Raw genomic sequence first — 54517 nt, 5'->3', positions numbered from 1 at the left:
GCGGCGGAGACGATCCGCGCGCGCGGGGTGAGGCCGTAGCGCTCGCCGACCTCGCGGGAGCCGATGGCGACGAGCGAGGCGCCGTCGACGATGCCGGAGGAGTTGCCCGCGTGGTGGACGTGGTCGATCTGCTCGACCCAGTGGTACTTCTGCAGCGCCACGGCGTCGAAGCCGCCCAGTTCGCCGATGTCGGCGAACGACGGCTTCAGCCTGGCGAGCGAGTCGGCGGTGGTGCCCGGACGCAGGAACTCGTCGTGGTCGAGGATCGTGAGACCGCTGCGGTCCTTGACGGGGACGACGGACTTCTCGAAGCGGCCGTCCTTCACGGCCGCGGCGGCACGTTCCTGGGAGAGGGCCGCGTACTCGTCGACGTCACGGCGGGAGAAGCCCTCGATGGTGGCGATGAGGTCGGCGCCGATGCCCTGCGGCACGAAGTTGGTGGCCAGGTTGGTCATCGGGTCGGCGAACCACGCGCCGCCGTCCGAGGCCATCGGTACCCGCGACATCGACTCGACGCCGCCCGCGAGGACCAGGTCCTCCCAGCCCGAACGGATCTTCATCGCGGCCAGGTTGACGGCTTCCAGGCCCGAGGCACAGAAGCGGTTCTCCTGGACACCGGCCACCGTGTCGGGCAGTCCGGCGGCGATCGCCGAGATACGGGCGATGTCGGAGCCCTGGTCGCCGACCGGGCCCACGACACCGAGGACGATGTCGTCGATGGCGGCCGGGTCGAGGCCCGGGAAGCGCCGCTGCACCTCGTGGATGAGCCCGACGACCAGGTCGATGGGCTTGGTGCCGTGCAGGGCGCCGTTCTGCTTGCCGCGGCCGCGCGGGGTGCGGATCGCGTCGTACACGTACGCTTCGGTGCTCACTGGTAAGCCTTTCGGGGAGGGTTAGCCGAGCAGGGAACGGCCGATGATCTCCTTCATGATCTCGGTCGTCCCGCCGTAGATGGTCTGGATGCGCCCGTCGGTGAAGGCCCGTGCGACCCGGTACTCCGTCATGTAGCCGTATCCGCCGTGCAGTTGCAGGCACCGGTCGGCGACCCGCTTCTGCAGTTCGGTGGCCCACCACTTCGCCATGGAGGCGTGCACCGCGTCGAGTTCGCCGTCGGAATGGTCGACGATGCAGCGGTCGAGGAAGGTGCGGGTGACAGCGCACTCGGTGGCCATCTCGGCTATCTCGAAGCGGATGTGCTGGAGTTTCGCGAGCGGCCGCCCGAACGCCTCGCGCTCCTTCACGTACTGGGTGGTGATCTCCAGCAGGTGTTCGGCGCCGGCGATGGCGGCGACGGCGATGCCCATGCGCTCCTGCGCGAGGTTCGTCATCAGGTGGACGAACGCGCCGTTCGGTTCGCCGAGCAGGTTCTCCTTGGGCACGCGCACGTCGTTGAAGAACAACTCGGCGGTGTCCTGCGACTTCTGGCCGATCTTGTCCAGGTTGCGGCCGCGCTCGAAGCCCTCCGCGCCGCGCTCGACGACGAGCAGCGAGAGTCCGTGTGCGCCGCCTTCGGGGGTGGTCTTCGCGACGACGATCACCAGGTCGGCGAGGATGCCGTTGGAGATGAAGGTCTTGGAGCCGTTGAGCAGGAAGTGGTCGCCCTTGTCCTCGGCGTGGGTCGTGATGCCCTGGAGGTCGGATCCGGCACCGGGTTCGGTCATCGCGATCGCCGTGATGATCGAACCGTCGCAGAAACCGGGCAGCCAGCGCCGCTTCTGCTCCTCGGTGGCGAGATCCGTCAGATACGGCCCGATGATGTCGTTGTGCAGTCCGAGGGCGAGACCCGCCGCTCCCGCGCGCGTGAACTCCTCGGCGAGTACGGCGCTGTAGCGGAAGTCGGTGGTGCCGCCGCCTCCGTACTCCTCGGGCACGGCGAATCCGAGCAGTCCCTGCTTGCCGGCCGCCCGCCAGGCGTCGCGCGAGACGATGCCGTCCTTCTCCCACTGCTCGTAGTGGGGCAGCACCTCCTTCGCGAGGAAGGTGCGCACGGTCTCGCGGAACGCGTCGTGCTCGGCGGTGAAGATCTGCCGCTTCATGCGGGAAACGCCTTCCTGAAGGTCGTACGGAGGAAACCCGTGCAGAGGGCGGTCCTGGGACTCGCCGGGCCGCGTACGGCCGCCGCGGCCCCGCCGGTGACGAGCGGTCGGAAGCGTTCCATCAGCCGCCGTCCTTCGTCAGCCGGGGTACGTCCCAGTCGCGGGCCACGTCCGCGGTGTCGGCGCCCGGCAGGGCGGGACCGCCGCGGACCGAGGTGGGGGTGGCCGAGAAGCGCGGCGCGGGGGCCGGCTGGATGATGCCGCCGTGGTCCACGAAGGTGCCCCGGGCGGCGAGGTGCGGGTGCTCGGGTGCCTCGCGCAGCGACAGGACCGGCGCCACGCACGCGTCGGAGCCCTCGAAGACAGCGGCCCACTCGTCTCGCGTACGGGTCCTGAAGCGGGCGGCGACGCTCTCGCGCAGCTCCTCCCAGCGGGCCGGGTCCTTGCGGGCGGGGCCGAGTTCGGGGACGCCGAGCAGTTCGACGAACTCGCCGTAGAACTGCTGCTCCAGGGGTCCTACCGCCATGTACCGGCCGTCGGCCGTCTCGTAGGTCCCGTAGTAGGGGCAGCCGCCGTCGAGGAGGTTCGCGCGGCGCCGGTCCTGCCAGGCGCCCGCGGCCATCATGCCGTGGATCATCGTGGAGAGGTGTGCGGTGCCGTCGACGATGGCCGCGTCCACGACCTGCCCGGCGCCGGTCGCGCGCGCGTGCTGAAGGGCCGCCAGGACGCCGACGACGAGGTAGAGGGAGCCACCGGCGTAGTCGCCGAGGAGGTTCGCGGGGACCGCCGGCGGCTCGCCCGGCTCGCCGATCATGCCGAGGGTGCCGGTGAGCGCGATGTAGGCGATGTCGTGCCCGGCGCGGTGGGCGAGCGGGCCTTCCTGGCCCCACCCGGTCATCCGGCCGTAGACGAGCTCCGGGTTGCGGGCACGGCAGGCCTCGGGGCCGACGCCCAGACGCTCGGCGACCCCGGGGCGGTAGCCCTCGATCAGGATGTCGGCCCGTTCGGCCAGGTCGAGGACGCTCGACGCGCCGCCCTCGGCCTTGAGGTCGATGATCACGGACCGCTTGTTGCGGTTGGTGATGTCGTAGGCCGGATCGACCCCGATCCCGGCGCCGCCGGGCCGGTCCACCCGGACGACGTCCGCTCCGAGGTCGGCGAGCAGCATGGCGGCGAACGGGCCGGGGCCGATGCCCGCCAGCTCGACCACGCGCACCCCGGCGAGGGGGCCGTGTCCCGGTGTTCCTGCCGTTGTCATCAAGCCCCCAGCACTGTGACACCACTGATGTGACATCAGTGATGTTAAGAACGTGTTCCACTTCGGGCAAGCCCCTGACGAGCAAGCGCTTAGTCAAATTCCCGGACCGTGATCGGCGCGGCCCGGTTCCGTGATCACCGTTGGTCCAGCTGCGCGATCAGCGTTGGTCCAGCTCAGCGATCAGCTTCTTGGGCCCTATGACGCGATAGCTCTCCTCGACCCAGTCGCACAGCAGCTCCGCCGCGGGGGCCCCTTGCTCCTCCAGTGGTACGCGCACCCAGCCGGCCTTGCCCAGGCCGTATCCGGCGGGCTCCGCACCGGGTGAGGTGAGCGCGTGGGCGTGCGCCGCCTCGTCCTTGAGCTTCACCGTGATGGCCGGCGGGTAGCTGCCGTCGTCGAGGCCGAGGAAGACGAAGACCTTCTTGTTGACCTTCGCGACCGTCTCGCCCCAGGGGAACTCCTCCGTGGCGCCGGGCAGGCCGAGCGCGAACTCACGTACCTTCTGCCACTTTTTCAGCGCGTTTTTCGACACGGCCACGGCTGCCTCCGGCCTGTTCGTGCGACCTCGTCGTCCGACTGTTCGTACCTCACGCTAGCCTCAGCCACCGACAACGGCGCTTCGCGCACGACGTGGCGCGGACCGCACGTTCGAGCGCAGCCCACAGTGCGGAGGGTGTCATGAGCAGGCTGAACGAGTCGGACCGCGCGTACGACATCGTGCTCTTCGGAGCCACAGGGTTCGTCGGGGAACTCACCGCGGAGTATCTGGCCGCCCACGCGCCCGAAGGGCTGCGGTGGGCGATCGCCGGACGCAGCGCGGAGAAGCTGGAACGGCTGCGGGAGCGGCTCGGCGGCGCACCCGGTGTGCTGCGCGCGGATGTGACGGACCCGGACTCGGTCCGTGAGCTCGCCCGTCACGCGCGCGTGGTGGCCACGACGGTGGGGCCGTACATCACCTACGGGGAGGACCTGGTGGCCGCCTGCGCGGATGCCGGGACCGACTATCTGGACCTGACCGGCGAGCCCGAGTTCGTGGACCTGATGTACGTCCGGCACGACACGCGCGCGCGGGAGACAGGCGCGCGGCTCGTGCACGCCTGCGGCTTCGACTCGATCCCGCACGACCTGGGTGCCTACTTCACCGTGCGGCAGCTCCCGGAGGACGTGCCGCTGCGGGTGGACGGATTCGTGCGCTCGCAGGCGATGTTCTCGGGCGGCACCTTCGCCTCCGCGCTCAACCAGTTCGCGCGCGGCCGGCACATGCTCGCCGCGGCGCGGGAGCGCAGGCACCACGAACCGCGCCTGATGGGGCGGCGGGTCGAGGCCCCGCTGGGAGCGCCGCGGTTCGCCCCTGAGGTCGGCGCGTGGGCGCTCCCGCTGCCCACGATCGACGCCCAGGTGGTGCAGCGCTCGGCGCGGGCCCTGGCGCGGTACGGGCCGGACTTCCGCTACCGCCACTACGCGGCCGTCGAGCGGCTGCCCATCGCCCTCGGTGGTGTCGCCGGGGTGAGCGCGGTCTTCGCCGCCGCCCAGCTGCCGCCCGCGCGCCGCTGGCTGTCCGACCGGATCAAGCCCGGCGAGGGGCCGAGCGCCGCACGCCGTGCGAAGAGCTGGTTCTCGGTGCGCTTCGTGGGCGAGGGCGGCGGCCGGCGCGTGTTCACCGAGGTCTCGGGTGGCGACCCCGGCTACGACGAGACCGCGAAGATGCTCGCGGAGTCCGCGCTGTCCCTGGCCCTCGACGAGCTGCCGAAGACGTCCGGCCAGGTCACGCCGGCGGTGGCGATGGGCGACGCGCTGCTGGAACGGCTCGGCGCGGCGGGGATCACCTTCCGGGTGGCGGCTGTTCGGTAGGGACGGGAAGTCAGGTGGGACCCGGAAGAATCCCGAAGGGCCGGGTACTCCGGTGGGTGCGACGCGGGCGTGAGGGTTGGGTGACCCTCACGACGCCCAGGCCATGACCGTGTAGATCATCCCGCCCATCCAGGCGAGTCCGACCGGAACGGCGAGGACCAGTGCGGCCGTCACGGCGCGTTCGACGGGCCGGGCGGGGTCGGCGGCGGGCTTCGGGGCACGGTGCGTCGTCATACGGATCAGCTTGCCGATCATGGCGGCTTCATACATCCGTACGAGTACTCAGAACACGTACTCAGACCGTCCCGGCCACCGCGTGGGAGGCACCCGGCGGGCCGGGGCGAGGGACGCCGGACCGGCCAACAGTCCGAGGACGTCAGGCGGTTGCCTCCTGGAGGGCCCGCCTGCACAGCGAGTCCGCGCGTCGGGTGGATTCCGGCAGGCGGTACTTCGGGGTGAGCGCGAGGGTGTGCGCGCAGGCGTTGCCGAGGTCCACGCGATGGCCGACGGACACGAACACGGGCTTGATGCCGTCCTGGGTGCGCAGGGCGCGGCCCACCTCGTCGGATCCGGCGAGGAGCGGTGACGCGCTGCCGCGCCGGACGCCCGGCTCCTCGTAGGAGAAGGTGAACGGGTTCTTGGCGACCCCGATCACGGGGAGCCCGGTGAGGACGCCGAGGTGACTGGCGAGGCCGAAACGGCGCGGGTGGGCGAGTCCGTACCCGTCGCAGACGACCAGTCCGGGCGGGCAGGGCAGGGCGTCCAGTGCGGCCAGGACGGTCGGGATCTCGCGGAAGGCGAGCAGTCCGGGAACGTACGGAAAGGAGACCCGGCCGACGGCGGTGGCCTCCGCCACGACCTCCAGGGTCGCCGCGTCTAGGACGACGGCCGCGGCGACCACGACGTCCCGCTCGTCGTCGTAGGCGACGTCGACGCCCGTCACCCGGCCGGTGCCGGGCGGCGGGCCCGGCTCGTCGAGCACCACCCGCTCGCGCAACTCGTCCTGCACGAGGCGGGCTTGTTCCTCGGTGGCGGGCCAGCCCGCGGGAATCCTCACGGTCGTCATGATGGGGACGAGCCTAATGACTGATCGACATCCCCGATGACGGGGTCCACGGCCCTCCACTCCGCGGCCCTCCTCGCCGCGGGCCCGCGGACGAGCCGACCGGGGCCGGCTCAAACCGTTCCGGCTGGGCCTGAACCAGCCCGGCAGCTCTACGGGCCCGCCTGAAGACACCTGCGAGTGCGCGCGCTCCGGCAAGCCGGCCGGTCCCGATCACCCGCCGTCGATGCGCTCGGCGAGGATGCGCCGGACGGCGTCCGGGTCGTCGGGCGTGATCGTGGGACGTACACGGTGTCCGACGTCTATCACGAGCGCCATGTTCTTACGGGGCCGCCGCGCGTCGAGGTTCCACCAGTGGACGAGGTCTCCCGACCCCCAGATGCGCCACTTCCGGACCGAGTTCGCGCCGGTCAGGGGGAGTCGGCTGACGCCTCTGATCGAGGTGTAGGGGATCCACTTCGTCCCCCACGGGTAGTAGCGCCGGATGGCGAGGCCCCGCTCGTCGCAGCGGATGCCGCCGTCGTCATAGGGAGTCGTGCTCTCGTGGCTCAACTGCGTCTCCTCGTGTTCGCTGCGGGCCGACCGCCCGCTGCTGTCGGCGCGTCAGCGGATCCGCGTCCTGGCCGCGGACGCACGTGGACGAATAGGAACGGATATGGACGCGCACGTCACGGGGTCTCGGGCGCGAGGACGAAGATTCCGGCGGCCTTCTCGTCGGAGTCGAACGCGACCCGGGCCTTCATGTCACCGGCCTCGTAGCGCAGGGGGATGTCGACGACGGTGTGGTCGCCGACGCGCCGGACGAACGGCTCGCCTTCCGCGAAGCCCTCGAACGCGCCGACGAGTCCGGCGACCGTGGCCAGGCCATCGGCCCGGACCTTGTCGGTGAAGGCCTCGAGGACCTGCGCGTTGAACGACGGCCGGGCGTCGTCCATGCGGTCCTCCAGGACGGCCGTGACGATGGTGAGGGCGCGTTCCGCGGCGTCGGTCATGCGCACCGTCTTGTCCATGGGTTCTCCGGTTCGGGGGTCGATGGGCTTGCCGAACCGCTGGAAGGCGGCCTGGCGGGTGACTCCGAGCAGGTCCCCGATCTCCTGCCAGGTGTGACCGGCGTCGCGTGACTGCTGGACGCACAGCTTGAGCACCTGTTCGCCCAGGGCATCGATGCCCTGGGCGCGTCCGACCAGGTCGAGGTAGGCGGGAGGGGTCACCGGGCTGCCCAGAGAGGCGGCCAGGGCCGATGCCTGCTCGGCGAGCTGGACACAGACGGCCGTGAGGGACGGCGAAGAATCGGTCACACGTAAAGGATGCCTTTACACGATCGAACGTGTCAAGGATTCCTTTACACCTTTACCGGCGGGAGTGCGGGCCGCCCCGGGCGTCGGGCGTGCCGGGTGTGGGGGCGTGCCGGGCGCCCGCGGCCGAGCGTCCGCCGGAACTGTTCCTCGTTCAGGCCCGAGCACCCCGAGCCGTGCGCCCCCGCGGTCCGCGCGGAGGCCGAACTTCCTTGCGAGCAAAGGCATTTGATACTGATGGGCGATTCCTATACTGACCGAATGATCACTGTTCCGCTCAGCGCGCTCGAAGTGGCCATGGTCCAGACGGGCACCCGGGCCGCAGACACGTTGCGCGACACCGCCGCGTTCGCCCGGCGCGTCGAGGACCTCGGATTTCTGCGTCTCTGGTACGCCGAACACCATCACTCTCCGGCCATCGGAGCGTTCCCGCCCGTCGTTCTGACCGCCCACGCAGCCGCGTTGACGTCGTCCATACGGCTCGGCTCCGGGGGTGTCCTCGCCCCCAACCACGCCCCGATCATGCTGGCCGAGCAGTTCGGCACGCTGTCCGCACTGCACGAGGGACGGATCGACCTGGGCATCGGCCGTGGCCCGGGAACCTTCGACGAGTCCACGGCGCGGGCCCTGCGCCGCGGGGCCGGGCCGACGACGGACGACGAGTACCGCGACGATGTCTCCTCGACGCTGCGCCACTTGGTGGACGAGGTCGCGCTCGGTCCGCTCCCGGAGCCGTGGCTGCTGGCTTCGAGCACAGCCGGTGCCGCGCTCGCCGGGGAGCTCGGACTGCCGATCGCCTTCGCCCATCACATTCGCCCGGACAACACCCTGGCCGCGCTCAGCCACTACCGCCGGTGTTTCTCCCCCTCCCCCTGGTGCGCGCGCCCGCGCGTGCTGATCTGCGTGGAGACGGTATGCGCCGAGACGGAGAAGGAGGCTTCCTGGCTCGCCGGCCCCATGGATGTCGTCAAGGCCGGACTCCTCAAGGGGCGAGGCGACATCCCCTTCCCCACACCCGCGGAAGCAGCGGCTCACTCCTTCACCGCGGAAGAGGCGCAGGCGCTGGCGAGCTTCCGTGCACACCAGGCACACGGCGCACCCGAGACCGTCGCGCGGCATCTGACGCACCTGGTCGACCTGACAGGGGCGGACGAGCTCATGCTGGTGACCCCCGTCTACGCGCTGACCGACCGATTGAGGTCGTACGAACTCGTCAGGCAGCACGTCACGATGCCGACACCGCCCTAGGACATGATCACCAAGGGGTGGACGCGGGCGGACAGCGCATCCGCGGGACGGAGCAGGGGTGGTTGGCCCCGACCCGGGTTCTGAACGCGGAAGGGGGCCGACCTGCGCGTTCGTCGTCGGCAGGCGTTCGCTACGCTCTCGAACCATGTCAGATACGCCGGACTTCCGTGGCGAGACCGTCGACGCGATAATCGGCCATGCCGGCCGCGCGACGCTGCCCTTCAAACGAGCCAACCGCGACGAACAGCACGCCACCGCCTTCTGGTTCAACGACCTCGTGGACACCACCTCCGAGGGGGAGTTCGTCCGGCAGTTCCTCGTGACCGCGAGTGAGCCGACGAAGGTCGAGACGGCCGAGTTCACCCTCCGGCACGACCTGTGCGCACCCGTGCCGAGCTCGGAGAACTTGCTGATGCTCGACTTCGCCGGGGGGTGGACCCATCTCGACGGCCTGGGAGTCGCGGTCATGCCCACCGGCGGGCTGCACGCGCACGGCGCTCGCAAGGGGTGGCACTGGACGACCGACGAGATCACCGACGGCATCGCAGCCGGGCCGGAGGACATCGCGGGCCTCGGTCCGAACCCGGTCACGGCCTATCTGCTGGGCCACGACGTCGGTACCGGGAAGCGGCCCGCACGCGATCAGGCTGTCGTCCTCGGCGAGGTCACCCGCACCGGCGACGGCAGCGTCCATTGGACGGGAACCCTGCCGCAAGGCTGCGTCGGCGCACCGGTGTTCATCGACGTCCCCCTCGACGGGAACAGCTTCAAGCTGGTCTGCGTCGGGGTGGCACTGCCCGGAGAAGACGGCCACCACACGATCGCGCCCTTCGACCGGATCCGTACCGCCCTGCGCGCCCTCGGCCAGGACACCGCACCCGTCCTCGCGGTGACCGAACCCTCTGCCCAGCCGCGCGAACCGAAGCGTCGCTGGTGGCAGCGGCGTGGCTGATCAGCCCCCTCGTCGAAGGACGGACGACCACGGGTGACCTGGCCGAGCGCCCTTCGCGGGAATTCGCGGGAAACGGCCGTGAACACGGCTCGCCGGGGCTGATCGTCGCCGTCCGCTCGCGGTGCACATGCCCCAACGGCACGGCAGGGGACAGGAGAAGCCCGCAAGAGACGGCACGGGACAGCAGGAGACCGCACGGGACGGCACGGCTCAGCCCTCCAGCCGCGCGACCCGTCCCTTCTCGCCGGAGGCCCAGCAGCCCAGGTCCGGGGTGCAGTCCACGGTGTCGTACGAGCCGGTGTCGAGGGTGCGCCAGGTGCGGCCGCCGTCGGTCGTCAGGTCGGTGCCGGTCGGGCCGACCGCGAGGGCGGATGTACGGCTGTGCGGAAGCCAGGTGACGCCGGAGCGGTAGGCGGGCGGGGGCCGGTCCGCGGTGGTCCAGGTGCGGCCTCCGTCGGCGGTGACCGCGGCGGCCTGCGGTGAGGCCTGGTCGGCGCGGTAGTCGCCCCCCACCGCGAGTCCGTGGACGCGGTCGCGGAAGGCGAGGGCGAAGACACCGCGCGCCGGATCGCCTGCGGGTACCGGAGTGTCGACGGCGGTCCAGGTCAGCCCGCGGTCCGCGGAGTGCAGCACACGCGCGTGTGTGCCTCCTCCCGTGGCCAGCCACACATCCCGGGGCCCCGAACCCACCAGGCACTGGCCGCTCGCGGCGAAGCCGGCCTCGCCGTCCTGCGCGGCGGGCATCCCGCCGCTGGGCAGCACCTTCCAGGAGCGGCCGCCGTCGCTGGTCGACAGGATGCGGAACCGGCCGTCCACCGGGTCGCTCATCGCCAGTCCGTGGCGCCGGTCGAGGAAGGTGAGGCAGTCGTAGAAGGCCTTGGCGTCGGTGTTGCGGAAGGACTCGGTCCAGGTGGCGCCGCCGTCCTCGGTCCGGTAGACGCGGGAGGCCTCGCCCTCGCCGATGGCCAGGACCACCGCACGCCGCGCGTCGAACGCCTCGATGTCGCGGAACTCCAGGTCCGCCGCCCCGGGCGGCGACACGTTCCGCCAGAGCGCGCCGCCGTCGGTGGTGCGCAGCACGGTGCCCTTCGAACCGGCCACCCACGCGGTGTTCCTGCTGACGGCCGACAGCCCGCGGAACCGGACGTCCACGCCACTGTTCTTGAGCGCCCAGTGCGGGGTCCGTGCCGCCTTCTGCGCAACCTCGTGCGCCTGCGCGGGTACCGCCACCGCGAGTGCCGCGGCGAGTGCGGCCGCCCCCATTCCCACGCCGATCGTCCGGCTCGTACGTCTCGTCTTCCCCAAGCCCCTCATGGCGGGCGAAGCTAGTCCACTCCCCCGATGGCGTCTATATGGCCTCCCGCGGGAACCTCGGGGCCTGCCCGGGTGTCCTCTTCGGTGTCGGGTGAGTGCGGAACGGAAAGGAATCACCACGGCCGGGGAAAGTGGATCTCCCCGGCATGACTTCGGTGACAGAGGTCACTCGGCTCAGAGGTGCACGCGCCGGGTCATTCTTCCGTCTCTTCAATTGACCGGCTTCATCCGCCCGGAGTTCGTTCAGCCGTCACAAGGGAGCAAGGCGTTGTCCACCGTCATCGAGCAGCCCGTAGAGGCCCGCCTCGTCGCCGCCGCGCCGCGGATGCCGAGCATTCCGGCCACGCTCCACTACGACCGGACCGACCCGTTCGCCGTCCGCATGACCTTCCCCGCACCCGCCACGCTCGAAGGCGTGGAGGTCTGCTGGACCTTCGCCCGTGAGCTGCTCGTGTCGGGCCTCGACGACTCGGTGGGGTACGGAGACGTACGGGTGCGGCCGTACGGCTACGACCGCACCGTCCTGGAGTTCCACGCCCCCGAGGGCACCGCCGTGGTGCACGTCCGCTCGGGCGAGGTGCGGAACTTCCTGCAGCAGACCACGGAGCTCGTGCCGGTCGGCCTGGAGCACCTCCAGGTGGACCTGGACCACGATCTGGCGGAGCTCATGCGGGGCACCTGCTGAAACGGCGCAGGTACGTTCAGCGCCTTCAACCGCCGTGGCCCATCAGCGTGTTGAGCCCGGCGTAGTCGAGCCCGCCGGCCAGGGTCCCGTAGGTCCCCGTACCCAGCAGCTCCCGCGCGGCGCGCCGGACCAGGCCGTACGCCGCCACCGCGATGCTCGAACCCGCGCTGATCCGGGCCACCCCGAGGGCGGCCAGCTCGTCGACGGACGGCGCTCCGGGACCCACCAGGATGTTCAGGGGGCCCTCGATGCCCTCGACGAGCGCCTTCACGGTCACCGGGTCGACGGCTCCGGGGACGAAGACGCCGTCGGCTCCCGCGGCAAGGAAGGCGGCGGCCCTCTCCAGGGTCTCCTTCACCCCGCCCGCGCCGCGCAGGAACGTGTCGATGCGGGCGTTGACGAACAGCGGTACGTCCGCCGCGTCGGCGGCCGCGCGGGCCGCCGCGATGCGCTCCGCCTGTTCGTCCACCGGGCGCAGCGGCCCGGCGCCCTCCGTGTGGAGGGCGTCCTCGATGTTCACGCCCACGGCGCCCGTCGCGAGCACCGCGCGGACGGTGTCCCCCACGCCCTGGGCGTCGGGCGCGTACCCGCTCTCGATGTCCGCGCTGACCGGCACCCCGACCGCGGCGGCGATCCGTGCGATTGCCGCGAGCGCACCCTCCCTGTCCAGCCGGCCCCCGTCCGCCGCGCCCAGGGCCCAGGCCAGCCCCGCGCTGGTCGTCGCCACCGCCGCCGCGCCGGCCTCTTCGACGATCCGGGCGCTCGCCGCGTCCCAGGCGTTCGGCAGGACGAGGGGGTGGCCGGGTACATGCAGTGCACGGAAGGCGAGGGCGGTTTCGCGGAGCTGCTCGGTGTCGGTCATGACCAGAACCCAAACACGTGCCGCACGACGGGGCTGGCAGGAATCCGACATGTACGCAGGAGGCGCCGAAACCGTCCGGGAACCCGCGTACCCGGGACCGCGCCGCCGTCCGCGAGTCCGCCCGGCCGGAGGCGCACCGCCGTCCAGGGGCCCGTGGCCTGAGACGGGCGCCGGGAACTCGCGTTCTCTGGGGCTGCCTCGGACCGCGTCCGGTCAGTTCGCCGTGGTCGCGGCCGTGGCCGACGCCGTCGTGGCCGCCACGATCACGGCCGTACGGACCTCCTGGATGACCTTCCTCAGGGCCGGAGCCGCCGCGCCGCTGCGTTCGGTGAGTTCGTCGATGCGGGCCTTGTGGAGCTTGCGCTCCTTGGGCGACGCGAGGGTGCGGAGCTCGGCCGCGGTGGCGAGGGCCACGAGGGCCGCGTCGCGGTCACAGACCTCGGCGACGGGCACCGGCCCCTCCATCACCTGTCGCGCCTCCGCGCGCAGGGCCTGCACGGCGGGCACCCGGTCCAGCTCGTACTCCACGGAGGGGAAGAGCCCGAGGACCCGCTTCTTCTCCGCCCGCAGATATCCCTCGGCGGCGAGCTGGGCACGTACGGCGTCCAGGGTGACCCTGGCCCACGACGTGACCCATGGCTTCCACCTGCGGGGCCGGGACTCCGCGACGAGCTCCAGGAGCCCGTCGAGAACGAGGTCCCCCGTCCGGGAGTCGGCGTCCACAGGAGTGACGATGCCGTCGTCGTCGACGAGCAGCCCGCGCTGGGCGAGCTCGGTGAGGGCTCCGGCCCGCACCAGGTGATGGAGGTGGGTGGACCCGGTGATCTTCCCTTTCGTGGTGTCCCAGGCCAGGAGGTAGAGCCGGGCGGGCAACGTGAGCGAGCCGTTCGGCACGAGGTCTCCTTGGTTCGTCTTGGTCGTCTTGGTCGTCTTGGTTCGTCGGGGAGCGTTAATCCTTTGACAGCCCACGGGGCCGCCCCTACGGTGTATAGCGGTTCTGTTGCCGTCGAATGGAGAAGGACGTTGCTCGTCTGAGGTCTGAGACACCGCGTCACACAGCCGGATCTGTGATCAGTCCGGCCCGCGTGTGCGCTGCGTGCGACCTCGGCGTTCGAGCCGTCCTTGGGTGCGGAGCCTCCTTCTAGCTCTCCTCCGAACTGGATCGTCGTCGCCTCGCGGTGTCCCGTACGCGTACCCCCGACCGCATCCAGCAACCGCGAGGCACTCATGTCAGCGTCCCCCACCTCCATCACCTGCACCTCCCTGTCCTTCGCCTGGCCGGACGGCACCGAGGTCTTCGACGACCTCCAGATCGCCTTCGGACCCGGCACCACCGGGCTCGTCGGCGTCAACGGATCAGGAAAGTCGACCCTGTTGAAGCTGATCGCCGGAGAACTCACCCCGGCGGACGGCACCGTCCGGGTCGCGGGCGAGGTAGGCCATCTGCCGCAGAACGTCACCCTCGACACCGCCCTGCGGGTCGACGAGGCACTCGGCATCGCCGCTGTCCGCGCCGCCCTGCACGCGATCGAGGCGGGCGACGTGGCCGAGGAGCACTTCGACGCCGTCGGCGACGACTGGGACGTCGAGGAGCGGGCCCGCGCGACCCTCGGCGAACTCGGGCTCGGCCACATCGAGTTGGACCGAACGATCGGCGAGGTGTCCGGCGGCGAATCGGTGCTCCTGCGGCTGGCCTCGCTCCTGCTGCGCCGGCCCGACGTCCTCCTCCTCGACGAACCCACCAACAACCTCGACCTGTACGCGCGACAGCGCCTGTACACCGCGGTGGAGGCCTGGTCCGGGGTCATGATCGTGGTCAGCCACGACCGCGAACTGCTGGACCTGGTCGACCAGATCGCCGATCTGCGGTCCGGTGAGGTCACCTGGTACGGCGGGAACTTCTCCGCGTACGAGGAGGCGCTCGCCGGCGAACAGGAGGCGGCGGAGCGCATGGTGCGCGTCGCCGAGTCCGATCTGAAGAAACAGAAACGCGAACTGGTCGACGCGCAGGTCAAGTTGGCCCGGCGCAAGCGGTACGGCCAGAAGATGTTCGAGCAGAAGCGCGAGCCGAAGATCGTCATGGGTGCGCGCAAGCGGGCGGCCCAGGAGTCCGCGGGCAAGCACCGCACCATGCACGAGGAGAAGCTCAGCGAGGCGAAGGAGCGTCTCGACGAGGCGGCGGAGGCCGTACGGGACGACGACGAGATCCGGATCGACCTGCCGTACACGGCCGTACCGCCGGGGCGCACCGTCCTGACCCTCGACCGGCTGGAGCTGAGGTACGGCGCGCGGGTGGACGGCGTGTTCGATCTGCGCGGACCCGAACGCATCGCGCTGATCGGGCGCAACGGAGCGGGAAAGACGACGCTGCTGCGGACGATCGCCGGGGAGCTGGACGCCGTGTCCGGTGAGGCCCGCGCCCATGTGCCCCTGCGCTTCCTGCCGCAGCGGCTCGACGTGCTCGACGACGCGCGGACCGTCGCCGAGAACGTGGCCCGGTACGCGCCCGCCGCCACCAACAACCGGATCCGGGCGCGTCTGGCCCGCTTCCTGTTCAAGGGCGCGAAGGCCGACCAGCGGGCGGCGACGCTCTCCGGCGGCGAACGCTTCCGCGCGGCGCTCGCGGCCCTGATGCTGGCCGACCCCGCGCCGCAGCTCCTGATGCTCGACGAGCCCACGAACAACCTCGACATGGCGAGCGTCCGCCAGCTCACCACGGCCCTGGAGTCGTACGAGGGGGCACTGATCGTCGCCAGCCACGACATGCCCTTCCTGGAGTCGATCGGCATCACGCGCCGACTGCTGCTGGAAGGAGGAGAACTGAAAGAAATCACCCCGGAAACTGTCGGGTATTCCTCCTAGTGCGGGCAGCGGAGGCGGCCTAGCGTCGGGGGTGGGTGGTGCCCGGCGTCAGGCCGGGGGCTTTTGCGCGCGCGAACCGCGCTGCATGATGTTGCGCCGACACCCCCTGCCGATTCGGAGACCGACCCGTGCCCAGTCAGAAAGCGCTCGTACGCCGGCCCAGCCCCCGCCTCGCCGAGGGGCTGGTGACGCACGTGGAGCGCACGACGGTGGACGTCGACCTCGCGGTCGAGCAGTGGGAGGCGTACACCGAGGCGCTGCGCACGCACGGCTGGGAGACCGTGGAGGTGGACCCGGCCGAGGACTGCCCGGACTCCGTGTTCGTCGAGGACGCCGTCGTCGTCTTCCGCAACGTCGCCCTCATCGCCCGCCCCGGCGCCGAGTCCCGGCGCGCCGAGACTCCGGGGGTCGAGGAGGCCGTGGCGCGCCTCGGCTGCTCGGTGAACTGGATCTGGGAGCCGGGCACCCTCGACGGCGGCGACATCCTGAAGGTGGGCGACACGATCTACGTGGGCCGTGGCGGCCGTACGAACGCGGCCGGGGTCCAGCAGCTGCGGGCGGTCTTCGAACCGCTCGGGGCGCGGGTCGTCGCCGTACCCGTCAGCAAGGTGCTGCATCTGAAGTCGGCGGTCACCGCGCTGCCCGACGGGACGGTGATCGGGCACGAGCCGCTCGTGGACACCCCCTCGCTGTTCCCGCGCTTCCTGGCGGTACCGGAGGAGTCCGGGGCGCACGTGGTGCTCCTGGGCGGCGGCAAGCTGCTGATGTCGGCGAGCGCCCCGAAGACCGCGGAACTGCTCACCGACCTCGGCCACGAACCGGTTCTGGTGGACATCGGCGAGTTCGAGAAGCTCGAAGGCTGTGTGACATGCCTCTCGGTACGACTTCGGGAGCTGTACGTCTGAACGAGTGACCGAGACATCCGTCCGGCCCTGGGACCTCGACGTCAGGGGCTCCTCCGGCACGGCCAGGACGTACGGGTCCTCGCCTGTAACACCGCTGATCAGCGGCCTTTACAGGGTCCTTAACCTACGGTGTCGTAACCTACGGAGACGTAGCCTACGATGCCGTAGGTTAGCTTTTCCGCTCGTTGTCCCGTCCCTCCCTGGAGCACCCGTGACGATCACTTCTCCCGACCTCGGCAGCCCGGCAGCCGCCTGGACCGACGCTCGTCTGCTGTACGCGCTGGAGGAAGTGGTCGAGACAGAGCTGAACCGCCACCTGAAGGTGGCCAAGGACTGGATGCCGCACGAGTACGTGCCCTTCAGCGACGGCCGCAACTTCCCCGGGATCTTCGAGGACGGCGAGGCCTGGGACAAGGAGCAGTCCAAGGTCACCGAGATCGGCCGCATCGCGCTGGTCGTCAACCTCCTGACCGAGGACAACCTCCCGAGCTACCACCACGAGATCGCCTCCCTCTTCGGCCGTGACGGCGCCTGGGGCACCTGGGTGCACCGCTGGACGGCGGAGGAGGGCCGGCACGGCATCGTGATGCGCGACTACCTGCTCGCCTCGCGCGCCGTGGACCCGGACAAGCTCGAAGCGTTCCGTATGCAGCACATGTGCGAGGGCTTCGAGTCGGACAACCGCCACTCGATGCTGCACTCGGTCGCGTACGTCGCCTTCCAGGAGCTGGCGACCCGCATCTCGCACCGCAACACCGGTCACCAGTCGGGCGACCCGGTCTGCGACCGCATGCTGGCGCGCATCGCGACCGACGAGAACCTTCACATGGTCTTCTACCGCAACCTCCTGAAGGCCGCGTTCGAGCTCGCCCCCGACCTGACCATGCAGGCCGTCCGCGATGTCGTCGTCAACTTCCGGATGCCCGGTCACGGCATGCCCGGCTTCGAGCGCATGGCCGCGCAGATGGCCATCGGCGAGGTCTACAACATGCGTATCCACCACGACGACGTGCTCCAGCCCGTGCTGCGCCACCTCAAGGTCCTGGAGATGGACGGCCTCGGCCCCGAGGGCCTCAAGGCCCAGGAGGAGCTCGGCTTCTTCATGGGCGGTCTCGACTCGGAGGCCTCCAAGTTCGACGAGAAGCTCGCCACCCGCAAGGCCCGTATGGCGGCCCGCGCGAACGCGTAGCTCCGACCGCGAGCACGCGGGCTCCGGCCTCCGGGTCGCCGGTCCCTGGGTCTGGGTCTGGGTCTGGACCAGGCTTCGCGGGCACGCGGCCCCGCACTTCGCCCCCGGCTCACGCCGCCCCGCCTCGCGCGGGGACGTGAGCCGGGGGCTCGCGCGTGTCCGGACCCGCGCCGGCCGGCGAGGTGTCCGGCGGCCGCTCACTCCTGTGCGGTCAGGTGGTCCAGCGCGGCATCCCTGACGTCGGGCACCGGGTGGCGGCGCAGTGTTCTCAGGTGCTCCCGCCAGGGGGCGGCCCAGCCCGTACGGGTGCCGGTCGCGACCGTCACGGCCACGGCGAGGAGCCCTTCGGCGTGGCCGCCGTGCGCCGCGAGGTGACGTGCGGCGTCGAGCAGGGCGCCGGGGTCGCCGCCCTGTGCCCCGAGACGGGACTCCAGCCGTGCGGCCGTCCGTACGGCGAGCGCCGGGCGGCCGGCGGTCAGGGCGGCCAGCCGCGCCAGCTGCCGCGGGTCCCCTTCCAGGTCCAGATGCGTCACGGCGACGGCGGCGGCCTGCGGTACGAAGGCGTCGTAACCGGCCAGCAGCTCCACGGCGGCCAGGGCGGCGGGACGTACCGTCGCCGGGTCCGTGTCGGCGCGCCGGGCCAGACAGTCGACGAGATGCGTGAGCCGCTGCCGGGCCGGCCGGTCCCTCCGCTCGTCCGCGTCGGCGCGGCCGGTGGCGGCGGCCGCTTCGGCGCGCTCCGCTGTCCCCGCCTCTGCCTCCGCCTCCGCCAGTGTCCTCAGGGCGTGCTCGAATCCGTCGACGCCGTTCGGTGCGGCCGCCGCGACGGTGACCAGTCCCTGGGCCGCCGCGCGCCAGCTCACGCGGTCCGTGAGATCGGTGGTGGCCGCGGCGAGGACCGTGGGGGCGTCCGGGGACCACGGCGCCCAGCGGGCGAGGGCGGCGAACGCGAGAGTCGCGGTCTCCGGGTCGTCGCTGGTGGTCGCGTCCCGGACCAGGCGGGCGTAGCGCTCGCGATGCGGCTCGGGCAGATCGAGGGCGCCGGCCCGCAGGACCGCGGCGCGCAGCACCGGCTCGGCGCCCGCGGCGTCGCGCAACACGCCCCAGACCTGTTCCTCGTCGAGCAGATGGCCGGTGAAGGCCACGACGGCGGCGCGCACATCCACATGGGCGCCCGGCGCCGCGTACGCCTCGGTCAGCAATTCGGCCGCCCGCCGGCTCGGGAGCCGGACGGCGGCGAGCCGGGCGGCCTCCTTGCGGCTGGTCACCTTGGTGTCCGACGCGAGCAGCACCGCGCGCAGCCGGCCGGCGAGGCGTGACGGCGGGGCGAACCGGGAGGCGCGCGTGGCCGCGTAGACGGCGACGCGCGCCCGGTCGCCACCGGCGTGGGCCAGCAGCTCCGGCAGCGCGTCGGCGGGCCGGTCGGTGCGGACGAGCGCGGCCAGGGCCGCTTCGGCGAGCACCACGTCCGGGGCCGCCGCCCAGCGCCGTACGAGATCGGTGCCGCGGCCCGGAACGAGAGCGGCCCGCGCCAGGGCCGCGGCCCGCTCGTGCAGGGGAGACCGGGCGTCCTCGACCTGATCGGTCAACTGCCGCATGACGGACTGCTGTTGGCGCTCGGTCCAACGGCGTACGTCGCGGTCCACCGGTACGGTCCAGGGGGCGCCCTTGGTCAGAAAACGCCCGTACGGCGGGACCTGCGCGAGCAACGGGTCGAGCAGGTCGGTGCGGCGCCGGGTGACGACCTGGCGGACGGACCACAGGGCGCCGGCCGAGGGTTCCAGGGCGAGGATGCGGCCCACCCGCTCGTCCCGGGTCGCGGGCGGCTCCAGCCACAGATCGACCGCGGTCCGCACGGTGACGTCATTGCCGTACCGGATCGCCTGCCACAGGAGCTCCTGGAGTTCGGGCATGCCGGCGGCGCGGCGGCCCACCGAGCGGGCCACGGCGAAGGCAAGACTGTAGTCGGCCTTCTCGGCGCCCGCCTCGATCCAGGGCCGCAGCGCCTCGTACACCTGGTGCTCCTGGCCCCGGCGCAGCTTCGCGTCCAGGCGGCCGAGGTCGGCGCCACCGGTGCTGCCCGAGATCCGGACCAGGGTGCGCAGTGCCCAGTTCACCAACTCCCTCGATCCGCCCGCCGCGTGCTCGCGCAGTACGGACAGTGCGAGCCGGCTGAGGTGACGCCGTGTCGCCTGGGAGGAGTCGCGGGCCTCGACCGCGTCCGCGGTGATCCGGTCGAGGCCCGGCTCGGCGTCCTCGGTGAACAGGAGGGGCCGCACCGCGGACAGCGCTCCGAGCGCGGCCGAGCGCACCGGGTCCTGTTCGTTGCGCAGCCGCGACATGTCCTCCAGTACGGCGGTGACGGCGGCGCCGTCCCCGGAGCGTGCGGCGTTGCGGATGAGCAACGGCCAGGCCTGCGCCCGGTCTTCGGCGGCGGGCCGCCGGGTGGCCGCGTCGAGTCGGCCCCGCACCTCGGCGACGGGCAGGTAGGAGTCGGCGAGCAGCAGGGTGTGCCAGGCGGCGCCGCGTTGGCGCGCGTCGGCCGCCATCCGCCGGGCCTCCTCGGCGACGCAACTGCGGGGCAGCGCATCGAGGATGAGCGCGTCCACGGTGCCGTGTCCGGCGCCGCGGCCCTCCTGGGCGGCCCGGTGGAAGGCGTGGCGCCGCGCGGGCGGCAGTGCTCTCAGGAGCGGTGCGAGGTCGCCGGACTCGGCCAGGGCACGGCCGTAGGCGGCGAGTTCGGGCGCGCCGGAACGGGCGAGTCTGCGCAGGACGTCCGGCTCCGGGGTTCTGCCGCGGCGTGCGGCGAACTCGGAGGGCGCGAGCAGCAGCCGCAGCAGGCGGCTCGGGTCGGCGGTCGCGAACCTCGGCAGGTGGACCCGCAGTTGATGGGGAAGGGTGGCCGGCCCGAAGCGTTCCAGCAGGTCGAGCACCCGGAGCGGGTCCGCTTCGACCGAGGCGGCGACGCCCACCGTGCACCGGCGCCACCAGGTGGCGCGCAGGGCCTCGGGCAGCGCGGCCAACTGCGTTGCGGCGACGTCGAGGAGGAAGCCGGGATGCCGCTTGGCGAGCGTCTTCCAGCCGGTGACGGCGTGGAAGAGTCCGGGCAGCAGTCTGCCGACCGTCTCCGCCGTGCAGCCGGGGAGCAGTCGCGCCGCCTCCGCGTCGCCCCACCGGCGCCGCAGTTCGTCCACCAGCCGGTCGGCGAGCGCGGTGCGCCGGCCCGCCACGATCGCGCGCAGCAGTTCTCGGCGCACCACCTCCGGTGCGTCGTCGAGCGCCGACTCGAAGGCGGAGTCGGGCACCTGAAGGCTCTCGGCGGCCCGCAGGGCGTGTCCGCGCACGAAGGCGTCCGGGTCGGCTATGCGGTCCGCGATCCACCCGGCGTCGCGTCCGACGGACGCCGCCACGACGCCGATCCCCCGCTCGTAGGGGCCGCGCGCGTCGAGTTCCTCCAGCACCGGGCGCAGCTCGTCCGTCGCCCGCACGAAACGGGCGAGTTCGCGCATGCGCTGCGGGTACGGCAGCGGATCGAGCGCGCCGAGCAGGTTCTCGGCGATCTGCCGCGGGGTCCGGTCCATGCGGGAAGTGTGCCTGTTCACGGCGGGGCGGCGAACCGATTTACCTGTGCGGGCGACAGATGCCCCGGCATCGTGCGGCCACCGGCGACCGGGCCCACGCCATGGGCCCACGTCATTCCATGGCGCGTCGCAGGCCCAGGCGCTCCTTCTCGGAGAGACCGCCCCACACGCCGAAGCGTTCGTCGTTGCTCAGCGCGTAGTCGAGGCACGCGGAACGCATCGCGCACATCCCGCAGATGCGCTTCGCCTCGCGCACCGAGCTGCCCGGCTCGGGAAAGAAGAAGTCCGCCCCCGTCTGCGCGCACAACGCCTGCTCCTGCCAGGCGAGGTCGGACGGAGTGATGGTTTCCAAGTACATGGTCAAGATCGTGCCTTGCGGCGAAAAACGTTCGATCAACACAGGATCAACGCCACGTTCCAAGGCTCCCGGCGGCCTCGATGATGGCCCCGCGGGAGGGTGCCGGGCACGGCGGCGCGCGGGCAGGACGAGGACAATACGAATCGCGGTGGCCACCGAGGGTAATGGCGACTGTCGCTCCGGGGCGGTTTGCGCGTCTCGACGGCGATTGTCAGTGGGCGGTGGAAGACTCGGCACCAAAGGCAACGGGACCCCCCAAAGGAGGGCAATCATGCTCACCACCCGCTTCGTCAACGGCGCTCCGAACTGGCTGGATGTCGGCACGGCCGACATCGAGGGCGCCACCACCTTCTACGGAGGCCTCTTCGGCTGGCAGTTCCAGTCGGCAGGGCCCGACGCCGGCGGCTACGGCTTCTTCCAGGTCGACGGAAAGACCGTGGCCGGCGGTATGCAGATCACCGCCGAACAGGGCCCGCCGTCCTGGAACGTCTATTTCCAGACCGAGGACGCCGAGGCCACGGCCAAGGCGGTCGAGCAGGCCAAGGGCACGGTGCTCATGCCGCCCATGGACGTGATGGGCGAAGGCCACATGGCCATGCTCGCCGACGAGGCGGGCGTGACCTTCGGTATCTGGCAGCCGGGCCGGACCAAGGGGCTGGGCATGGCCGGTGATCCGGGCTCGCTGTGCTGGGTCGAGCTCTACACCCCGGACATCGCGGCGGCCGCCGCGTTCTACAACTCGGTCTTCGGATGGAACACTTCTGCGATGCCGTTCCCCGGCGGCACCTACACCTGCATCAACCCCGCGGGGACCGAGGAGGAGAGCATGTTCGGCGGCGTCATGGCGCTCGCCGACGACCCGGTCGAGGCGAAGACCGGTGCGTACTGGCTGCCGTACGTCGAGGTCCCCGACACGGACGCCGTGGTCGCCAAGGCCCAGGAGCTCGGCGGCACGGTCCGTATGCCCGCGACGGACATGGAGGGCGTCGGCCGCATGGCCAAGCTCGCCGATCCGTACGGGGCGCGCTTCGCGGTGATCAAGAGCGCACCGCAGCAGAGCTGACGTCCCCGGTCGGCCGGACCCCGACGCCCGGGGCCCCGCCGACCGCCGTCGCCCTCATCCGTCGCCGGCACGGACGGCTCACGTACGGACGGCTCACGCACGGGGACCGTCCACGCGCACGACCGAAGACCCGGCCTCCACGCGCACGACCGCAGGACCGGACCTCCATACGCACGACCGGAGTTCCGTGGGCACTGTGCTGCGCCGGGGCACGAACAGGGTTCCCGAGGCGCCTGTCAGACCTACGCGGAGGCCCGTCGGACCACGGTCGTCGGCAGGACCACGCCGGAGGTCTCCGGCACCGGGCCGTCCGGCGCCGCGCGCCCCTCCAGGCCACGGATCAGCAGACGGGCCATCAACCGGCCCATTTCCTCTATGTCCTGACGAACCGTCGTCAGCGGCGGATCCATCTGCTCGGCGATCGGCAGCATGTCGTCGAACCCGATCACGGCGACGTCGTCGGGCACCCGTCGCCCGTGCTCACGCAGCACACGCAGCACGCCGAGGGCCGACAGGTCGTTCGCCACGAAAACGGCGTCCAGGTCGGGGCGGCGCTCCAGCAGTTCCCGCATCGCGCGTTCGCCGCCGGCGGGTGTGAAGTCGCCCTGCGCGACGAGCGCCGGATCGATGTCGGGCAGGACGTCCCGGAAGCCGTCCAGCCGGTCGACCGCGGACGTCTGGTCGAGGGCACCGGTGATGTGGGCGACGCGTGTCCGCCCGAGACCGAGGAGATACCGAACGGCCTGCCGCGCGCCGCCCCGGTTGTCGCAGTCCACGTAGACCGCCTCGCGGGTGCCCGCGCCCCAGCCGGGACGCCCGCCGAACACGGTCGGCACGCCCGCGCCGTGGATCAGGCCGGGCAGCGGATCGTCGAGGTGCAGCGAGAAGACGAGGGCGCCGTCGACATGGCCGCCGGCGAGATAGCGGGCGACGCGGACGTGGTCGTCGCGGCCCTCCGTGAGCAGCAGCACGAGCTGCGAGTCGTTCGCCGTCAGTTCCTTGCTGATGCCCCGGAGTTGGAGTGCGAAGAAGGGGTCGGCGAAGACCCTGGTCTCCGGCTCGGCGATCACGACGGCCACCGCGTCGTGGCGTCGGGTGACGAGACTGCGGGCGGCCTGGTTCGGCACGTACCCGAGTTCTTCGACGGCCCGGCGCACCCGTTCGACGAGCGGCTCACGGACCCCGTCCCCGCCGTTCACGACCCGCGACACGGTGGCCCGGGAGACCCCGGCCCGCGCGGCCACGGCCTCCAGCGTGGGGCGTGACGCTGTCTCGGTCACCTCAGGGCACCTCCTCGGCGGATGCGGATCAGGATAGCCGCGCGGCCGCCCGCTTCGTGAACTCGAACCGATCACGTCGCGAGGGGCCCGGCAGCCGCGACCGCGCTCCACCTGGGAGTGGTCGGACTCCGTGAGTGATCAGGACACCACTGATCCGGCCTCCGGAGATCCGTCCGCCGGCGATCCCTCTCCGGCAGAGATCCAGCGGGGATCCGACCGGGAGCGACCCAGCGAGGGCGATCCGGCCAAGGGTGATCAACCGCTCGGCGGCTGAGCTTCCTCGTGTTTGGCGCGGCTCGGCTGTACGCGCTTGGGCTCGCCCGGCATCTTCGGATACTCGGGCGGGTACGGGAGGTCGCCGAGGCCGTGGTCGTGCTCGTCGCGGCTGGCGAGCTCCAGCAGGGCCTCCAGGGAGAAGGCATGCTCGTCCATGTCGGCGTGCACATCGCCTAGTTCGGCGAAGCGCCCCGGCATGGTCGCCAGGTCGAAGTCCCGGGGTCTGGCGTCCTCCACCTCGTCCCAGCGCAGCGGCGCGGAGACGGGGGCGTGCGGGCGGGGGCGTACGGAGTAGGCGGAGGCCATGGTGCGGTCTCGCGCGGCCTGGTTGTAGTCCACGAAGATCTTTTCACCTCTCTCCTCCTTCCACCACGCGGTGGTGACCCGGTCGGGCATACGGCGTTCGAGCTCGCGCCCGACGGCGATGGCGGCCCGGCGCACCTGGGTGAAGGTCCAGCGCGGCTCGATCGGCACGAAGACGTGCAGCCCGCGGCCCCCGGAGGTCTTGGGCCAGCCCCGCAGATCGCCGTACTCGTGGAGGACCTCGCGCAGTTCGTGGGCGGCGTGCACCGCGTCGGCGTAGTCCGTGCCGGGCTGCGGGTCGAGGTCGATGCGCAGCTCGTCCGGGCGGTCGACATCGTCGCGGCGGACCGGCCACGGGTGGAACGTGAGCGTGCCGTACTGCGCGGCCCAGAGCACGGCGGCGGGCTCGGTGGGGCACATCTCGTCGGCGCTGCGGCCGCTGGGGAAGGTGATGTGGGCGGTCGGGATCCAGTCGGGCATGTTCTTGGGGGCCCGCTTCTGGAAGAAGGACTCGCCGGTCACTCCGTCCGGATAGCGCTCCAGGGTGGTGGGACGGTTGCGGAGGACGCGCATGATGCCGTCGCCGACGGCGAGGTAGTACTGGGCGAGATCCAGCTTCGTGAAGCCGCGCTCCGGGAAGAAGACCTTGTCCGGGCTGGACAGTCGTACGCTCCTGCCGGCCGCTTCGAGTTCCACCGCATCGCCCATGCGAGCCACGGTAGGCGCAGCGCGCAGCGCGCGCACACCGGGCGGATGCCCGCGCCGCCACGCAGAATCAAGCATGAACCTGCGGGAAGTGGTCGAGAAGTCGATGCTGCAGCTCGGCATGCGGAACCCACAGACGTACGCCCCATACAGGCGCTAACAACGGGCGTCCGGCCATCACCCCACGGTGGCCGGACGCAGTTGCGTGTAGCAAGCCGGTGCCAGATTCTCAGCCGCCGCCCTGTGTGCCGCTCGGCGCTACGGTCGGCACCGCTATGGCCTGCGATGTTGGATTGCACGGGGGTAGCATCGCGCTTCTCAACCGGAAGGGGACTTCTTATGACTGTCGCTGACCTTGAGGCGCTGCGAGCGGCGTACCTGACTGCGCTCGACGCCTACACCAGCACCGCGGAGAAGGCGAGGGCGGAGCTCGGGGAGGTGCGCCCCATTGGGGAGGGACCCGTCCCGACGATCTCTCCCGCATGGATTCAGGCGATGGAGGCGGAGCACGAGGCTCAGGCTGTCTACGAAGCGGCCCGAGATGCCTACTGGAAGGCCGTGAAGGCCGAGTAGCGCTAGACGCTCGGGTCAGCTCTGGCTTGCCTCGATCTTGTCGAGAAGTCGCATCAGCAGGTCGGCAAGGAGAACGACCTCGGCCGCCTCGGTGGGGTCACTGTAGTCGACTCGCCGGTGGCTGGCCGGGTTCTTGAAGAGCCCGATGGCGCCCTTGAAGAGCTCCATCAGAGCAACAGCTTCACCACTCTCCGCCTCCGGGTCTGAGAGCGGACCGCCCTGCTGTCCGTCCTTTCCCTGCCGGAATGCCTCCTGCATCAGGGGTCTGCCCACCAGCCCGGTAGACAGGCCCGAGAGCTCGCGAACCCGGACCTCGACCTCTTTCATCGCCATGAGGGCGGCAGCCTCAAAGTCGCCGCGCAGGTATTGAGGGCGAGCCGCACCTTCAAGAACCGGGACCATCTGAACGTCGAGCCGCTGAACGGCGCGGATCCACGGAAGCCCACGGGTAAGAGCTTCGTGTCCCTGCCTGCTGATGAAGAAGGCCCCGATGCTGTTCTGGTCGACGTCGGGGACAACGAGTCCGCGGTTCACGAGCCAGGCCCATGCTTCGCCGAGTGCCGCGACGGCGTCCTTGCGAGTGACGTAGGCGCGGTGGGCAGCGGCAAGTAGCCAGTTCCGGTAGTTCCACTCGTTGTTCTGCAGGGCGTCTCGCAGCACCCGAAGCGCGAGATCGTCGATGGGAAGGGCAACGACGTCGTCGGCCTCAAGGGTCCAGTCAGCGGTTGGCATGTCTCTCCAGTCGGACGAGCGTGAGCGGCAGAATACGCGTATCGATCGATAGCGGATCCCGGGCTGCGGCCGGGCCCCGGGGCAACGAGCCCGCCCGCCCTCGTACTGCTGGGGTGCTGAGGACGGGCGGACGATCGTGTGGGCCTGACCCACGCAGAGGGCTACGCGCGGGCCTGGACGATGAGCGTGCCGACCTTGCGCCTGCCGGGCGGTGCGTCGAGCACCGAGGCCCGTACATCCGTGTAGCCGTGCTCCTTCAACAGGCGCTCCCAGCCCTCCGGCTCGTAGTCCCAGCGCTTCACGACGAGCGGGTCCTCGCCCTCACCTCGCGGGATGTACGAGGCCTGGCACCCGTAGCAGCCCTCCACAGCGGGCCGCTGCGAGAACGCCAGCACCCCGCCCGGCCTAAGCCGCTCGCGAATGGCAGGCAGGGTGACCGAGGGATCGGAGAACCACACGACCCCGTACACCGAGTACACCGCCGCGAAGGGCTCGCCGCCCTCCCGCAGGTACGCCACCGCATCCGCCCGGCGTAGTTGGAGGCCAGGGGTGTCGCCCCAGCGTTCCTCGGCGGCACGCAGCTGCACCGGAGAGATGTCCACCCCCACGGCGGCCATACCCTGCGCGGCGATATGCGCGGCGTTCCCGCCCTTCCCGCACCCCAGGTCCAGCACGCGGTCACCGGGCCCAAGGTCAAGGAGATCGGTGTCGGGCCCGTGGTCGGTGTACTGGGTCCAGTTGAACCAGGTGGCTTCACCGGCCGCGTTCACCGGCCGCCGCTCGGGCCGCTGGCTTGAGTACGTGTTCCAGGCCGTCGCCGTGTCTGTCACTGCCTGCTCCGCTCATAGGGCCAGCCGCCCGGCAGCATCGCCGGACGGCTGGAGTCTCTTACAGGTTGCGCCGGTTCGTCAGGTGTTCGGGCTGTCCGTACAGCCGGCGTGGCATTGGGTGCACTCCGCCACGTCCGGCCACAGCTCCCGGTCGATGGAGAACCCGGCCGCCGCGATGGCCGCGAGCGTGCGCTCCCTGGCCTGCTGCGCCTCTTCGGCCGGCGCGTCGTCGGTCGGGACGTGATGGACGAACCGGCCGACGACCTTCTCGCAGAAGATCGCGTAGTCGACGGTGTGCAGGACGAACGCGTGCCAGCCGACGTCGACCAGGGCGCTCGGAGCCAAGTTCTGGAAGGGCTGCTGGCCGGACGTCGCGATGAACGCGGCGGCCTGGCCGACGATCCGGCGCGCGGTGTCGGCGCTGATCTCCGGGTGGTCGGTGGTGACTCGGTTGGTGAGCCGCTCAGCCACCTCGGCGCTGAGGAGAGTCATCGGGTCGGTGGTGCCCACGGGACGTTCTAACGCGATGGTCACGTCTTTCCTCCTGTTGTGGACGGATGCCCCGGATCCGGGGCTGGTGACCCGCCCGCCCTCTGTTGAGACTGGGGTACGAGGACAGGCGGGCCAGCCGTCACCGGCCCACCCCGCTGCATACACGGGGCGGACCGGCCCCTACTCGCAGCCAGCCACGGGGCTGGCCACGAGAGCTCATGATCTGTTCGCAGCCCGGTACGTCTCCCACAGCTCCCCCGCTGTCGGGCAGGCTGTGCTGTCCACCGCGCACGTCGCACACCCGCCGCCATGGTCGATGTACGCCCGGTACGCCCGCTGAACCTTGTTGAACTGACCGGCCGCGGCGACCCGCTGCAAGTGGCCGTAGCCGATCCCGGTGTCGACGAACTCGAAGCGGCTGCTCACGAGGATCGCCGCCGACGATGGGGTGAACTGTGGCCGCGGATCTCGATGTTGCAGTCGCTCACCTTGGACCAGTCGCCCTGCGCCTCGGCTGTGGCGCGTTGCCGGGCCAGAGCTGCGCACACCTGGCAGTCGGCTGCTGGCTCCGGCTGGTCGAGGGGTAGGGACAGGTCGATGGGGCCGTCGTCCATAGTGGTCTGCTGCTTCATCCGAAAGCCTCTGTGGAGAGTCGAGGACCGCCGCCCGGGCCGAGCGCTGCGCCGAGCAGGACGGGATCTGTCAGGCGCCCGGAGCCGTCCGGCCGTTCGATCCACACGCGGCCGCGCACCGGGTACAGCACGGGAGGGCAGCGCAGAAGCCAGCCCCGGGGCCGGACGGTGATCGTGCAGACGTCGTCGAGTTCGTCGGTGAGGGTTGGTGGAAGCAGCCACCAGGCGATCCCCTGGTTACAGTCGGCCAGCACTGGGCCCCGCCGAGCCGGCGGGATGCTCTTGACCGCGTCCATGGTCCGGGCGAGGGACGTCTCGCCCGCGGTCCAGTGGCCACCGGTCGGGAAGGCGCCGAGTTCGTCCGCATCCCACAGGGACCGCGTCTCAGCGGGCGTGTCGGCGCAGGAGAGGAGCCAGTCCTGTCCTGCCTGTCGTACGTACGGGGCAGGTTGTAAGGCCATGACCAGAACCGTAGGAACTCAGGCCACATGCGTGGGGGCCGATTGCGCGGGATTGTGCACGCAGTCAGAGCGGTTGCCGCCGATTGCTCACGCGAGGTTGAACTGGGCCCGCGCTCGCACGATCAGGCGGTGTGCCTGGTGGCCGAAGACCGCGGACTCGCGCATCAGATACCACACCTTACGGTAGAACGCGACGTCGTCCGCGGCGTCGAGCCACAGCTCAGCGTTCCACGTGTCCGCGACGACGAGACGCTCGTCAATGATCCAGAACCCATGCTTCGGGGAGAACGGCGTACGTACACCGAACGGGATCACGCCGAGCGTGACGGTGTCGAGGCCGATCAGCGCGCCGAGCCTGTCGAGCTGCGCCGTCATGGCCTCCGGAGCGCAGCGCACAACGTGCAGAGCGCCCTCCCAGATGAGGGCGTGGAAGTGGTGACCCGGCTCGTACAGCGCCTCCTGGCGCTTCATGCGGGCCCGTACGCCTTCCTCGATGTCTCGGGGCGTACCAAGGCGCGTAGACACGTCGGTGAGAACCCCTCGCGCGTACTCGGGGGTCTGGAAGACGCCGGGGATGATGCCCGACTCGAAGAGGTGGATCGTCTCGGCCTGCGCCTCCTGGACGACGTGACCCTCCTGCACGGCGCGATGGCCGGCCGCGAGCTGCCGCTTCCAACTCCGGTACGCCGTCTCCAGTCCGCGCAGGCTGTGCTTCAACTCGTCGACGACGTCCGACTGTCCGGCTGCGTGTGCCCACGCTTCGACGTCGGCTTCGGCCGCGGTCTGCTTGCCGTTCTCCAGGCGGCTGACCTTGGAGCGCTGCCAGCCGAGACGTGCGGCGAACTCCTTGCCGTTGACCCCGCTCCCGGTGCGCAGCTCACGCAGCCGCGCACCGAGAGCTTCACGGGCCTGTTGGTAGTCGGTGCTCACATCGTCGAAGCTACCTGCGCCGCGAACTCCTCGCGCCGGATCGCGAAGTGCCAGGCGACATCCCGGATCTGGCAGAACCTCACGATGCGCTCAGGGTCCTCGACGAGCTCGGCGCCGAGGTACTCGTCGGCGTCGTCGAAGTGGAGGACCAGGGCGCGGCGGGCGTCGAAGAGCCAGAAGTCCACCGTGGGCAGCCCGGCCTTGTCCGCGTCCGTGCGCCACAAGTTGCGGATGTCCTCCCCTGCCGCGTTGTTGGCGGCCGCAGAGGCGAGCAGGAACAACTGCTCTTGGGTGGGCGGGTTGTCGACGATCCGTACGCGCTCGATGCGCTTGCCCTGACCGGTCTGCGCCCGGACGTTGACGCACCATGGGCGCTGCGAGTCGTCGGGAACGGCACCGGTCTCGAGGTATCGGCGGTACTTCTCGCCGGCCCGGTCGGAGCCGTAACCGCGGCGGGACTCCAGCCGCCACGCGGTGTGCTCGAACTCCTCGAAGTACGAGCCGAACGTGTCGTCGTCGATGAACTGCGGCACGCGCGCTACTCCTTGGGGGCGAATCGGGTGAGCAGCTCGCGCGGGATACGGACGAACGACTCGCCCTCGAGGACGTTCGCCAGCTGCGCGACGTCCTCGGGATCGGTGACGGTGTACCCCTGCACGACGATGTCCCCGCTCGCGACGTCCTCGTACAGGGTCGGGCACTTTCCGTCGTCGCTAGTGGTGCCGAGCATGCGGAGCTGTAGGGCCATGGCCGGTCTCCATTCTCGTCCCTGGGTGGGGCCTCAGAATGCGACGGATAGCGAGTGCCCGCAGGCGGATTGCTGCGGATTGCGCGAAGGCCTGCGGAAAGTTGACCGATTGCGAGCAACGGACGCAAGCCTGGCCAGTCCACGGCCGAGGTACCCGGGAACCCGCGTGCAAGTGGAGGAAGCCCCTGCACGACCGTTACAACCGTGCAGGGGGCGCGGTGAGTTGGTGGAGTACGAGCGCTTCGAGGAGTTCGTCGCCACGCCGCGGCTGAAAGGGCTTGGCGTCTCACTGGATCTCGGGCAAACCCTCGTTCGTGATGATCCGCTGGCTCTGGTATCTGTTCGACCAGGCGACTCAGGCCAGGCATGGAGTGACCGGTCGTCAAGGCCATCGAAGCCCTGCGCTGACCCCGGACGTCGGTCTGCGGACCGCCGACGCCCCTCACGTGCCGCGGAGTCCGTCGACCGGGGTAGGAACGGAGATCACTTCTCGGGGATGTCCCAGACGCCAGGCGGCTCCCGGAACTCCAGGTACTCCACGGGGATGCCCATCTCTTCCGCGATGATCGGCAGCCCGTCGTCCAGGAGGCCGAAGCCTCGTACGACGACCGCCCCGGTCCGTGTGTCGACGACGTGGCGGAACTCGGCTGCACCGGCGACGGTGACGCTCTGGCTGCGCAGCTCGTAGCCGAAGCGCTCCGCTATGGCCGTCGTCCTGCTCATGCACTCCTGCTGAAACCCGCTGCTCGGGGAGTCGGTGCCCTCATGGAAAGAGGCCTCCACCCAGCCCTTTGCTTCCTCATCGAGGCCGACCCGGTCCGGGCCGGTACGACGGGCTGCGATGGAGCTGGTCGCGAAGGCCTTGAGTAGATCAGTCCTAGCTTCGCGCGGACCGGACAGCGTGATCGTGAATGCGCCCTTGACTGACATCCCACCAGGCTAACGACCAGCGCTGACAACACGTCCCGTCCATCGGGCAGCCCAGTGCGCCGCAGTGACAGGGGCGCCGCGACGTCTGCCAGCCACGGGCGCCCCCGTCCTCTCAGGTGTGCGGGCTACTGCTGGCCTGCCTCGTTGGCCAACTGCCCCGCCAACGCGTTGAACGCGGTGACGTACTGGTTTGCTGCACGCAGTGTGGCGTTCTCGGGCGTCACGTTGTACGTCTGTACAGCCCCGTTGCCGAACGTGACGTTGATGACGGCAGCGCCCTTGTTCTTCCGGCCGGCGGCAAGCGAGGCGCCGCCGGTAAGGACGCTTCCAGCGAGTCGCGTGGCGGTCCATGCCTTGTGCGCACCGGCGTCAACGAACTCGGCGTGCCCGCCACGGATGGGGCCTTGAGCTGTCTCCCCGAATTTGGACGCGGGCCAGGCGCGCAGCATGCAGGCAGTGTTCAGCGCCCTCTCGGCCGGGTGGGTGCTGCGCCATTCAGCGAGGGCTTCCTTCTCTGCTTGCCTCTGGGCGGCCCGTTCTTCGCGCTGCTGGCGCTTCTCTGCCCTCTGGGCCTCTCGCTGCGCGGCCTTCTCTGGGTCCCGCTTGAACATGGTGCCCCCCCCTGGACGGTTGCTCAGGGAGGCATCATGCGCCGCGTGGAGGTTGCGTGGCGATCATGTGGCCATGTCGTAACACGCGGAAGTCCCAGCCGGGCGGATTGGCTGGGACTTCGTGTGCGTCAGCCCCTGCCATGTTCGCCTCCCTGCACGCGCAGGCCTGGCCGCGCTGTGCACGACCGGGCCGATGAGCGGGTGGGTCAGAAGTCGGGGCAGATGTTCTTGTGCGCCACGTCGAGGATCTTTGCGGCCTTGGCAAGGCCGTGGCCCTCCGGGTGGGTGGGGCTGCTCCACCGCTGGTTGGTCTGATCGATCTGCTTGGTCTCGTCACCGGGGAATCGCTTGAGGAGGCCGCACGTGTCCATGCCGCGGCTCACCGCCTTGTCGTCCTTGCCGTGGACGATGTCGGTGTCGATGGCGTTCAGACCCTTGAGGAAAGCCTGGCGTTGCGCGGCCTTGGGCGTGGCCGGGAGGCCGGCGGCTTCGAGCGCCTTGTCGAGGTCCGCCTGGCTGATCTTGCTCGGCGCCGCGGACGGCTTGGGCTTGGCGGGCTTGCTGCTAGCAGCAGCCTTGGGCTCGGGGTCGCTGGAGTCGTTGCCGCCGCAGGCATCGACGATGCCGCCGAGGATGAACATCACGAAGACGACGCCGAAGATCTTCTTGTTGCGGCGGCGGCGCTGTGCCTCTTCGGCAGTGAGCTGTGTGTGCATGATCCCCCCTGGGATGTTGTGCTTGAGGGACATCATGCGGCATGTGAGGGATTGGTAAAGACGCAGGTCGTGCGGCGTCACGCATTGTGCGCCCGTCGGCCGAGGCGCAGCCTCACGGCAAATCGGAGTCGCAGCGTGCAGTCGTCGATGGCGCCGGGATCCGGCCCCCCGGATTGGTCATGATCCGGCGGAGGGCATCGGCCCAAGGGCCAGGCTCCGGCTCCGGGGCCGCGTCCACGCAGGCGTCGATGTGGGCGATGACGTCGTCGCCGAGGAGCGCCCGCCAGCGTGCTGCGGCCGGGGACTCGGCGGTCATGCGAGGGCCTCGCCGGAGGCCGCCTGCGCGCGGCGGCGCACGATCTCCGCTTCGATCGCGTCGACCGTCACCAGCGGGTGGCCCGGATACCAGGCGGCGACGGCCGCCTCCAGGGGCGTGCGAGCGGCGCGCTCACGGACCGCGTCGATCAGCGCCTCGGCCGCAGCACGAATCGCCTGCTCGCGACACGGCCGGACTGCTGGGCTCGATAGCTCTGTGGAGTTCATGCGGGTCCACTGCCCTACATCATGCAATCCCTGCCGGTCTTGATCTTGTCTTTGCCTGATGCCGAAGATCACGTGGAACAAGAGATGCGTATGCACGCCGGAGAGTGAAGAGAGAATCCCCAGTACGCCCTGTCGCGGACGTACTGGGGGCTGCGCTTTCGGAGCCGGTCATGCCGATAAGGTCAGGCGCCCTTGGCGCAGGTCGCTTCGTTGCCGTCGGCGTCGTGGTGCACGGACTTGCCCTCGACGCCGGGGCGAGCCGGAGTGCTGATGAAGTAGCCGCCGCAGGCGCAAGCCTGGACGATGTTGGCGGAGTCGGTCATGGATCCTCCTAGTGGTTGGGCGCTTTCACCCCCTACGGCCCCGGGTGAGCACTCAGACAGTGGGAGATCCCAAATTTTCTTCGAGAGCCACGGCACGCGGCTCTGGACGTTGGTGGAGCGGCCCAAGCAAACGAGCCACCTCACCGCTCAGAAGCCGACGAACTTCCGGGAACGGCCCTGGCCCTCGGGCGGATCCAACTCCCTGGCTGCCGCAAGCGCGTCATCCATCATGTGTCGCTCGTTGCTGGCCCCGACAGGGTTGACCCCGCTGTCTTCGAGAGCTTGGGCCAAGTCCCGCAGCAGACGGGCGAGCCGCTTGGGGTCATCGGCGTACGACATGAACTTCTCCTTCAGGAAGGCACGGTCGACTCAGCGGATAATGACGCAGTCAACGCCCCTGCGTGGAACACTCCAGCCGTGAAATTCCTGCGTAACTACCGGATCTTGACGACTGTCACGACTCTGGCGACGGTCGCAGTCGGCACGGTCATTGTCCTCGGAGCCACTCTCGGCGGCTGGAAGCTGGGGCTGCACACCGACGACCGAGCGATCATCGTGAACACCGCGCTGGTGATCGACACCTGCATTCTGACCGCTGTGGCCGCATTCCTGGCGCTGCTCGCCTACAGGGCGGCCACCGGCCTCCCCTCACTGGATGTCGCGATCACCTTCAACTTCAGCTTCCCGAACGAACCCGTCTTCGTAGCGGCGTCGGGCGACGATGACGAAGCGAGCAGCGGCGAGTGGCGCAGGATCGCCAACTTCAAACAGAGTCTCGCAACCGTGACGCTGACGAACTCGAGCACCTACGCGGCGAAGAACCCGGGCGTGCGGATCGAACTCGAAGGCCTCGGCGGCCTGGGTGAACAGCAGGGCTGGGAGCAGATCGCTTTCGTCACCAGCGTCGGGATGACACAGATTCAGTGGGACGGCGGCACGGACAGCATCGTTCACGGCCAGTGGTCCCGCACTCTTCCGTCCCTGACCTTCGACAACGTGCAGGAGTTGCAGCCCGGAGCGACCGCGCTTGTCGTAACGATCGTGGCCGATGGCATTACGCCGATCGTCAAGCGGCTCCCTGTCCGCATCCTGAGCTCTGACGAGTACGACGTCTACACAGAGGACCGGGCTCGGCGGTTCGCGCTGACCTGAGCGGTCTGCGAGTCGCCGCCGGGCCCGGCCTCTGGCGTCACCCGCTGGCTCACCGAATGCCAGCGTCGTGAGTGCGGCGCCAGGCGTTGTGGGCTCGCCGGCCGAGGCGCAGCCGGAGATTGTGGCCACGGCAGCGGGGGCAGGTGCGCACCTTCCTGAACCGCTCGACCTCCCCGGTGCCCGCGCACTTCCGGCATGGGGCAAACGGCTTGACCGCGCACAACACTGCGTAACAGCCGAGCGTCAGGACGAGCAGTGAGCATGAGGGCGGATTCCTCTCCGAAGTGGGCGTTCCCCTGCCTTCAGGAGTGGCGATGCTCCACGCCTTCAGCGCGGGGTCGAAGCGGGCGCCGCCCTTGCTGACCGGGTGGATGTGGTCGGCGGTGTCGCTGGCGCCGTGGCCGCAGACGATGCAGACGTCGGAGACGGCGAGGGTGCGGGCTCGGAGCTGGCGCCACTCGTAGGACGTGAGCTCACTGCGGTCGGTGGCCACCCATACCCCCAGACGTGCCAAGGTCCGGCCACTCGGTGAGGGCCGAGCCGGTTCGGGGAGATCAGCGGCGACGGAACAGGCAAACGAGCGCAGTGCGGTCGCCTGTGAGTGCCTTGCCTTCGGCGCCGGACATACGGTCGAGAGCCCACCCCTGTGCCTCGATGGCTTCGATCTGCTCGCCGACTCCGGACATGACGCCGGTCGAGCGATGCGTGGAGTTCGCTTCGATGATCTTGAAGACGAGGACCTGTCGGCCGTTGGTGAAGGCCTCGGTCGCGACTCTGGTTGCCTCGTTGGCCTTGGCGTTGTTGATGAACCCCATGTGTCCCCCTCGTGTACGGCTACGTCAGGGGCTCAGGTTGGCACCGGAACGTCAGTGGACGCCAGGCTGTGGCTGTCCTGTGACACGACGAAGCCCCAGCCGGGGGGACCGTAACTGGGGCTTCGTCGTGCGTTAAGGCGACCCGGCCGCTCCCACGACGAGCGTTTTAGCGCCGGGCCGAAGCTTGGCCCAGTTGTCTGCAAGTCGTGGTGGCAGACGGTGGGACCTCTGTTGCTCGGGCTCGCCGAGCGGCTTGTGGTGCCGGTTGAGGGCACAGTTGTACACGCAGATCGTGACACCGCGCTGACCTGCGGTCAAGCGGCGTCGGTGGCGGCGCGTTTGGCGACCAGGGCAGTGATGTCGGCGGCGGGGTACCAGGCCTGCCGCGGGCTGCCGCCGGAGCGGGTGAGCTTGCTGCGGCGGACGAGCTGGCGGACGCCGTCGAGGCTGATGCCGAGGGCGCGGGCGGTCTGGTGGGCGGTGAGGTGGCCGAGCCGGATGATCTGCGACTCCATGAGGCCAGTGTGCCCCCAGATGCGGGCTGCTTCGGCCGGTGGTGGAGTTGATGAAACGTCTGCTCGAACACGCGAGGTGTTGCGATGGCTGACGGTGAACGACGGCGTGGGCCAGTGCGGCGACGCTGGAGGGCCATGGGCCTGTGGGCCAAGGTGGCAATCGCGGTGGTTGGCCTGGTGATCGGGTTCGCGGTGCTCGGCGGTCTGCTGGAGGCATGCGACGCGGGGGGTGAGGGGCCGCAGCAGCTTCCAACGAGCAGCAGCAGTGCCGAGTCTTCTTCCTCGACGACCGACGTTCCCGCCTCACCGACGCCGAAGAAGGAGGAGCCGGAGCGGCCGGCGGTCACGGTCACGGAGACTGCCACGGCGTCGGAAGAGCCGGTAGAGCCGACGACGTCTGCTCCCGAGGAAGGCGCCTACTACGAGAACTGTGATGCTGCTCGGGCTGCTGGCGCGGCACCTCTGCATCGGGGCGATCCGGGTTACCGGGATGAGCTGGACCGTGATGGTGACGGCGTGGCGTGCGAGCCGTACCGCTGACACGGGCAGCGGGGCGGGAGATTTCGTCACGGGCGGTCATGCCGACCCCTCTGCAGGGGCGGAAACGGCGCCCTCGGCGGTGGGACCCGAAACTCGAAACTTCGCAGCTGGGGGCCGATATCGGGGGCGAAACCGGTTTCGGATCAAGGTGAAACCACGGGCTTGATCCGAAACCGGTTCGAGGGCTACTCGGCGTCCTCAGTGGCAGGCAGATCGACGTACCGGAGGCCCTTCGCGCCGCCGCAGCACTCCCGGATCGTGAGCTGCCGGGTGGACACCCGGAACGGCTTCAGAGCGGCGCTCAACGCGGTCGAGGCACCGGCGGCGTCCATCTCGGTCCACGGCCGGTACAGGTCGGCCCGGTACGCGGCGAGGGCCTCGACGAGCCGGTGCGAGTGGACCGTCTCGACCCCGTCCGGCCAGATAGCGCGCAGGTGGTCGAGGACCGTCTCGACGTCCTGCTCCTCGACCTGCGCGCCGACCGCCTGCCTGGTTAGCGTGCCGGCCGCGGTGCGCAGCGCGAGGGCGCGCTTGCCGATGTCCTCGGCCTCCGTCTGGCGGATGAACGCGGCGCGCACGGTGATGCCTTCGCAGCCGCGGGCGAGGATGCCGGTGCCCTGCTCGTCGATGCTGATGTCGGTGGCCCGGAGGCCGCGGTCGTAGGCGCCGGTGCCGAGCACGTTGTTGTTGGCGCGCCAGTCCATGACGGCGAGGCACAGCCGGGTGCCGACGCTGCTGGATACGGACGACGGCAGGGACGGCGCGTCGGGGTTCTGGGTGAGCAGGATGAGGATGATCCCGTAGGCACGGCCCTTCTTGATGAGGCGGGTCGCCAGGGCCGCGGCCTCCTCCTTGTACTCGGCGTGCGTGAACAGCTCCTGCACCTCGTCGATGACGATGACGCGCGGGCCGAGCTGCTGCTCCGGGTACTTCTCGGCGAGCGCCCGGGTGACGCGCCGCCCGTCGGGCACCTCGGACGCGGGCAGCCCCTTGATGAACTTGGCGCGCCGCTGGTACTCGGCGATCCCGGACCGCATCCCGCCGAGGGCGGCCTCCAGGTCCTCGTCCTCGTCACCACTGACACCGCGCCCCCGCAGGTGTTTCAGGTGAAACATTTGGTTCACCTGCGGAGGACGGAAGGGCAGGTCAGCCCCTGCGGGAGCTGGTCCACATCGACTTCAGGACCAGGACGCAGATCGTGAGGGCGACGACGACCAGGCCGAGGACGGCGGCGAGGATGGCGAACCCGAACACCAGGAACGCGACCAGGACGGCGACGACCGTCAGGGCGAGGACGCCGAGGCAACCAGCCGCGATGTACGCGCCCCACGGGTGCGCCTGGATCGGCTGCAGCGGTGCGGTCGGGGGATTTGCGGCACCGTCCGGCGGTGTCGCAAAGGGCACCGGTCCGTACATCGGGTTACCGGCGAGGTCGTACCCGATCTGCTCTCGGTAGACGGGCTCGTTCATGACGTCCACCTCCGCAGCCGGGGCAGGTGTACGCGGACCGCGAGGCCGAGACCGAACGCCGTGAGGACGGGCTTGGACAGGACCGCGACGACGACCGCGACGGCCATGGCGAGGAGCGGCGGGAAGGCGATCAGGAGCCCGAGCAGGGCACCGAGGAGAAGCCACTTCATGACCACTACCGCCCCTCTGTCGCGACCACTGAGGAAGTTCCATCGTGATTCATGCAGGTCAACGGTCCTGGTGTGATGAGTCGTTGGGGTGCTCGCGCAGCTCATCACGGTGATCATTGGGGGGAGATCATCGGTCACCGAGCCACCTGGTGGTGCGTCAGCACCAGAAGGGCCCGCACCAACGCGGTCGCGTGCCGCGGATGCATGCGCACCTTGGTCAGGAGAGAACTGGTTGCAGGGCAGTAGTCGCCGGAGCCGCTCTCCGATAACGTACCGACCAGACGGTACGGCTAGGTGTGCCCCACGCGCCGTCGTGTGCTCGATGAACAGCAACGTTTCATCCGCCACAGGACGGAGAGCCCCTCATGACGCAGAACACGGACCGCGACAGCCTGGCCCTCGCGCGCCAGACCTGGAGAACTCTCGAGCCCTACCATGGGGCTGTCTACTTCTCGCCCGAAGCCGCAGGCCAGTACGCCGAGTTGGGCGTGGACGTCAGGACGGGGTACTTCGCGTCCCGCTCCGCCGCGCTCGGCGCCGCTCCGGCGGATCTGGTCATCGCCACGTTCTACAACTTCAATCCCCAACTGGTGCGCCGAGCCATACCCGCGGCATGGGAAGCCGCCACGCCGCAGCGGTTCGCCGCCGCCCGGCTCACCGGGATCGATACCACGCTCCGTCGGATCCTCGGCGCGGACGTCTCCTCACCGGCGCTGGCCCGCGCAGCGGAATTGGCCCGTACCGCGGCTGAAGTGACCGTGCGCCATCCACAAGGCCGCCCCCTCTTCGCCGCGCACGCCGCACTGCCGTGGCCGAGCGCACCCCACCTCGTGCTCTGGCACGCGCAGACTCTGCTGCGGGAGTTCCGTGGCGACGGTCACGTGGCGGCACTACTGACTGCCGGACTGAGCGGGCTCGAGGCTCTCGTCACGCACGCCGCCACAGGCGACATCGACGCAGGGGTGCTGCGCGACTCGCGGGCATGGACGCCGGAGCAGTGGGGACAGGCCGTGCAGAACCTGCATGAGCGTGGATGGCTCGACGACGGACCCCACCTGACCTTGACCGAGGACGGTACGCGGCGCAGGGCGGAGATCGAGCACACCACCGACAGGCTGGCTGCCCTCCCTTACATCACGCTCGGTCCTGCCGCCTGCGCCGAACTTCGTTCGCTGGTGAGGCCGTTCAGCCTTGCGGTGGCCAAGGAGCTCCTGCCGTGGGCAGTCGACCGCCTCAGCGAAGAGAGCGCATGAGAGAAGAGAGCGAGGTCGGGAATTCTCGATGGCGGGTCCATCTCGACGCCCCCCGAAGCAGCCGAGGTGCTCGCGGCACTGCCCCGGCGCACATCGCCTGGCCTGTGGAGTTGAGGCGCCTCGACCGGCACAGGCTTCTCACCTGACTGGAGTCGCCTCCCTGACCGACCCGCATGCGGTGCGCTCGGGTGTGGACGGACAGGTCGGCGCTATGGGGAAGGCACTGAGGAAGTTTCATCGTGGATCGACAGGTCAACGGCCCTCGTGTGACGGGCGGTTGGGCTGTTCGCGCATGTCACGAGCGTGATCGCGTCGGGGAGATCATCTGTCGGCCCGCTTCGGGTCGTCTTCCTCGGATCTCCTGCACGCTGCGCACTGGTGCCCCTACCGTGCGGGCAGGGTCGCGACGGAGAGCCCGCGAAGGGAGGGGACATGGCCCAGAACCTGATGGTGTGGCTGATAGAGCGCCGGGTGGTGCTGGAAGAACGCACCGCGCAGCTGCGCAAGCAGTTGGCCGACACCGAGGCCGAAGTGGCCCGGCTCGGGGCCGCCGAGGTCGTCTACCAGCAGTACCAGGAGGAGGATGCCGAGGCCGGGCACCCTGACGCCGCGGCCTGGCAGCAGGCCCTGGAAGAGGCCACCGGCGGCACGCCCGCGGCGCCCCCGCGTCCCGTCGGCACGCCCGGAGCCGCCGGCCAGCTGCTGATTCCCCACCGCGGCCCCGGCACCGGCACGGACGACCTGCCCGCCGACTACCAGAAGATCATGGAGATCGTCGCGGGCGGCGACAGCCCGCTGCAGGCCAAGGACGTGGCCCGCGAGCTGGGATTGGATGCGGCGCCGGCGAAGGTGGAGCCGGTGCGCGGGAAGCTGCGCAAGCTGGCCGAGCGCGGCTGGATCACCCGCACCCCCGCCGGACGCTACCTGCCCCGGTAGCCTGCGGCCGACCTGCCACAACGGCCGATTCCTGCCGCAACGCAAGCGCCCCCGGCGGGTGTTGGCCCATGCGTGAACAAGAACACCAGTCCCACCGAGGGCGACACCGGCCTTGTCTACTCCGTCCGCCTGCCGCTGTCCAGCGCGACCGTCAACCGCGTGGCCGGCCTGATCCGCGCCCACCGCAGACAGATCCGCTCCCGGTGGCGCAAGCTCGACGCCGGGCAGATAGCGCTGATCGTGCTGGCCCACCTGCGCAACGACGAGCGCCTGGCCGACCTGGCTGGCGGGAACGCGGTCTCGGCCTCCACAGTGCGGCGCTGGGTACTGGAGGTGCTCGGCCTGCTGGCCGCACGTTCCCCCCGCCTGGACCGCGCGCTGGCCAAGGTGGCCAAGGACAGCGGCTGCGTGGTCTTGTTGGACGGGACGCTGATCCGCACCCGGCGGCGCAGTGGGCGGGCGAACCGGAAGAACTACTCGGGGAAGCACAAGGCGCATGGCCTGCTGTTTCTCGCCCTGACCGATGCGAAGGGGCGGCTTTTGTGGATCTCCTCGGCCCGCCGCGGCGCCTGCAGCGAGATCACGGCGGCCCGCTACGAGAAGCTGTGCGCGCGACTGCGCGAGCTGGAGCTTGCAGCGGTGGCCGACCTGGGGTTCGTCGGTCTGGACGAGGGGGCCGAAGAGCAGCCGGCGGTCATCACGGGGTTCAAGGCGAGCGGCGGCAAGCACCTGTCTTCACCGAAGAAGGTCGTGAACCGGCTGATCAGCAGCCTGCGGGCGCCGGCCGAGCACGGCTTCGCGAGCCTGAAGACCTTCCGGATCCTGACCAAGGTGCGCATGCATCCGCGGCACGCGACCGCGTTGGTGCGGGCCCTTCTGGTGCTGACGCACCACCAGGTGGCTCGGTGACCGATGATCTCCCCCCAATGATCACCGTGATGAGCTGCGCGAGCACCCCAACGACTCATCACACCAGGACCGTTGACCTGCATGAATCACGATGGAACTTCCTCACTTGGCGGCGCAGCTCGGTCGCCTCGCGGCGGCTGAGTCCGAACTCGTCCTGCAACTGGGAGATGGTCACCCGGCGGCCGGTGGCAGATGACCGGTCGCGGTCGAGGCGTTGTGCCCTTTTCAGCAGCTCACCCGGGGTGATCGTGACCACCTCGGTGACCACCTGGCGGGAGGTCTGCACGGGTACGGCAGCGGTCATCTTCGAAGCGTCGCCACGCTCCAGGCCGGTTCCGCCGCTGACGTCCTTCCAGTGCCACGGCAACGACTCCGGGATGACCACCTCCGGGTCGGTGACCAGGCGTCCGCGGATGTTGTCCCACCGGTACAGCGGCGGACCCGAGTTGATGACGGGCCGGGCCGTGAGCGGCAGCAGGCGCACACCCGCGGGCACAACGGGCGGTCGCACGGGAGGCAGTTCTTTCCGCTCCTCCGGTACCTGCTCGACGGTCACCTCGACGGCGTCCTCCCACGGCGAGGCAAGGTCGATGGTGGCCAGCGAGGCGGCGTGGCGGCGGGCGGCGAGCAGGTCGAGGAGCTTGTGCCGCTGCTCCTCGCTCGCGCCGGCCTGCGCCTTGCCCACCACGACGGACAGGCGCCGGGACAGCCGGGCACGGCCGCGGCCCTGCGGCGGGGTGTCGGCGAGCTTCGCGGCCAGGCCGACCGCCTTCACGGTCCACCGGTCGCGGGAGATCTGCTCGGCGGTGCGGTCGCGGACTGCGAGGCCGAGGCGGGACAGGAGCCGCTCGCGCAGCTCCCGGGCCAGCAGCGCGGGCAGACTGCCCGAGTCGGTGCCGGGCTTGGCGTGCCGCAGTTCGATCCCCATGGCCAGGTGCCACAGCAGTCCGGCCAGCACGGGGCCGACAATGGCGCGGACGGTGCCGCCCACGAACCCGGACTCCGAGTAGGCGGGGATGACCTGCACGCCGGTGATGAACCAGACCAGGACCCCCGGGGTGCCGGGCGCGCCCTGCGTGTTCAGGTTCTGCCGGGCCATCAGGGCGCAGGAGAACAGGGCCAGTTCCGCGGCGCCGAACATCGCGCCCCGCTCGGCGGTCGACGTCACGTGGAGGCGGTGCTCAGCGAATCCCCACGACGTGTCGGCGCTGTAGGCGGTGCACGCCATCGCGGCGACGGAGGCGACCACGACGGCGGCCGAGGTGCGGCGCACGGTCCGGCGGCCGGCTCGGGCGAGCAGAGAGACCGCGACCAGGAGCAGGACCGCGGCAGCCATGGCGGGAAGCGGGTGGGCTTGTGCCCACATCAGGAGGGAGCTCATCGCTTCCCGTCCTCTCGGAAGGTGGCGTAGTCGCCGGGCGGATAGACGTAGTTGGAGAGGGCGCCCTCGGCCGCCACCGCGGCGGCACCGAGGGCGGCGACGACAGCCGCGGTTCCGGTGTGGCCGTGCTGCGCGGCCGCGTTCGCCGCTACGGAGGCGACCTGGGTCGCGCGGCGGGCGGAGGCGGGCGACCCGTCGGCGGTGTTCATGGCGCCGTACAGGGCGTCGCGGGCACGGTCTCGGAGGCTCACTGGCCACCCCTGAGCGCGTCAAGCTGGTCGCCGAGGTCGCGCAGGGCGTCGGCGTAGGTGTCGAGTACCGCAGCCAGTTCGTACAGGTCGACCGGGCCGAGAGTCCTGCCGACCGGGTGGACGGAGACGCCGGGCGTCCGGCCGCCGAGGTGCGGGGCGGAGGGACTGGCGTGCGGCGACTGGACCAAGCCGGCGGCGAGCAGGACGACGGACCGGAAGGTGAGGCTGGTCTCCGGGCCGCTGTGGATGATGTCGACGTATTCGGTCTCGGGGTCGTGGGGGCTGTGTCCGGCGCACCACGCGGGCTCGGGGATCGTCACGGTGCCGCGGTCGGCGGTGGCGAGAGTGACGGTGCGGGGCTCGGTGCTCACTGGCCCTCACCCCTGGCACGGGCTTCGGCGCGGCTGAGCTGCTCGTCGCGGGTGCGCGCGCTGTTGACCCAGATGAACGGGCGGGTGGTGTCGGCCGTGGTGAAGACGCGGATCGCTGCGCCCTCGGGGGCGTCAGGCAGGGGGTAGACGCGGCCGCCGTCGAGGGAGGCGAGGAGCCGGGCGCCGTGGTGCTCGCATCCGTCGGCGCCGGCGTTGGCCACGTCGAGGACAGTGACGACGGGCGGGCCGTCGCACGGGGTCGGGTCGTCGGGGTGGGCGGCCGGGCAGCGAGGGGCCGGGACCGGTCGTGGGCCAACCGTTGCGGTATCCCCACGGTTGGTGCCGACGGCGCGGAGCAGGATGCGGATGGCCTCGGCGAGGGCGCCATGGGCACGGTTGACGGCGAAGAGGTCGCGGTGGTCGACGTGCTCGTGTTCGGCGAGGAGCAGCTGCGCGACGCGGGCGGCAGCGAGGGTGCTCGGCTCGGCGGGGTTATCCACATTGTGGAAAGGGGTGTGGATCATCGGGTCACCTGCTTGGCGATGACTCCGGTTACGCCGACCTCGGTGACGCGCACGGTGATCGTGCGGTCGGGGGTACGGCGGATGCTGCCCGCGGCGACGAGTCGTCGCCCGGGGGCGGCCCACTAGGGGCGGGCCGCCTTCGGGGTCTCGGTCATCAGGCAGCCGCTCCGACGAGGGTCTCGTCGACGACCGGGGCGGCGGTCTCGACCAGCTCGACCTTGAGGCTCGGGGCGCAGGGCTTCATGGGGACGGGGCCGAGGTTGTTGGCCTTGAAGATGCGGGTGATCTCGGCGAGGTCCGGGGTCTGCCGGGACGACGGGGTGCGGAACACCTTCCCCGTGCCGTAGATGCCGGCGGGCAGCTTGTCGAGGACCTTCTTCGCGGCGCGCTTGCCGCGGTCGGCGCGGCGGGCCTGGTCGGCTGCGCGCTCGTACTCGCGGGCCTCGGCCTCGATGGCCTCGACCGTGGGGAGCTCGTCGACGATGAGGACGTCTGCCGGGTCCGGGGCCTCGACGACACACGACACCCCGACCGATCCGGGTGCCGGATCCGCTGTGGCAGGCGTACGGCCGGGTGTGCGAACAGCTCGGGACGGATCGCACGAATGACGTCCTCGAGCCATGAGAGCCCGCGTCCTGGAGCACGGCACCGACGAGGACCGGGCCGACCTCGAGAAGGCCGACAAGGAACTCACGGAGCGCCGGTCCCGCAAGGGCGGCCGACCGAAGCAGGACCCGACCGCCAGCGCCTGAGGATCGCGGCGGCTCCGTCTCACACTCGTCTCACAGACCGACCGCGAAACAGCGGCAAAACCCCAGGACAGCCGGACCTGGGCGGCCGAAAGACGCAACAGGCAGACACTATGGACGGCTCTTAGAGTCGAAGCATGGACCTGCCGGTGATGCCGCCCGTGAAGCCGATGCTCGCCAAGTCCGTGGCGAAGATCCCGCCGGACATGCACTACGAGGCGAAGTGGGACGGCTTCCGGGCCATCGTGTTCCGCGACGGCGACGAGATGGAGATCGGCAGTCGCACCGGCAAGCCGCTGAACAGGTATTTCCCCGAGCTGGTCGAGGCGTTGCGGGAGCGGCTGCCGGAGCGCTGTGTGATGGACGGGGAGATCGTGATCGCCAGGGACGGGCGGCTCGACTTCGACGCGCTCTCGGAGCGGATCCACCCGGCGGACTCACGGGTGCGGATGCTGGCCGAGAAGACCCCCGCCTCTTTCGTGGCCTTCGACATGCTGGCGCTGGCCGACGAATCGCTGCTCGACGTTCCGCTGGGCGACCGGCGCGCGCTGCTCGTGACGGCGCTGTCCGGGGTGACGGCGCCGGTGCACGTGGCGTCGGCGACCACGGACCGCGAGGTGGCGCAGCGCTGGTTCGAGCAGTACGAGGGGGCGGGGCTCGACGGCGTCATGGCGAAGCCGCTCACGCTGCCGTATCTGCGGGACGAGCGGGCCATGTACAAGATCAAGCACGAGCGGACGGCGGATGTCGTCGTCGCCGGTTACCGCTTCCACAAGAGCGGACCGGTCGTGGGGTCGCTGCTGCTCGGCCTGTACGACGACGGGGGCACGCTCCAGCACGTCGGCGTGAGCGCCGCGTTCCCGATGAAGCGGCGTGCGGAGCTGGTGGAGGAACTGGAGCCCTTGCGGCTGGAGGACGCCACCGAGCACCCGTGGGCGGCCTGGGCGCAGGAGTCGGCGCACGAGACGGCGCGGCTGCCGGGCGCGCCCAGCAGATGGTCGGCGAAAAAGGACCCGTCCTGGATCCCGATCAGGCCCGAGCGGGTGGCCGAGGTGGCGTACGACCACATGGAGAACGGCGTACGGTTCCGCCACACGGCCCGCTTCCGCCGTTGGCGCCCCGACCGCACCGCCGAGAGCTGCACGTACGGACAACTGGACGAGCCGGTCGGCTATGACCTCGCGGAGATCTTGGGCCCGCCGGACTGACGCGCCGGACGCGGAACGGCCCCCCTCCGGAGTTCCGCTTCGACCTGCCCGGATCATCCCGGTGAGCCGATCAGTTCAGTCGACGCGCGCAATCAGAAACGATCGGGTATGGCCACCGATGAACTGATGAGCGCACAATCGATGGCACGGGACAGGTGGCACGGTGGGCATGCGAGAAATGGTGCGGCTGAGGCGTGGCGCATGGACGGCGGCGCTGCTGGCCGTCACGGTGACGGGCTCCCTGATGACGGGCTGCACCTCGGGGGGCGGACCGACCGACGACGGCCGGAGCCAGAGCCCGAGCGAGAGCGGTCGGCCGAACGTCGGCTCGGTGCTCGCGGTGAAGATCGACAATGTGCCCGGGGCACGCCCCCAGACGGGGCTCGACGCGGCGGACGTGGTGTACGCGGAGCAGGTCGAGGGCGGTCTGAGCCGGCTGATGGCGGTCTTCGCGAGCACACTGCCCAAGGCCGTCGGACCCGTGCGCAGTGCCCGCGAGTCGGATCTGGAGCTGCTGAGACAGTTCCACGAGCCGACGCTCGCCTTCTCCGGGGCCCAGCGCAGACTGCTGCCGCTGATCGACAACGCGCCATTGAATCCCGAGCTGCCGGGGAAGGTGTCCGGCGCCTGGTACCGGGGCGCGGGCAAGGCCGCGCCGCACAATCTGTATCTGCATCCGCAGCGACTGGTGGGCTCCGCACCGGGCGAGGCCGCGCTGACCACCGGATTCCGTTTCGGGGCGGCGCCCGCGGGCGGCACCCCCGAGACCTCCCGCACGGTCCGCTTCCCGTCCGCCCGTTTCACCTTCACCTGGTCCGCCGAGCGCGAGCGCTGGCTGGTGGCCATGGACGGAACACCGACGGTGACGACCGACGGCACCTCGGTGGCTCCGGCGACGGTCGTCATCCAGCACGTGAAGATACGCAAATCCAAGTACCACGACGTCCTCGGCAACAACTCGCCGTACACGGAGTCGGTGGGCTCGGGCACGGCGCAGGTGCTGCGCGACGGCCGCGCCTTCGACGCGAACTGGACGCGGCCCGACGCGGCCGGGGGCACACGGTTCACGGCCCCGGACGGAACGCCGATGAACTTCGCGCAGGGCCAGGTGTGGGTGGTCTTCGCCAAGGCGTGACACGGCAGGCGGGCCCCCCACCACCGGGGGTCCTGGCCAAGGCCTGCGACAGCAGGCGGGCACCGGCCCCGCGTCCGCGCCACGCCCCAGGCCACCCCATGTCCGGGGCCGTGCCCGCCTCGCCGCCCCGCCTCACCTCGCCCCGCCGGGCAGCCCCTGGTGCTGCGCGCCGAGGGGCTCCGCAGGGTTGCGGAGCCCCTCGGCGGCGTCCGAGACGCGCTGGATGAGGTCGAAGAAGACGGTCTGCTCCTCGGCGGAGAGGGGGGCCAGGAAGACCTGGTTCATACGCGCGGTGCGGACGGTCAGCTTGCGGTGGACGCGCAGCCCGTCGTCCGTGAGGCGGAGCAGGAAGCGCCGCCCGTCCTGCGGATCGCGCACCTTGTCCAGCAGTGCGCGGCGCCCGAGCCGACTGATGACCTCGGCGATCGTGGACCGGTCGAGCCCGACCCGCTCCCCCACCGTGCGCTGGTCGAGGCCCGGCTCGGCGACGAGCGCGTTCAAGACCGCGAACTGGGGCGAGGTGATCTCCTCGGAGACCATCGTGTTCCACAGCAGGTAATGCGCCTGCTGCAGTCGCCGGGCCAGGTGCCCGGGGTGGGTGGAGAGGTCCACCGCGGCCATGTGCACTCCTCGGGTCCGGTACGCGCTGGTGACCGCGCCGCACCAGGGTCGTATGCGTTGATGCCGAAATCGATGCGCTGAAGTTGCTGCACTGAAGTTGCTGCACTGAATTCGTTGGTGCACTGAACGATACCCGCCCTCCCAGCCGACCGTCCCGACCTCCGCCAACGTCTACGACTCCTCGAATCAGTCCCTCATCTGGGGTCTTGACGGACCGAAGTCCGGGTGGCAGCGTGTTGGACACCTCGAAGAATTAATCAGTGCCCTGATTAATTCGGGCGCTGGACACTCGGGAGAGATGAGGCTTCACGCATGGACAAGGTGGTCGCCACGGCACTGGAGGCGGTGGCCGATGTACCGGACGGTGCGACGCTGGCGGTCGGCGGATTCGGCCTCAGCGGTGTACCGAACGTGCTGATCGAGGCGCTCCACGAGCGTGGCGTCCAGGGGCTCGGGGTGGTCTCCAACAACTGCGGGGCCATGGACTCCGGGCTGGCGGTCCTGCTCGCCGCCGGACGCATCGCCCGGGTCACCGGCTCGTACATCGGCGGGAACAAGGAGTTCGCCCGGCAGTACCTGGCCGGCGAGCTGGAGGTCGAGATGATCCCGCAGGGCACACTGGCCGAGCGGCTGCGCGCGGGCGGCGCCGGGATCCCCGCCTTCTACACGCCCGCCGGGGTCGGTACGCAGGTCGCCGACGGCGGACTGCCGTGGCACTACGACGGCCGGGGCGGTGTCACGCTGGCCTCTCCGCCGAAGGAGGTGCGCGAGTTCGACGGCACCGCGTACGTGCTGGAGCGCGGCATCCGCACCGACTTCGCGCTGGTACGGGCCGCGAAGGGCGACCGGCACGGCAACCTCGTCTTCAACAAGTCCTCCCGGAACTTCAACCCGCTCGCCGCGATGGCCGGCCGGGTGACGATCGCCGAGGTGGAAGAACTCGTGGAGCCGGGCGGGATCGATCCGGACGCGGTGCATCTGCCGGGCATCTTCGTACAGCGCGTCGTGGCTCTGACCCGCGAGCAGGCGAACGTCAAGATGATCGAGAAGCGGACGGTCTCGGCGTCCGCGGCGGACGGAACGGTGAACGGGTAATGGCCTGGAGCAGGGAAGAGATGGCGGCCCGCGCCGCGCGTGAACTGGAGGACGGCCAGTACGTGAACCTCGGCATCGGCCTGCCGACGCTGATCCCCAATCACCTCCCCGCGGGCGTCGAGGTGATCCTGGAGTCGGAGAACGGCATCCTGGGCACCGGCCCCTACCCGGCCGAGGACCAGGTCGACCCCGACCTCATCAACGCGGGCAAGGAGACCGTCACGGTTCTGCCGGGCGCCTCGTACTTCGACTCCGCGCTGTCCTTCGGGATGATCCGCGGCGGGCACATCGACGTCGCCGTGCTCGGCGCGATGCAGGTCTCGGCCGGCGGCGACCTCGCCAACTGGGCCGTCCCGGGCAAGATGATCACCGGCATCGGCGGCGCGATGGACCTCGTCCACGGGGCCCGTACGGTCATCGTCGTGATGACCCACACCGCCAAGGACGGCTCGCCCAAGATCCTCGGGGAGTGCGAACTGCCGCTCACCGGCAAGGCGTGCGTGAACCGGATCATCACCGACCTGGGGGTCCTCGACATCACCGCCGACGGCCTGCTGCTGGTGGAGACCGCGCCGGGCGTCACAGCGGAGGAGATCGCGGCGAAGACCGCCGCAGAGGTCCGTGTCGCGGAGGGGATCCCGTCGTGAAGGACGTCTACGTCGTCGATGCCGTCCGGACACCGATCGGCAAGTACAACGGGTCACTGGCCCCCGTCCGCCCGGACGACCTGGCGGCCCACGCCATCCGCGAACTCCTCGGCCGGACCCCGGACCTGGACCCGGCGCGGATCGAGGACGTCTACTTCGGCAACGCCAACGGCGCGGGCGAGGAGAACCGGAACGTGGGCCGGATGGCCGCCCTCCTCGCCGGGCTGCCCACCTCCGTGCCCGGCGTGACCGTCAACCGGCTGTGCGCCTCCGGGCTCGAAGCCGTCATCCAGGCGGCCCGAGCCATCGCGCTCGGCGACGCCTCGATCGCCCTGGCCGGCGGCGTCGAGTCCATGACGCGCGCACCGTACGTCCTGCCCAAGAGCGACCGGCCGTTCCCCGCCGGCCACGCCGAGCTGTACTCCACGACCCTCGGCTGGCGCATGGTCAATCCGCGGATGGACCCGCAGTGGACCATTCCGCTGGGCGAGTCCGCCGAACTCATCGCAGACAAGCACAAGATCACCCGTGAGCGGCAGGACGAGTTCGCCCTCGCCAGCCACCGGAAGGCTGCCCGAGCCCAAGCGGAAGGCCTGTTCGACGCCGAGATCGCTCCGCTGTCGCTCCCCCGGCGCAAGGGCGAACCGCTCGTGTTCGACGCGGACGAGTGCGTACGCGCCGACGCGTCCCTCGACGCCATGGCCCGGCTGAAGCCGTCCTTCCGCACCGAGCGGGGGACTGTGACCGCGGGCAACGCCTCACCCCTGAACGACGGCGCCGCGGCCCTGCTGCTGGTCGACGCGGAGGGACTCGCAGCCACCGGCCGCGAACCCCTCGCCCGCGTCTCCGCGACCGGCGTGTCCGCGGTCGACCCGCGGTACTTCGGGCTCGCCCCCGTCGAGGCCGTGAACCGCGCACTCGCCAAGTCGGGCAAGAGATTTGACGATCTGTCGACTCTGGAACTGAACGAGGCCTTCGCCGCCCAGGTCCTCGGCTGCGTGGCCGAATGGCCCGAGTTCGACACCGGGATCCTCAACCCGCAGGGCGGCGCCATCGCCCTCGGCCACCCCCTCGGCGCCTCCGGTGCCCGGCTCGCCGGCACCGTCGCCCACCAACTCGCCCGCAAGGGCAGTGGAGTTGGTGTCGCCACCCTCTGTATCGGCGTGGGCCAGGGCCTCGCCCTCGTCCTCGAACGCTAGGAAGTCGGCCATGGCTCTGACCCAGTCGGACATCGACGTCGAGATCACGGATCTCCAGGACGCGTACGACAAGGCGGTGGCCGGCGGCGCGCCCGTACGCAACCACCCCGCGCGCGACTACCCCCCGTACCGCAGTTCCCGGCTCCGCCACCCGAAGCAGCCGCTGGTCGCGGTGAGCGGCGGCGACCCGGAGACGGTCGAACTGTCGGGCCCGGTCTTCGGGGTCACCGACATCACCGAGATCGACAACGACCTCACCCTGCAGCACCGGGGCGAGCCGATCGGCGAGCGGATGACCGTCTCGGGCCGGCTGCTCGACCGCGACGGCCGTCCGGTGCGCGGCCAGCTCGTCGAGATCTGGCAGGCCAACGCCGCGGGACGGTACGCCCATCTGCGCGAGCAGCACCCGGCACCGCTCGACCCCAACTTCACCGGCGTGGGACGTACCCTGACGGACGGTCAGGGCCGGTACGCCTTCACCACGATCAAGCCGGGACCGTACCCGTGGGGCAATCACACCAACGCGTGGCGGCCCGCGCACATCCACTTCTCGGTGTTCGGCACGGCGTTCACCCAGCGGCTGGTGACCCAGATGTACTTCCCTGGCGACCCGCTGTTCCCGTACGACCCGATCCTGCGGTCCGTCACGGACACGGCGGCCCGCGACCGGCTGATCGCCGCCTACAACCATGATCTCTCGCGGCCCGAGTTCTCCATGGGCTACGAGTGGGACATCGTCCTCGACGGTCCCTCCGCCACCTGGATCGAGGAAGGCCGTTGAGCATGACCGAGCGGTTGCTCCCCACCCCCTCCCACACCATCGGCCCCTTCTACGGCCACGCGCTGCCCTTCCCTGGCGGCGGCGACATCGCACCCCAGGGCCACCCCGACACGATCACCCTGCACGGCTACGTCTTCGACGGCGCGGGCGTGCCGGTCCCCGACACCCTGCTGGACTTCTGGCAGGCCGCGCCCGACGGCTCCCTCGCGGGCGCCCCCGGCTCGCTGCGCCGCGACCCCTCCACGGGCGGCTTCCTCGGCCGCAACGGCGTCGACTTCACGGGCTTCGGCCGCGTCGCCACCGACGCCGACGGCCACTACGCGCTGCGCACACTGCCGCCGGGGAACGCCGGGCCGCCGTACATCGGCGTGTGCGTGTTCGCGCGCGGTCTGACGCACCACCTGTTCACCCGCGCCTATCTGGCCGACGGCACGGACCCGCTGCTCGACGGGCTGCCGGCCGAGCGGCGCGCCACGCTGATCGCGGCCGAGGGCGCACGGCGGACGTACCGTTTCGACATCCGCCTTCAGGGCGAAGGCGAAACGGTCTTCCTGGAGTTCCAGTGACAGCTGCCGGCCCCGACGCGTCCGACACCGGCCTGCTCGCCCCCGGCCGGGCGGGTTCCCCGGCGTCGGCCGCGACGAGCGACACCGCGTATCTGCGGGCCCTGCTCGACGCGGAGGCCGCGCTCACCCGGGCCCAGGCGTCCCTGGGGCTGGCCCCGGCCGGGGCCGCGACGGCGGTGTCGGACGCGGCCGACGGCGCGGACTTCGACCTCGCCTCGATCGCGCTGCGCGCCAGGGGCGGCGGCAACCCGGTGATTCCCCTGGTCGCGGACCTGACAGCCGCCGTCGCCGGGGAGTTCGGCCCGTACGTCCACCGGGGCGCGACGAGCCAGGACATCCTGGACTCGGCCACCATGCTCGTCGCGGCCCGCACCCTGGACCTGGTCCTGAGCGACCTGGAGCGGACCGGGCGTGCGCTGGCCCGGCTCGCGGAGGAGCACCGGAGCACAGTGCTGCCGGGCCGCACGCTCACCCAGCACGCGGTGCCGACGACCTTCGGGCTGAAGGCGGCGGGGTGGCGGTCGCTGGTGCTCGACGCCAGGGACCGGGTACACGCCGTACGGCTCTCCCTGCCCGCCCAACTCGGCGGCGCGGCAGGCACCTTGGCCGCCTTCACCGCCTTCGGTACGGAGGACACCAAGGCCCTGACCGCCGCGTTCGCCCGCGAACTGGACCTGGCCGAACCAGAATTGCCCTGGCACACTCTGCGCACGCCGATCGCGGACCTGGCCGGAGCACTGGCGTTCACCGCCGGCGCGCTCGGCAAGACCGCCGTCGACGTACTCACCCTCTCGCGCACCGAGATCGCCGAGCTGGCCGAGGGGTCCGGCGGCGGTTCGTCCGCGATGCCGCACAAGGCGAACCCGGTGCGGGCCACGCTCGTGGCCGCCGCCGCCCGGCGTGCTCCCCTGCTCGCGGCCACCCTGTACGGCGCGATGGCGGCCGAGGACGAGCGGCCGGCCGGGGCCTGGCACGCCGAGTGGGAACCCCTGCGCGATCTGCTCCGACTGGTGGGCGGGGCGGCCCGCGACGCGGCCGAACTGACCGAGGGGCTACGGGTGAACGCCGAGGCCATGCGCGAACACCTGGGTCTCACGCACGGGTTGATCGTCTCCGAACGGCTGGCCGTCGAACTCGCCCCGGTGCTCGGCCGGGCGCGTGCGAGGGAGCTGCTGACCCGAGCCGCCGAGCGGGCCGTCGCCGAGCGGCGGCCCCTCGCGGACGTGCTCGGCGAAGAACCCGGCCTCAAGGACCTCCCGGGCGTCGACCTCGCCGAACTCACCGACCCGACCCGCTACACGGGCTCCGCCGGAGTCCTCACCGACCGTGCTCTGGAGCGACGTTGACCGTGAAACTGCTCACCCACCGCACCGAGGGATCGACCACCGCTCCCCCGCTGCTCCTCGGCCCCTCGCTCGGGACGTCGTACGCCCTGTGGGACAAGATCGCGCCCGAACTGTCCGTCACCCACCGGGTGGTGCGCTGGAACCTTCCCGGGCACGGAGGCTCACCGGCCGACCTGATCGGCCCCGGGGCGACGGTCGCCGACCTGGCCGCGCTCGTTCTGGAGCTGGCCGACTCCCTGGGCATCGAGCGTTTCTCGTACGCCGGTGTGTCGCTGGGCGGCGCGGTGGGCCTGCATCTGGCGGTCCACCACCCCGAGCGGCTCTCGTCCCTCGCCGTCATCTGTTCCTCGGCCCACTTCAACGGGTCGAAGCCGTGGGAGGAGCGGGCCGAGCTGGTGCGCCGCGAAGGCCTCGCACCCGTCGCCGCGACCGCCGACACCCGCTGGTTCACCGCCGGTTTCACCGTGCCGGAGCTGGTCGAGGACCTCCGGGGCGCCGACCCGGAGGCGTACGCCGCCTGTTGCGACGCCCTGGCCGCGTTCGACATCCGGGACCGGCTGGCGTCGATCACCGTACCGACGCTGCTGATCGCCGGGCGCGAGGACCCCGCGACACCGCCCGCGCATCTGCGGGAGATCGCGGACGCGGTGCAGGGCGCGGCGCTCGTGGAGATCCCGGGCGCCTCGCACCTGGCGCCCGCACAGTGCCCGGAAGCCGTGCTGACGGCCCTGCGGGCGCACTTCTCGGCAGGAGGTGCCCGGCGCGGCATGGAGGTACGCCGTCAGGTTCTCGGCGACGAGCACGTGGACCACGCGCAGGCGCGCCAGAGCCCGTTCACGGCCCGCTTCCAGGACTTCATCTCGCGCTACGCCTGGGGCGAGATCTGGACCGATACGACGCTGACGCGCCGCGAACGCAGCATGATCACGCTGACCGCGCTGGTGGCGCACGGCCACCACGACGAGCTGGCGATGCATGTCCGCGCGGCACGGCGCAACGGGCTCACGCCCGAGGAGATCGGCGCGGTGCTGCTGCAGACAGCGGTCTACTGCGGTGTCCCGGCCGCGAATTCGGCGTTCGCGGTGGCCCAGCGGGTGCTGGCGGAGGAAGCCGCGGAGGACGGCCCCCGCTCGGACTGACGTCGGCAGGCGGGGGGGCGCCCCGCGGCCGGATGGGATGGCTTGCGGGCGAGGCGACGGCGGCTCGCGGGCGAGGCTCCGGACCGCCGCCACACCCCTCCGGACCGGCTTGGGCTGCGCCCCAGGCCCCGCTCCTC

Annotated in this window: 66 protein-coding genes (1 of these 66 cut by a window edge); 24 read left to right on the top strand and 42 right to left on the bottom strand. The window is 70.7% G+C overall.

What is annotated here, in order from left to right; translation table 11 throughout:
* The 4 genes from N4G66_RS35270 to N4G66_RS35255 all read right to left on the bottom strand — a co-directional run.
* On the bottom strand, nt 1-872 hold the 5' portion of the coding sequence (locus N4G66_RS35270) for an acetyl-CoA C-acetyltransferase (RefSeq protein WP_261708371.1). 343 nt of this gene lie to the left of the window's left edge; only the first 872 of its 1215 coding nucleotides appear in the window; the start codon lies at nt 870-872; the stop codon falls past the left edge of the window.
* A gap of 21 nt (nt 873-893) precedes the next feature.
* Entirely contained in the window at nt 894-2036 is a 1143-nt protein-coding gene (locus tag N4G66_RS35265) for an acyl-CoA dehydrogenase family protein (RefSeq protein WP_261708370.1), read from the bottom strand.
* 121 nt (nt 2037-2157) lie between these two features.
* A complete protein-coding gene (locus tag N4G66_RS35260; protein ID WP_261708369.1) occupies nt 2158-3294 on the bottom strand; it encodes a CaiB/BaiF CoA transferase family protein in 1137 nt (378 codons plus the stop codon).
* Nucleotides 3295-3451: 157 nt separating this feature from the next.
* Complete coding sequence (locus N4G66_RS35255; RefSeq protein WP_261708368.1) at nt 3452-3832, bottom strand: MmcQ/YjbR family DNA-binding protein; 381 nt, start codon at nt 3830-3832, stop codon at nt 3452-3454.
* Nucleotides 3833-3972: 140 nt separating this feature from the next.
* Here N4G66_RS35255 and N4G66_RS35250 point away from each other — a divergent pair, with 140 nt between their 5' ends.
* Nucleotides 3973-5145, top strand: a complete 1173-nt coding sequence (locus N4G66_RS35250) for a saccharopine dehydrogenase family protein (protein WP_261708367.1) — start codon at nt 3973-3975, stop codon at nt 5143-5145.
* A gap of 87 nt (nt 5146-5232) precedes the next feature.
* Here the strand turns inward: N4G66_RS35250 and mmpA are convergent, their stop codons facing one another.
* The 4 genes from mmpA to N4G66_RS35230 form a co-directional block, all read right to left on the bottom strand.
* The gene (gene mmpA, locus N4G66_RS35245; protein WP_391858941.1) at nt 5233-5379 is read right to left on the bottom strand and encodes a morphogenic membrane protein MmpA; all 147 of its coding nucleotides are present in this window, start codon (nt 5377-5379) and stop codon (nt 5233-5235) included.
* 142 nt (nt 5380-5521) lie between these two features.
* A complete protein-coding gene (locus N4G66_RS35240) occupies nt 5522-6211 on the bottom strand; it encodes an endonuclease V (RefSeq protein ID WP_261708365.1) in 690 nt (229 codons plus the stop codon).
* A 210-nt stretch (nt 6212-6421) separates the two neighbouring features.
* Entirely contained in the window at nt 6422-6760 is a 339-nt protein-coding gene (locus N4G66_RS35235; protein WP_261708364.1) for a PH domain-containing protein, read from the bottom strand.
* Between the two features lie 116 nt (nt 6761-6876).
* Complete coding sequence (locus N4G66_RS35230; protein WP_261708363.1) at nt 6877-7506, bottom strand: DUF3887 domain-containing protein; 630 nt, start codon at nt 7504-7506, stop codon at nt 6877-6879.
* Nucleotides 7507-7764: 258 nt separating this feature from the next.
* Here N4G66_RS35230 and N4G66_RS35225 point away from each other — a divergent pair, with 258 nt between their 5' ends.
* Together N4G66_RS35225 and N4G66_RS35220 are read left to right on the top strand one after the other, a co-directional pair.
* Entirely contained in the window at nt 7765-8751 is a 987-nt protein-coding gene (locus N4G66_RS35225) for an LLM class flavin-dependent oxidoreductase (RefSeq protein WP_261708362.1), read from the top strand.
* Between the two features lie 145 nt (nt 8752-8896).
* A complete protein-coding gene (locus N4G66_RS35220) occupies nt 8897-9703 on the top strand; it encodes a hypothetical protein (RefSeq protein ID WP_261708361.1) in 807 nt (268 codons plus the stop codon).
* 210 nt (nt 9704-9913) lie between these two features.
* Here the strand turns inward: N4G66_RS35220 and N4G66_RS35215 are convergent, their stop codons facing one another.
* Complete coding sequence (locus tag N4G66_RS35215; RefSeq protein WP_391858940.1) at nt 9914-11017, bottom strand: WD40/YVTN/BNR-like repeat-containing protein; 1104 nt, start codon at nt 11015-11017, stop codon at nt 9914-9916.
* A gap of 268 nt (nt 11018-11285) precedes the next feature.
* Here N4G66_RS35215 and N4G66_RS35210 point away from each other — a divergent pair, with 268 nt between their 5' ends.
* The gene (locus tag N4G66_RS35210; RefSeq protein ID WP_261708360.1) at nt 11286-11702 is read left to right on the top strand and encodes an SsgA family sporulation/cell division regulator; all 417 of its coding nucleotides are present in this window, start codon (nt 11286-11288) and stop codon (nt 11700-11702) included.
* 25 nt (nt 11703-11727) lie between these two features.
* Here the strand turns inward: N4G66_RS35210 and N4G66_RS35205 are convergent, their stop codons facing one another.
* Both N4G66_RS35205 and N4G66_RS35200 read right to left on the bottom strand, forming a co-directional pair.
* Complete coding sequence (locus tag N4G66_RS35205; protein ID WP_261708359.1) at nt 11728-12564, bottom strand: isocitrate lyase/PEP mutase family protein; 837 nt, start codon at nt 12562-12564, stop codon at nt 11728-11730.
* A gap of 213 nt (nt 12565-12777) precedes the next feature.
* A complete protein-coding gene (locus N4G66_RS35200) occupies nt 12778-13458 on the bottom strand; it encodes a GOLPH3/VPS74 family protein (protein WP_261708358.1) in 681 nt (226 codons plus the stop codon).
* A gap of 333 nt (nt 13459-13791) precedes the next feature.
* Here N4G66_RS35200 and N4G66_RS35195 point away from each other — a divergent pair, with 333 nt between their 5' ends.
* The 3 genes from N4G66_RS35195 (at nt 13792) to N4G66_RS35185 (ending at nt 17520) form a co-directional block, all read left to right on the top strand.
* Entirely contained in the window at nt 13792-15426 is a 1635-nt protein-coding gene (locus N4G66_RS35195; RefSeq protein WP_261708356.1) for an ABC-F family ATP-binding cassette domain-containing protein, read from the top strand.
* A gap of 128 nt (nt 15427-15554) precedes the next feature.
* Nucleotides 15555-16331 (top strand): dimethylargininase, encoded by a 777-nt coding sequence (ddaH, locus tag N4G66_RS35190; protein ID WP_261708355.1) that lies wholly within the window; start codon nt 15555-15557, stop codon nt 16329-16331.
* A gap of 211 nt (nt 16332-16542) precedes the next feature.
* A complete protein-coding gene (locus N4G66_RS35185; RefSeq protein ID WP_261708354.1) occupies nt 16543-17520 on the top strand; it encodes an acyl-ACP desaturase in 978 nt (325 codons plus the stop codon).
* A gap of 197 nt (nt 17521-17717) precedes the next feature.
* On the opposite strand, the gene N4G66_RS35180 is transcribed toward N4G66_RS35185, so the two are convergent.
* Nucleotides 17718-21101, bottom strand: coding sequence for a hypothetical protein (locus N4G66_RS35180; protein WP_261708353.1), 3384 nt, complete (start codon nt 21099-21101; stop codon nt 17718-17720).
* 112 nt (nt 21102-21213) lie between these two features.
* On the bottom strand, nt 21214-21459 hold the full coding sequence (locus N4G66_RS35175) for a WhiB family transcriptional regulator (RefSeq protein WP_261708352.1): 246 nt from the start codon (nt 21457-21459) through the stop codon (nt 21214-21216).
* A 271-nt stretch (nt 21460-21730) separates the two neighbouring features.
* Here N4G66_RS35175 and N4G66_RS35170 point away from each other — a divergent pair, with 271 nt between their 5' ends.
* Entirely contained in the window at nt 21731-22522 is a 792-nt protein-coding gene (locus tag N4G66_RS35170; protein ID WP_261708351.1) for a VOC family protein, read from the top strand.
* Nucleotides 22523-22764: 242 nt separating this feature from the next.
* On the opposite strand, the gene N4G66_RS35165 is transcribed toward N4G66_RS35170, so the two are convergent.
* A complete protein-coding gene (locus N4G66_RS35165) occupies nt 22765-23802 on the bottom strand; it encodes a LacI family DNA-binding transcriptional regulator (protein WP_261708350.1) in 1038 nt (345 codons plus the stop codon).
* A 255-nt stretch (nt 23803-24057) separates the two neighbouring features.
* The gene (ligD, locus tag N4G66_RS35160; RefSeq protein ID WP_261708349.1) at nt 24058-25089 is read right to left on the bottom strand and encodes a non-homologous end-joining DNA ligase; all 1032 of its coding nucleotides are present in this window, start codon (nt 25087-25089) and stop codon (nt 24058-24060) included.
* Between the two features lie 336 nt (nt 25090-25425).
* Between ligD and N4G66_RS35155 the strand changes: the two genes are divergently transcribed.
* Nucleotides 25426-25659, top strand: a complete 234-nt coding sequence (locus N4G66_RS35155; protein WP_261708348.1) for a hypothetical protein — start codon at nt 25426-25428, stop codon at nt 25657-25659.
* A 15-nt stretch (nt 25660-25674) separates the two neighbouring features.
* On the opposite strand, the gene N4G66_RS35150 is transcribed toward N4G66_RS35155, so the two are convergent.
* The 15 genes from N4G66_RS35150 to N4G66_RS35080 form a co-directional block, all read right to left on the bottom strand.
* The gene (locus N4G66_RS35150) at nt 25675-26391 is read right to left on the bottom strand and encodes a TIGR02391 family protein (RefSeq protein WP_261708347.1); all 717 of its coding nucleotides are present in this window, start codon (nt 26389-26391) and stop codon (nt 25675-25677) included.
* Nucleotides 26392-26552: 161 nt separating this feature from the next.
* Complete coding sequence (locus tag N4G66_RS35145; protein ID WP_261708346.1) at nt 26553-27221, bottom strand: class I SAM-dependent methyltransferase; 669 nt, start codon at nt 27219-27221, stop codon at nt 26553-26555.
* Nucleotides 27222-27299: 78 nt separating this feature from the next.
* Nucleotides 27300-27755, bottom strand: a complete 456-nt coding sequence (locus N4G66_RS35140; protein WP_261708345.1) for a glycine-rich domain-containing protein — start codon at nt 27753-27755, stop codon at nt 27300-27302.
* A gap of 174 nt (nt 27756-27929) precedes the next feature.
* The gene (locus tag N4G66_RS35135; protein WP_261708344.1) at nt 27930-28139 is read right to left on the bottom strand and encodes a hypothetical protein; all 210 of its coding nucleotides are present in this window, start codon (nt 28137-28139) and stop codon (nt 27930-27932) included.
* Nucleotides 28136-28345, bottom strand: a complete 210-nt coding sequence (locus N4G66_RS35130) for a hypothetical protein (RefSeq protein ID WP_261708343.1) — start codon at nt 28343-28345, stop codon at nt 28136-28138. The genes N4G66_RS35135 and N4G66_RS35130 overlap by 4 nt, the downstream gene beginning before the upstream one ends.
* Nucleotides 28342-28806, bottom strand: a complete 465-nt coding sequence (locus tag N4G66_RS35125; protein WP_261708342.1) for a hypothetical protein — start codon at nt 28804-28806, stop codon at nt 28342-28344. The genes N4G66_RS35130 and N4G66_RS35125 overlap by 4 nt, the downstream gene beginning before the upstream one ends.
* A gap of 87 nt (nt 28807-28893) precedes the next feature.
* Nucleotides 28894-29736 carry a helix-turn-helix domain-containing protein gene (locus N4G66_RS35120; RefSeq protein WP_261708341.1) on the bottom strand — a complete coding sequence of 281 codons (843 nt, stop codon included), beginning with the start codon at nt 29734-29736 and terminating at the stop codon, nt 28894-28896.
* On the bottom strand, nt 29733-30269 hold the full coding sequence (locus tag N4G66_RS35115) for a DUF6879 family protein (RefSeq protein ID WP_261708340.1): 537 nt from the start codon (nt 30267-30269) through the stop codon (nt 29733-29735). The genes N4G66_RS35120 and N4G66_RS35115 overlap by 4 nt, the downstream gene beginning before the upstream one ends.
* Before the next feature lie 5 nt (nt 30270-30274).
* Nucleotides 30275-30484: a hypothetical protein gene (locus N4G66_RS35110; RefSeq protein WP_261708339.1), complete on the bottom strand. Its 210-nt coding sequence runs from the start codon at nt 30482-30484 to the stop codon at nt 30275-30277.
* Nucleotides 30485-30967: 483 nt separating this feature from the next.
* Entirely contained in the window at nt 30968-31414 is a 447-nt protein-coding gene (locus N4G66_RS35105) for a hypothetical protein (RefSeq protein ID WP_261708338.1), read from the bottom strand.
* Nucleotides 31415-31539: 125 nt separating this feature from the next.
* Nucleotides 31540-32025 carry a hypothetical protein gene (locus N4G66_RS35100; RefSeq protein ID WP_261708337.1) on the bottom strand — a complete coding sequence of 162 codons (486 nt, stop codon included), beginning with the start codon at nt 32023-32025 and terminating at the stop codon, nt 31540-31542.
* Nucleotides 32026-32231: 206 nt separating this feature from the next.
* Complete coding sequence (locus N4G66_RS35095) at nt 32232-32741, bottom strand: hypothetical protein (RefSeq protein ID WP_261708336.1); 510 nt, start codon at nt 32739-32741, stop codon at nt 32232-32234.
* Between the two features lie 312 nt (nt 32742-33053).
* The gene (locus N4G66_RS35090; protein WP_261708335.1) at nt 33054-33380 is read right to left on the bottom strand and encodes a hypothetical protein; all 327 of its coding nucleotides are present in this window, start codon (nt 33378-33380) and stop codon (nt 33054-33056) included.
* 86 nt (nt 33381-33466) lie between these two features.
* Nucleotides 33467-33607 carry a hypothetical protein gene (locus N4G66_RS35085; protein WP_261708334.1) on the bottom strand — a complete coding sequence of 47 codons (141 nt, stop codon included), beginning with the start codon at nt 33605-33607 and terminating at the stop codon, nt 33467-33469.
* A 147-nt stretch (nt 33608-33754) separates the two neighbouring features.
* Nucleotides 33755-33946, bottom strand: a complete 192-nt coding sequence (locus tag N4G66_RS35080; protein WP_261708333.1) for a hypothetical protein — start codon at nt 33944-33946, stop codon at nt 33755-33757.
* 78 nt (nt 33947-34024) lie between these two features.
* Between N4G66_RS35080 and N4G66_RS35075 the strand changes: the two genes are divergently transcribed.
* Entirely contained in the window at nt 34025-34759 is a 735-nt protein-coding gene (locus N4G66_RS35075) for a hypothetical protein (protein ID WP_261708332.1), read from the top strand.
* Between the two features lie 49 nt (nt 34760-34808).
* Here the strand turns inward: N4G66_RS35075 and N4G66_RS35070 are convergent, their stop codons facing one another.
* The 3 genes from N4G66_RS35070 to N4G66_RS35060 form a co-directional block, all read right to left on the bottom strand.
* On the bottom strand, nt 34809-35252 hold the full coding sequence (locus N4G66_RS35070) for a hypothetical protein (protein WP_261708331.1): 444 nt from the start codon (nt 35250-35252) through the stop codon (nt 34809-34811).
* Nucleotides 35253-35313: 61 nt separating this feature from the next.
* A complete protein-coding gene (locus N4G66_RS35065) occupies nt 35314-35574 on the bottom strand; it encodes a hypothetical protein (protein ID WP_261708330.1) in 261 nt (86 codons plus the stop codon).
* Between the two features lie 314 nt (nt 35575-35888).
* On the bottom strand, nt 35889-36089 hold the full coding sequence (locus N4G66_RS35060) for a hypothetical protein (RefSeq protein ID WP_261708329.1): 201 nt from the start codon (nt 36087-36089) through the stop codon (nt 35889-35891).
* 135 nt (nt 36090-36224) lie between these two features.
* Between N4G66_RS35060 and N4G66_RS35055 the strand changes: the two genes are divergently transcribed.
* Nucleotides 36225-36629, top strand: a complete 405-nt coding sequence (locus N4G66_RS35055) for an excalibur calcium-binding domain-containing protein (RefSeq protein ID WP_261708328.1) — start codon at nt 36225-36227, stop codon at nt 36627-36629.
* 185 nt (nt 36630-36814) lie between these two features.
* Here N4G66_RS35055 and N4G66_RS35050 read toward each other — a convergent pair whose 3' ends face one another.
* The 3 genes from N4G66_RS35050 to N4G66_RS35040 are packed head-to-tail and all read right to left on the bottom strand — an operon-like array spanning nt 36815 to nt 38269.
* The gene (locus N4G66_RS35050; RefSeq protein ID WP_261708327.1) at nt 36815-37744 is read right to left on the bottom strand and encodes a hypothetical protein; all 930 of its coding nucleotides are present in this window, start codon (nt 37742-37744) and stop codon (nt 36815-36817) included.
* Between the two features lie 31 nt (nt 37745-37775).
* On the bottom strand, nt 37776-38099 hold the full coding sequence (locus tag N4G66_RS35045; RefSeq protein WP_261708326.1) for a hypothetical protein: 324 nt from the start codon (nt 38097-38099) through the stop codon (nt 37776-37778).
* Nucleotides 38096-38269, bottom strand: a complete 174-nt coding sequence (locus N4G66_RS35040; protein WP_261708325.1) for a hypothetical protein — start codon at nt 38267-38269, stop codon at nt 38096-38098. The genes N4G66_RS35045 and N4G66_RS35040 overlap by 4 nt, the downstream gene beginning before the upstream one ends.
* A 365-nt stretch (nt 38270-38634) precedes the next feature.
* Between N4G66_RS35040 and N4G66_RS35035 the strand changes: the two genes are divergently transcribed.
* The 3 genes from N4G66_RS35035 to N4G66_RS35025 all read left to right on the top strand — a co-directional run bounded on the left by N4G66_RS35035 (nt 38635) and on the right by N4G66_RS35025 (nt 41367).
* Nucleotides 38635-39522 (top strand): SCO6745 family protein, encoded by an 888-nt coding sequence (locus N4G66_RS35035; protein ID WP_261708324.1) that lies wholly within the window; start codon nt 38635-38637, stop codon nt 39520-39522.
* 432 nt (nt 39523-39954) lie between these two features.
* Nucleotides 39955-40458, top strand: coding sequence for a hypothetical protein (locus tag N4G66_RS35030; RefSeq protein ID WP_261708323.1), 504 nt, complete (start codon nt 39955-39957; stop codon nt 40456-40458).
* A 72-nt stretch (nt 40459-40530) separates the two neighbouring features.
* Nucleotides 40531-41367, top strand: coding sequence for a transposase (locus tag N4G66_RS35025; RefSeq protein ID WP_261708322.1), 837 nt, complete (start codon nt 40531-40533; stop codon nt 41365-41367).
* A 58-nt stretch (nt 41368-41425) separates the two neighbouring features.
* Here N4G66_RS35025 and N4G66_RS35020 read toward each other — a convergent pair whose 3' ends face one another.
* From N4G66_RS35020 to N4G66_RS35000, 5 genes are all read right to left on the bottom strand, one after another.
* On the bottom strand, nt 41426-42748 hold the full coding sequence (locus tag N4G66_RS35020) for a hypothetical protein (protein ID WP_261708321.1): 1323 nt from the start codon (nt 42746-42748) through the stop codon (nt 41426-41428).
* A complete protein-coding gene (locus N4G66_RS35015) occupies nt 42745-42999 on the bottom strand; it encodes a hypothetical protein (RefSeq protein WP_261708320.1) in 255 nt (84 codons plus the stop codon). The genes N4G66_RS35020 and N4G66_RS35015 overlap by 4 nt, the downstream gene beginning before the upstream one ends.
* On the bottom strand, nt 42996-43370 hold the full coding sequence (locus N4G66_RS35010; protein ID WP_261708319.1) for a DUF6907 domain-containing protein: 375 nt from the start codon (nt 43368-43370) through the stop codon (nt 42996-42998). Before N4G66_RS35010 ends, N4G66_RS35015 begins: the two co-directional genes overlap by 4 nt.
* Nucleotides 43367-43894 (bottom strand): hypothetical protein, encoded by a 528-nt coding sequence (locus N4G66_RS35005; RefSeq protein WP_261708318.1) that lies wholly within the window; start codon nt 43892-43894, stop codon nt 43367-43369. Before N4G66_RS35005 ends, N4G66_RS35010 begins: the two co-directional genes overlap by 4 nt.
* A gap of 154 nt (nt 43895-44048) precedes the next feature.
* Nucleotides 44049-44420 carry a hypothetical protein gene (locus N4G66_RS35000; RefSeq protein WP_261708317.1) on the bottom strand — a complete coding sequence of 124 codons (372 nt, stop codon included), beginning with the start codon at nt 44418-44420 and terminating at the stop codon, nt 44049-44051.
* Nucleotides 44421-44514: 94 nt separating this feature from the next.
* Here N4G66_RS35000 and N4G66_RS34995 point away from each other — a divergent pair, with 94 nt between their 5' ends.
* The 3 genes from N4G66_RS34995 to N4G66_RS34985 all read left to right on the top strand — a co-directional run bounded on the left by N4G66_RS34995 (nt 44515) and on the right by N4G66_RS34985 (nt 46986).
* Entirely contained in the window at nt 44515-44646 is a 132-nt protein-coding gene (locus N4G66_RS34995) for a hypothetical protein (protein WP_261708316.1), read from the top strand.
* 134 nt (nt 44647-44780) lie between these two features.
* Nucleotides 44781-45851 (top strand): ATP-dependent DNA ligase, encoded by a 1071-nt coding sequence (locus N4G66_RS34990; protein WP_261708315.1) that lies wholly within the window; start codon nt 44781-44783, stop codon nt 45849-45851.
* A 169-nt stretch (nt 45852-46020) separates the two neighbouring features.
* Complete coding sequence (locus N4G66_RS34985; protein ID WP_391858939.1) at nt 46021-46986, top strand: DUF3048 domain-containing protein; 966 nt, start codon at nt 46021-46023, stop codon at nt 46984-46986.
* 132 nt (nt 46987-47118) lie between these two features.
* Here N4G66_RS34985 and N4G66_RS34980 read toward each other — a convergent pair whose 3' ends face one another.
* On the bottom strand, nt 47119-47607 hold the full coding sequence (locus tag N4G66_RS34980; RefSeq protein ID WP_261708314.1) for a MarR family winged helix-turn-helix transcriptional regulator: 489 nt from the start codon (nt 47605-47607) through the stop codon (nt 47119-47121).
* A 312-nt stretch (nt 47608-47919) separates the two neighbouring features.
* Between N4G66_RS34980 and N4G66_RS34975 the strand changes: the two genes are divergently transcribed.
* Genes N4G66_RS34975 through pcaDC form a run of 7 tightly spaced genes read left to right on the top strand, consistent with a single transcriptional unit; the run spans nt 47920 to nt 54380 of the window.
* Nucleotides 47920-48702 (top strand): CoA transferase subunit A, encoded by a 783-nt coding sequence (locus tag N4G66_RS34975; RefSeq protein WP_261708313.1) that lies wholly within the window; start codon nt 47920-47922, stop codon nt 48700-48702.
* A complete protein-coding gene (locus tag N4G66_RS34970) occupies nt 48702-49349 on the top strand; it encodes a CoA transferase subunit B (protein ID WP_261708312.1) in 648 nt (215 codons plus the stop codon). Before N4G66_RS34975 ends, N4G66_RS34970 begins: the two co-directional genes overlap by 1 nt.
* Nucleotides 49346-50548, top strand: coding sequence for a thiolase family protein (locus tag N4G66_RS34965; protein ID WP_261708311.1), 1203 nt, complete (start codon nt 49346-49348; stop codon nt 50546-50548). Before N4G66_RS34970 ends, N4G66_RS34965 begins: the two co-directional genes overlap by 4 nt.
* Before the next feature lie 10 nt (nt 50549-50558).
* On the top strand, nt 50559-51329 hold the full coding sequence (pcaH, locus tag N4G66_RS34960) for a protocatechuate 3,4-dioxygenase subunit beta (RefSeq protein WP_261708310.1): 771 nt from the start codon (nt 50559-50561) through the stop codon (nt 51327-51329).
* A gap of 2 nt (nt 51330-51331) precedes the next feature.
* Entirely contained in the window at nt 51332-51895 is a 564-nt protein-coding gene (gene pcaG / locus N4G66_RS34955) for a protocatechuate 3,4-dioxygenase subunit alpha (RefSeq protein WP_261708309.1), read from the top strand.
* Nucleotides 51892-53241: a 3-carboxy-cis,cis-muconate cycloisomerase gene (pcaB, locus tag N4G66_RS34950; protein ID WP_261708308.1), complete on the top strand. Its 1350-nt coding sequence runs from the start codon at nt 51892-51894 to the stop codon at nt 53239-53241. Before pcaG ends, pcaB begins: the two co-directional genes overlap by 4 nt.
* Nucleotides 53238-54380 (top strand): bifunctional 3-oxoadipate enol-lactonase/4-carboxymuconolactone decarboxylase PcaDC, encoded by a 1143-nt coding sequence (gene pcaDC, locus N4G66_RS34945; RefSeq protein WP_261708307.1) that lies wholly within the window; start codon nt 53238-53240, stop codon nt 54378-54380. Before pcaB ends, pcaDC begins: the two co-directional genes overlap by 4 nt.
* Nucleotides 54381-54517: the final 137 nt, after the last annotated feature.

It is taken from the genome of Streptomyces rhizosphaerihabitans, from assembly GCF_025399795.1.
In the GTDB taxonomy this organism is placed as follows: Bacteria; Actinomycetota; Actinomycetes; order Streptomycetales; family Streptomycetaceae; genus Streptomyces; species Streptomyces rhizosphaerihabitans.
This window is presented reverse-complemented; position numbering and strand designations above follow the sequence as displayed.

Bases quoted from the DNA above. Each gene is read 5' to 3' on its own strand.
- N4G66_RS35260 (WP_261708369.1), bottom strand. From the start codon at position 3,294: ATGACAACGGCAGGAACACCGGGACACGGCCCCCTCGCCGGGGTGCGC.
- N4G66_RS35050 (WP_261708327.1), bottom strand. From the start codon at position 37,744: ATGTTTCACCTGAAACACCTGCGGGGGCGCGGTGTCAGTGGTGACGAG.
- N4G66_RS35125 (WP_261708342.1), bottom strand. From the start codon at position 28,806: ATGGCCTTACAACCTGCCCCGTACGTACGACAGGCAGGACAGGACTGG.
- mmpA (WP_391858941.1), bottom strand. From the start codon at position 5,379: ATGACGACGCACCGTGCCCCGAAGCCCGCCGCCGACCCCGCCCGGCCC.
- N4G66_RS34980 (WP_261708314.1), bottom strand. From the start codon at position 47,607: ATGGCCGCGGTGGACCTCTCCACCCACCCCGGGCACCTGGCCCGGCGA.
- N4G66_RS35065 (WP_261708330.1), bottom strand. From the start codon at position 35,574: ATGGGGTTCATCAACAACGCCAAGGCCAACGAGGCAACCAGAGTCGCG.
- N4G66_RS35220 (WP_261708361.1), top strand. From the start codon at position 8,897: ATGTCAGATACGCCGGACTTCCGTGGCGAGACCGTCGACGCGATAATC.
- N4G66_RS34975 (WP_261708313.1), top strand. From the start codon at position 47,920: ATGGACAAGGTGGTCGCCACGGCACTGGAGGCGGTGGCCGATGTACCG.
- N4G66_RS35150 (WP_261708347.1), bottom strand. From the start codon at position 26,391: ATGCCAACCGCTGACTGGACCCTTGAGGCCGACGACGTCGTTGCCCTT.
- N4G66_RS35055 (WP_261708328.1), top strand. From the start codon at position 36,225: ATGGGCCTGTGGGCCAAGGTGGCAATCGCGGTGGTTGGCCTGGTGATC.
- N4G66_RS34990 (WP_261708315.1), top strand. From the start codon at position 44,781: ATGGACCTGCCGGTGATGCCGCCCGTGAAGCCGATGCTCGCCAAGTCC.
- N4G66_RS35110 (WP_261708339.1), bottom strand. From the start codon at position 30,484: ATGGCCCTACAGCTCCGCATGCTCGGCACCACTAGCGACGACGGAAAG.
- N4G66_RS35035 (WP_261708324.1), top strand. From the start codon at position 38,635: ATGACGCAGAACACGGACCGCGACAGCCTGGCCCTCGCGCGCCAGACC.
- N4G66_RS35250 (WP_261708367.1), top strand. From the start codon at position 3,973: ATGAGCAGGCTGAACGAGTCGGACCGCGCGTACGACATCGTGCTCTTC.
- N4G66_RS35215 (WP_391858940.1), bottom strand. From the start codon at position 11,017: ATGAGGGGCTTGGGGAAGACGAGACGTACGAGCCGGACGATCGGCGTG.
- pcaG (WP_261708309.1), top strand. From the start codon at position 51,332: ATGACCGAGCGGTTGCTCCCCACCCCCTCCCACACCATCGGCCCCTTC.
- N4G66_RS35105 (WP_261708338.1), bottom strand. From the start codon at position 31,414: ATGTCAGTCAAGGGCGCATTCACGATCACGCTGTCCGGTCCGCGCGAA.
- N4G66_RS35130 (WP_261708343.1), bottom strand. From the start codon at position 28,345: ATGAAGCAGCAGACCACTATGGACGACGGCCCCATCGACCTGTCCCTA.
- N4G66_RS35085 (WP_261708334.1), bottom strand. From the start codon at position 33,607: ATGACCGACTCCGCCAACATCGTCCAGGCTTGCGCCTGCGGCGGCTAC.
- N4G66_RS35155 (WP_261708348.1), top strand. From the start codon at position 25,426: ATGACTGTCGCTGACCTTGAGGCGCTGCGAGCGGCGTACCTGACTGCG.
- ligD (WP_261708349.1), bottom strand. From the start codon at position 25,089: ATGGGCGATGCGGTGGAACTCGAAGCGGCCGGCAGGAGCGTACGACTG.
- N4G66_RS35205 (WP_261708359.1), bottom strand. From the start codon at position 12,564: ATGACCGACACCGAGCAGCTCCGCGAAACCGCCCTCGCCTTCCGTGCA.
- N4G66_RS35060 (WP_261708329.1), bottom strand. From the start codon at position 36,089: ATGGAGTCGCAGATCATCCGGCTCGGCCACCTCACCGCCCACCAGACC.
- N4G66_RS35040 (WP_261708325.1), bottom strand. From the start codon at position 38,269: ATGAAGTGGCTTCTCCTCGGTGCCCTGCTCGGGCTCCTGATCGCCTTC.
- pcaH (WP_261708310.1), top strand. From the start codon at position 50,559: ATGGCTCTGACCCAGTCGGACATCGACGTCGAGATCACGGATCTCCAG.
- N4G66_RS35265 (WP_261708370.1), bottom strand. From the start codon at position 2,036: ATGAAGCGGCAGATCTTCACCGCCGAGCACGACGCGTTCCGCGAGACC.
- N4G66_RS35080 (WP_261708333.1), bottom strand. From the start codon at position 33,946: ATGTCGTACGCCGATGACCCCAAGCGGCTCGCCCGTCTGCTGCGGGAC.
- N4G66_RS34995 (WP_261708316.1), top strand. From the start codon at position 44,515: ATGAGAGCCCGCGTCCTGGAGCACGGCACCGACGAGGACCGGGCCGAC.
- N4G66_RS35005 (WP_261708318.1), bottom strand. From the start codon at position 43,894: ATGATCCACACCCCTTTCCACAATGTGGATAACCCCGCCGAGCCGAGC.
- N4G66_RS34985 (WP_391858939.1), top strand. From the start codon at position 46,021: ATGCGAGAAATGGTGCGGCTGAGGCGTGGCGCATGGACGGCGGCGCTG.
- N4G66_RS35100 (WP_261708337.1), bottom strand. From the start codon at position 32,025: ATGTTCAAGCGGGACCCAGAGAAGGCCGCGCAGCGAGAGGCCCAGAGG.
- N4G66_RS35030 (WP_261708323.1), top strand. From the start codon at position 39,955: ATGGCCCAGAACCTGATGGTGTGGCTGATAGAGCGCCGGGTGGTGCTG.
- N4G66_RS35195 (WP_261708356.1), top strand. From the start codon at position 13,792: ATGTCAGCGTCCCCCACCTCCATCACCTGCACCTCCCTGTCCTTCGCC.
- N4G66_RS35170 (WP_261708351.1), top strand. From the start codon at position 21,731: ATGCTCACCACCCGCTTCGTCAACGGCGCTCCGAACTGGCTGGATGTC.
- N4G66_RS35225 (WP_261708362.1), top strand. From the start codon at position 7,765: ATGATCACTGTTCCGCTCAGCGCGCTCGAAGTGGCCATGGTCCAGACG.
- N4G66_RS35045 (WP_261708326.1), bottom strand. From the start codon at position 38,099: ATGAACGAGCCCGTCTACCGAGAGCAGATCGGGTACGACCTCGCCGGT.
- N4G66_RS35095 (WP_261708336.1), bottom strand. From the start codon at position 32,741: ATGCACACACAGCTCACTGCCGAAGAGGCACAGCGCCGCCGCCGCAAC.
- N4G66_RS35020 (WP_261708321.1), bottom strand. From the start codon at position 42,748: ATGAGCTCCCTCCTGATGTGGGCACAAGCCCACCCGCTTCCCGCCATG.
- N4G66_RS35240 (WP_261708365.1), bottom strand. From the start codon at position 6,211: ATGACGACCGTGAGGATTCCCGCGGGCTGGCCCGCCACCGAGGAACAA.
- N4G66_RS35180 (WP_261708353.1), bottom strand. From the start codon at position 21,101: ATGGACCGGACCCCGCGGCAGATCGCCGAGAACCTGCTCGGCGCGCTC.
- N4G66_RS35175 (WP_261708352.1), bottom strand. From the start codon at position 21,459: ATGTACTTGGAAACCATCACTCCGTCCGACCTCGCCTGGCAGGAGCAG.
- N4G66_RS34970 (WP_261708312.1), top strand. From the start codon at position 48,702: ATGGCCTGGAGCAGGGAAGAGATGGCGGCCCGCGCCGCGCGTGAACTG.